The organism is Chromatiales bacterium (assembly GCA_020445605.1).
In the GTDB taxonomy this organism is placed as follows: Bacteria; Pseudomonadota; Gammaproteobacteria; order JAGRGH01; family JAGRGH01; genus JAGRGH01.
Genome location: JAGRGH010000003.1, coordinates 1 through 57,671 on the forward strand (window position 1 = coordinate 1; position 57,671 = coordinate 57,671).

A 57,671-nucleotide genomic window follows, 5' to 3' on the forward strand; every position below is an offset into this window, starting at 1 on the left:
ACGCCACCTTCCCCGTAGGCAAGGCCGACCGGACAAGGTCGGGCATGCAACCGGACAGGCGAATTTCCCGGTTGTCACGACGCCCGCACGCGACAGTGTATTCGTAGGGTGCGCACTGCGCACCGTCATGTGTTTCCATGCGCCGAAAAAGGTGCGCATTGCGCACCCTACGTGTGCCGGGGCTTGTGGTTTGGGTAGGGTGCGCACGGCGCACCGATTCGAACGTTTGGGCGTGGTGAATGGTGCGGGCGCCGAGGGGGTACGCCACCTTCCCCGTAGGCAAGGCCGACCGGACAAGGTCGGGCATGCAACCGGACAGGCGAATTTCCCGGTTGTCACGACGCCCGCGCGCGACAGTGTATTCGTAGGGTGCGCACCGCGCACCGGTAGGAAGGTTTCGGCGTGGTCAATGGTGCGTGATATGCACCCGCGAGGCGGCGAGTAGGGTGCGCACCGCGCACCGGTACGAATGGTTGGGCGTGGTCAACGGTGCGCGATACGCACCCTGCGTGTGCCGGGGGCTTGTGGTTTGTGGTGCGCACCGCGCACCGTCATGTTTTCCGGGCGCCGCAAATGGTGCGCATTGCGCACCCTACGTGTGCCGGGGTTTGTGATTTGTGTGCGCACCGCGCACCGTCATGTGTTTGCATGCGCCGCAAATGGTGCGCATTGCGCATCCTACGCGTTGCCCGCGGCGAGGCGGAACACGCCGCCGCGGCGCGGGTCACCGGCGCCGCTGAATTCGCGACCGTCGAACGCGACGGTGTGCACACCGCCGAAGAACAGGTTCAGATCGTTCCACTGGTGATGGCGTTCGAACCGCGCCAGCAACGGCGCGATGGCGTCGGGCGTGAAGCCCGGTTCCAGGCTCAGCAGACCGTCCTCGACATGCAGTCGCGGTGCGGCGACCGCGGCATCGGGTGGCAGGCCGTGATCGAGCAGATTCAAGATCACTTGCAGCACCGCACTGCGCAGCCGGTTCGAGCCGCCGGAACCGAGTGCGACGATGCGCTCGCGCGAAACCAGCAGGCTCGGCGCCATCATCGAGGCAAGCCGCACATCCGTGCGCCAGCGACCAAAACCCAGCGGGTTCAGGTCGGCCTCGCCGAGCATGTTGTTCGGCATGATGCCGGTGCCCGGAATCACCCAGCCGCAACCCTCGCCATTGGTCAGGGTGATGGAGGCGGCGTTGCCGTCGCCGTCGATCACGCTGATGTGCGTCGTGCCGCGCGTCGCGGGGGCGTGCTGCCTGAGCCGTTCGCGCAGTGCCGCAAGCGTGCTTTTTTCGGAACCGGTCTGTTCAAGCCAGTGACGCGCAAGCTGTGTGCGTTCCATCGCGTGCGCGAGGAGTGCAAGTTCTGTGTCCTCGCCGAATCGTCCACGTCGCGGCACGTCCTCGATCAGGCCGAGCGCGAGCGCGATGAGTGTGCCGCCGGCCGCGGGCAGGGGGTTGGTCAGCAGCCGTGTGCCACGGTGGCTGTGTTGCAGCGGCTCGCGTTCGACGAGCCGGTAGCGTTCGAGATCATCGCGGCGCAGATGACCGCCTTGCGATGCACAGGCATCGGTCAGCAGGCGACCGATCTCGCCCTCGTAGAACAGGCGCTCGCCCTCGATCGCGAGCAGTTCCAGCGTGTCGGCCAGTGCCGGCTGGCGCATGCATTCACCGGCAATGAAGGTGCGGTCCGCTGCATCCGGTGAGGCGAAGATCGCGCGGGCCGAATCGGTTGCGAGATAGATCGGCGCGACGATCGAGAAGATGTACGCCTGCAGCGGGTTCAGAACGACGCCTTCGCGTGCGATCTCGATCGCCGGTGCGACGATCTCGCGCATCGGCAGCGCGCCCAGCGCGCGATGCGCCTCGAACAGGCCGCGCACGATACCGGGTGTCGCGACCGATCCGAGACCGATGTGGAACTCCTGGGTCGCGGTGCCGAAGTCGGCCGTGATCGGATAGAAGTCGGTCGGGTCGGGCGCGCGCGTGCGTGGCGTCTGCGCAAAGAAGTCGAACACGCGTTCGCGTGAACCGCTGCGTGCAAGCAGAAAGCCACCGCCGCCAAGCGAGCAGAGTACGGGCTCGGCGACGCAGGCCGCGCACATTGCCGCGAGTGCCGCGTCGAAGGCATTGCCGCCGGAGGCGAGGATGCGTTCGCCGGCGCGCGCAGTCGCGTCGTGACCGGCGGCGATTGCGCCGCGAACCTGCATGTGGATTGTGGGCGGGTGTGAACCGACCCTAGTTCGTTCGGCTGGCGAACTCGCCGTGCAGATAGGCCACGGCCACACGCAGGAATTCGACGATCTGCATGAACGCCTGTTCATGGGCCTCGTCGTTGGTCAGGGCGATTTCGTCGGCCTGGGTGATCTTGCCGAGGTTTGCGATGATTTCCTGCGCGTCGGTGGTGAGCTGTTCGCGCTGCGTGAATGCGGCGCTGACCGCAAGCCCGTAGAGAAAGCCGCTGGTCCAGTTCACGAGGGCCGCCACGCGATCGCCGATCGGCTCGTCGTCGTCGGGCAGGAGCGGCTCGAAGGTGATGGCATCTTCCTCGAACAGCGCCTCGGTCTGTTCGAACCACTCATGCAGCTGTCCGCGCAGTTCGGGGCCGAGAACATGGGTGACTTCCGCATCATCGGCGAGTTCGTCGAGCCAGACCTGTTCAGCGTGTACGCGCCGACCGGTCAACAGCCCCGCAAGCAGCCCGTCGGACTCGGCTGCGCCGCGCGCCAGGCCGTGATCGGCGAGCAAGGTGTCGAGTTCATCGTGGTCGCGTGCGCTGGTCATCATGCGTGGTCAATCCGATGGAGTTCGCCTAGTCGAGCGCGCACCGTATCACCCCGGACGAAGCGAGCGCATGCGCGCGACGGCGACCCGTTCAATGCGCCTCGTCCCAGTTCGCGCCGACGCCGGCATCGACGACCAGCGGCACGGCCAGCTCGGCCGCTCCGCTCATGCGGGCGCGGATCTGCTCGATGCTGGCTTCGACGGCGTCCTCGCGGACCTCGAACACGAGTTCGTCGTGGACCTGGAGCACCATGCGCACCGGCGGCCTGCTCGCTTCAATCCATGCATCGACGTCAATCATCGCGCGCTTGATGATGTCCGCGGCGGTGCCCTGCATGGGCGCGTTGATCGCGGTGCGCTCGGCGTACTGCCGACGCTGCGCATTCGAGGAGTTGATCTCCGGCAGGTGCAGGCGTCGGCCGAAAACGGTCTCCACATAACCGGTCTCATGCGCACGCTTGCGCGTCGCGTCCATGAACTCGCGCACGCCCGGGTAGCGTGCAAAGTAGCGCTCGATGTAGCTGGCGGCCTCGTCACGTTCGATGCCGAGGTTGCGCGCCAGCCCGAACGCGGACATGCCGTAGATCAGCCCGAAGTTGATCGCCTTCGCCGAACGGCGCTGATCGTTCGTGACCGCGTCCGGTTCGGCACCGAACACTTCGGCGGCCGTCGCGCGGTGGATGTCCAGGCCCTTCGCAAACGCGCGGCGCAGCCCTTCGTCGCCCGACAGGTGGGCCATGATGCGAAGTTCGATCTGCGAGTAATCGGCCGAGACGATGCGCCAGCCGTCCTCGGCGACGAAGGCCTGGCGGATGCGTCGACCCTCGGCCGTGCGGACCGGGATGTTCTGCAGGTTCGGTTCCGATGACGACAGGCGTCCCGTCGCGGCCACGGCCTGATGAAAGCTCGTGTGCACGCGACCGCTGCGCGCGCTGATCTGCGCGGGCAGTTTGTCGGTATAGGTGGACTTGAGCTTTGCGAGCGAGCGGTGGTCGAGGATCAGCCGTGGCAGTTCGTAGTCCTCGGCGAGTTGTTCGAGTACGGACTCGGCAGTCGACGGCTGGCCCTTCGGCGTCTTGGCGAGCGAGGGCAGCTTCAGACGATCGAACAGGATTTCCTGCAACTGCTTCGGCGAGCCCAGATTGAACGGCCCGCCGGCCGCCTCATGGGCCTGTTTCTCCAGCACGCCGAGCTGCTTTTCGATTTCGGCGCTCTGTTTCGCCAGCATGCCGGCGTCGATGCGCACGCCGGTGCGCTCCATGCGTGAGAGCACGGGAATCAGTGGAATCTCGATTTCCCGGTAAACGCGCGCCTGAGCTTCGAGCGGTTCGAGCTTCGGCCACAGCGCTTCGTGCAGCCGCAACGTCACGTCTGCATCTTCGGCCGCGTATTGCGCGGCCTCAGCGACGCCGATCTCGTCGAAGCGCAGCTGCGACTTGCCGCGTCCGGCGATGTCCTCGAAGTGGATGGTCTTGTAGCCGAGGTACTTCAGCGCCAGCGAATCCATGTCGTGTCGCGTGGCGGTGGAATCCAGCACATAGGATTCCAGCATGGTGTCGTGCGCCACGCCGGCGAGCCGGATGTCGTGGTTCACGAGCACGTTCATGTCGTACTTGGCGTTCTGCAGCAGCTTGCCGCGCCCGGGGTCTTCGAGCAGGGGCTTCAGCCGGGCGAGCACCTGTTCACGATCGAGCTGGTCGGGCACGTCGACGCCGCGATGCGCCAGCGGTACGTAGGCCGCGTGGCCGGGTTCGACGGCAAAGGAAACGCCGACGATCTCGGCCTCCATGTAGTCGAGGCTCGTGGTTTCGGTGTCGAACGCGAAAAGCTTGGCCTGGTTCAGCCGTTTGATCCAGCCATCCAGGGCTGTTTCGCTCGCGATGGTTTCGTAGCGTGCGCCCTGATCCGGGGTGTTGTTTGCTTCGGGCGCCGCGGACAGGGCCTCATCGAGCCATGTGCGGAATTCGAGTTCGGCATACAGCCGCGCGAGCGCTGCATGATCCGGCGCGCCGGGCTTCAGTTCGTCGAGACCGACCGGCAGTTCGCAGTGGGTACGGATGGTCACCAGTTCGCGCGACAGCGGCAGCTGCTCGAGACTGGCACGCAGATTCTCGCCGACCTTGCCGCCGACGGCATCGGCCTGTTCGACCAGTGCATCCAGCGAGCCGTATTCGGCGAGCCACTTCGCCGCGGTCTTCGGTCCAACCTTGGGCACCCCCGGCACGTTGTCCACGGTGTCGCCGATCAGGGTCAGGTAGTCGATGATCTGTTCGGGTGTGACGCCGAACTTTGCCTGTACGCCGTCGCGGTCGAGCTCGACGTTTTTCATCGTGTCCACGAGCACGATGTCGTCGCCGACGAGCTGGGCGAAATCCTTGTCGCTGGTGATGATGCGCGTGTGCCAGCCACGGGCGCGTGCGGACACAGCGAAGGTGCCGATGACGTCATCGGCCTCGACACCGTGGATCATGACCAGCGGAATGCCCAGTGCCCGCACGAGATCGTGCAGCGGCTGGATCTGCGCGACCAGATCCTCCGGCGTCGGCGGACGATTCGCCTTGTACTGCGGATAGATCGCGTCGCGAAAGGTCTTGCCAGGCGCGTCGAACACCACGGCGACATGTCGCGGGTGTTCGGATTCGAGCAGGCGCTTGAGCATCGCGACGACGCCGTACACGGCGCCGGTCGGCTGACCCTTGGAATTGGTCAGCGGCGGCAGGGCGTGGTAGGCCCGGAACAGATACGACGAGCCGTCGACGAGGACCAGCGCCTCGTCGTCCGCGCCGCTCATCGCCGACAACCGCCCACGTGACCGGGCGTGTTATTCGGCAATGAGTGCCTGCACATAGTTGGGCAGCGCGAACGCGGCGCGATGCAGGTCCGCGTTGTAACAGCGCAGGCCCGCAAGGTTGACGCGCGCGGCGTCGAATTTTTCCATCGGCTCGTACTTCTTCGAGCAGAAGCAGAAGCTCCACACCACGCCGGGGTAGGCCGGAATCGTCGCGGTATACATGCGCACGATCGGGAACACCTCGCGCAGGTTGCGGTAGATCTTCGGCACGCTGTCGGTGTGATAGAACGGCGATTCGGTCTGCGCGACGAAAATGCCATCGTCGCTCAGCCGGTCGTGGACGTTGCGGTAGAACTGGCCCTGAAACAGCACCTCGGCCGGCCCGACGGGGTCGGACGAATCGCTCATGATCACATCGAAGCTACGCTCGCTCTCAGCGACGAATTTCGCGCCGTCGTCGAACACCAGCGTCGCGCGTGGATCGTCAAAGCCCGCGCCGAGCTGCGGAAAGAATTCCTTGCTGACCTCGACGACCTGCGGGTCGATCTCGACCATGGTCGCGTTTTCGATGCCCGGGTGCTTGAGCGTTTCGGTCAGGGCGCCGCCGTCGCCGCCGCCGATGATGAGCACGTTCTTCGGGTTCGGATGTGCGAACAGCGGTACGTGCGAAATCATCTCGGGATAGATGAAGCAGTCACGGTCGGTCAGCATGATGGAGCCGTAGAGCACCAGCGCGCGGCCGTAGACCTCGGTGTCGACCACGTCGATGCGCTGGAAATCCGAGTGCTTGCTGTAGAGCACCTGTTTGACCTTCAGGGTCAGGCCGGCGCCGCCATGGTGAAGCTCGGTGAACCACATGTTCCAGAGGTTCAGCATGGATGGTTCGTGTACGCGTTCGCTCACAGTGAATTCCCCGTTTTTGTCTGGAACGGAAATCAGACCTCGACGACCGGCGTCAGCGGAATGCCGTTGAACGTGGTGGCCGAGGCGTTGGTATAGGCGCCCATCTCGTGGGCAAACAGCAGGTCGCCGACTGCCAGTTCCGGCAGATAGGCATCGCGTGCGATGACGTCGAACGAGTCGCAGGTCGGCCCGGCGATGATGCACGGTCGTGGCGGGCCCTGCACCTGCGTCGAGAAGCGGTACTTCGCGTGATCGAACACATGTCCCGAGAACGCGCCATAGACGCCGTCCTCGACGTAATACCACATGAGCCCGTTGCGTTCGGCGTGGGAGATGACGCGCAGGGCGAGGGTCGCCGCGTCGGCGACGACGAACCGGCCCGGCTCGGCGATCACGCGCGTGCTCGGAAAGTAGGTTTGCAGGGCCGCGCGGATCGGCGCGCAGAACAGTTCGAAGTCCATGACCATGCCGCGGCCGTAGTCGACCGGGAATCCGCCGCCGATGTCCAGCAGTTCGAGCGGATGCCCGCGCACCTGCATGTGGTCGAAGATGCGCTTGGCGGTCGTGATCATGTCCACGTACGGCTGCGGGATCGAGGTCTGCGAGCCGACATGGAACGCGAGCCCGACCGGCTTGAGCCCCTTGTCGATCGCCAGCCCGAGCAGGCCCTCGGCCTCGTCGGGGGCGGTGCCGAATTTTTCCGAAAGGTCGACGACACAGTCCGGATTCGCCGCGCGCACGCGCAGCACCACCCGCGACCCCGGCGCCATGGCGGCGAGCTTGTCGAGTTCCGATGCGTTGTCGAAAAACCAGGTCTTGATGCCGGCGGCGAGCATGCGCTCGATCTCGTCCGGCCGCTTGGTCGGATGGGTGTACAGGCAGCGCTCGAGGGGGCCACGGCTGTCGAGCACGGTACGCAGTTCGTCGTAGGACGCCACGTCGAAGCCGCAGCCCATGTCGCGCATGGTCTCCAGCACGATCGGGTGCGGATTCGCCTTGACCGCGTAATAGATCTCGACGCCGGGCAGTTCGCGGCGCAGCAGCTCGACGTTCGCGCGCAGGCGACGGCGGTCCAGCGCGAGCAGGGGTGTCCCGTGCTTGGCGATGAGTTCTTCGAATCTTCGTGGTTCGACCATGGATCAGTTCAGGTGGCGACAGTGTTTGGCGATGTCCTGCTCGAGCTCGGTGATCGCCCGTTGGCGTTCGGATTCGGGCAGGATCTTGCGTTCACCGCCCGGCAGGGGGTCGTAGAGGTACTGGGCACGGCGATACTGGCCGAGCTGGTCTTCCCAGTGAGCGCATTCGCGCCTTTTGGCCTCGCGGGCCTCGGCTTGTTGCCTGCGCTTGCTCATCTCCGCGTCGTACTCGGCATTGCGCACATCGACGCGATGCTGCTGGCGCTGCGTGCGTGCGCGCGCCTGTGCGGCGGCCTCGGGGTCGTACGGTGCGGTTGGTGTCATGTCTACGTCGGTTGCGCTGGTGCCCTGCGGCGGCCGGTCTCCGAAATGGGTGTTCCCGTCGGCGTCCGTCCAGCGATAGACCCCGCCGCCGGCGCTCGTCGAAAACAGCGCGACAGCGAGGGTTGCTAGAATCGCGGTCCTTCCAAATTTCGACGAGATCGTGCCCATGTCCACCCCCGAGATCCCGCAGAAACAACCCTATGGCCTGGAACTCGAACCCGGCACCTACTGGTGGTGCAGCTGCGGCCGTTCGAAGCATCAGCCGTTCTGCGACGGCAGCCACAAGGGCACGCAGTTTACCCCAGTCGAGTTCCGGATCGCAGAGAAGAAAATGGTCTGGCTGTGCGGCTGCAAGCACACCGGGGACGCGCCGTTTTGCGACGGCACGCACAGCACGCTGGAGTGACTTGACGGGGAGTCCGGCGGTACTCGCAACCGGGAACCGCGGAATATTTCAGAGCTGCCCGCGGCACCGGGACGTGCCGCCATTTTCGGCGCGTGAGCGGCCGAAAATGTAAGAAAACGAAAAATCGTACTTTTTCGTTTTCGCTAGTCTGGCGATCCAGGATGGATCGATCAGACATCCAAACAATAGAAAAGGGGCGCCATCCGGACGCCCCCCGTGAGCTTCGAATCGCATTGGGAAAACCGGCGGGTTGCGGACGCCGGCGTGACGATTCTTGACTAAGGTCGCTTCCTGCGCCCGGGCGCAATCCCTGCGCCCGGTCAATCCATCGGTATGGGTCTGGTTTAGGGAAGGTCTGAATAAGTCCATCCGGGACTTCTCAGACCACGCCGCGGCGCAAATGCGATTTGCGCCTTGCTGCAAATTCCAAGACTTGTCGTCGTGGATTTTGGCGACACTTCCCTGTGTCGCGGTAACTCTGAACCTGTTCAGAGTTCCCCTAGTTGGAACCCTTGACGAACTCCGGATAGGCCTCGAGGCCACACTCGGCGAGGTCGACGCCGGCGTATTCCTCTTCCTCGCTGACCCGGATACCCATCACGAGCTTGATGATCAGCCACACGACCAGGCTCGCCACGAAGGTCCAGGCGAAAATCATGCCGACGCCGAGCAACTGGGCGGCCATCGTGCCGTCCGAGTTGGTGATCGGCACCGCAAGCAGACCCCAGATGCCGACCACGCCGTGCACGGAGATCGCGCCGACCGGATCGTCGATGCGCAGCTTGTCCAGCGTGATGATCGCGAACACCACGATCACGCCGCCAATTGCGCCGATGACCGTCGCCCAGCCCGCGGTCGGGGTCAGCGGCTCGGCCGTGATCGCGACCAGACCGGCCAGCGCGCCGTTCAGGGCCATCGTGAGGTCAGCCTTGCCGAACATCAGCCGCGCAATGATCAGCGCCGCGACCACGCCACCGGCCGCCGCCGCGTTGGTGTTCACGAACACCTTGGCGACCGCGTTGGCCTCATCGACGTTGGAAACGATCAGTTCCGAACCGCCGTTGAACCCGAACCAGCCCATCCACAGGATGAAGGTGCCGAGCGTTGCCAGCGGCAGGTTCGCGCCGGGGATCGCGTTGATGCGGCCGTCCGAACCGTACTTGCCCTTGCGTGCACCGAGCAGCAGGACGCCGGCCAGAGCCGCCGTGGCACCGCACAGGTGCACCACACCCGAGCCTGCAAAGTCCAGGAAGCCGTTCTGGTCGAGATAGCCGCCGCCCCACTTCCAGAAGCCCTGGACCGGGTAGATCACGCCCGTCATGACGACCGCGAAGACCAGGAATGCCCACAGCTTCATGCGCTCGGCCACCGCGCCCGAGACGATCGACATTGCCGTCGCCACGAACACGACCTGGAAGAAGAAGTCGGCATACGACGAGTAGTAGTCGCCGTCGGTCCAGCTTTCCATGGACTGCGCCAGCACGGCATCGCGTGCGTTGTCGTCGCCCAGGAAGAACGAGATCGCCGGAATCAGCGCGCTTTCCGACTCGCCGTACATGATGTTGTAGCCAACCAGCATGTACATGATCGAGGCGACCGCGAACAGAACGATGTTCTTGGTCAGAATTTCGGCCGTGTTTTTCGCACGAACCAGACCGGCCTCGAGCATTGCAAAGCCCGCGGCCATCCACATGACCAGTACGCCCGTCACCAGAAAGTAGAAGGTGTCGAGTGCGTATGAGAGGTCTTTTATACCGTTGAGTGCTTCCACCGAAGTGCCCTCTGCTAGAAATGAATTGACGAGACCGTTACAACGCTTCCGCGCCGGATTCACCCGTGCGGATGCGCACGGCCTGTTCGAGCGGCGTCACGAAAATCTTTCCGTCGCCGATCTTTCCGGTGTTGGCGGCCTTGGAAAGGGCCTCGATGATGCGTTCGACCGAGTCGGCCGCCACGGCGATCTCGAGCTTGACCTTCGGCAGAAAATCGACCACGTATTCCGCGCCGCGGTACAGCTCGGTATGACCTTTCTGGCGGCCAAAGCCCTTGACTTCGGTCACCGTGATGCCGGTGACGCCGAGCTCCGACAGCGCTTCACGCACGTCGTCGAGCTTGAACGGTTTGATGATTGCGATGATGAGTTTCATGATCAGCTACTGCTCCGTTTGATCGGTTCACACGGCCCGCAACGCGGGCCGTGCGTAGAGTTGGATCGTTCGGATCGACTTACATCGACTTGGAGATCGTGAACACGATGCGGCTGTCGGCGGTGTCGACGTCATCGATATCCGTGTCGGTGTAGGCCAGTTCGAAACCAAACCCGCCGTATTCCTTGGAGACGGCCAGCTTCCAGTCGGTGTATTCGTCACCGCCGTCAAAGTCGTAGTAGCCGACGTGGGCGCCGAGTCCGAAACCGGCGACTTCAAAGTCGGCACCGGCCTCGTAGTAGGTGTTGTCATTGTCGAAGTCGTGGGAGATCTTCGCGGATGCCGGGCCGAAGCCGACACCGACGTAGACTTCCTCGAAGTTCAGGTCGGATTCGTCCGGGTAGTTGTAGTGGATGAAGCCGACGTCAAAGCTGAAGCCGCTTTCGAGTTCCTTGGCGAAGCCGCCATAGAGGTCGACCTCGATGGTGGCGTCGTCGCCGAAGTCGACGTTCGAGCCCCAGATGCCGGCGTAGAAGCCGGATTCGTGGCCGTAGTCGAAGCCACCGGAGATCGCCGGGTTCTCGTCGGTCTGCGAGATGCCGCGCCAGACGTAGTCGGTACCGAGCGCGACGTTCGCGGAAAACGAGTGCGGGCCTTCGGCAAAGGCGCTGGTCGCGCTGGCCAGAACGATGGCCGCCGAGAGTGGGGCGAGGATGCGTGATTTCATGTCGGTCTCCCGTAAAACAGGTTGTGTAGGGTCGTGTTCTGAAAACTGGCCCGGCGACTGGCTGATTCGTGCGATTGCCGCCACACCGTTGCGCCCCTGCCTTGCAGCAACCGTGCCACTCGTTTCAAACCTATTCAAAACAGCGACTTATTGGGATTCGCGGTGCCGGGGGCGGGCCAGATTCCGCGCACAGCCGGCCGAACCCCTGCGACAGTTGGCGATTTGCACCGGAACGGTGCGTTACTGGCGGGCGCATGCCTCGTTTCGGCGCGCCTGATTGGGTGCAAGCCCGGTGTCGATTGCCGTATCGTGAACAAATGGGTGCAAACCAACACCGCGCGCCGCCGGATTCGGACCCGATCGGGGAGTTCGCGCGCGAACTGAAGGCGGTCGGACGTGAACTTGCCCAGGGGCAGTTCGCCAGCATGGGTCTGGTCGGCCGAGCGGAGTTCGATGCGGCGGTGCGGGTGCTCGAACGCCTGCGCGAGCGGCTCGCCGCTATCGACGCCCGCCTCGCGACCCTTGAACCTGAACCGGGCGACAGACCCGACTGACCCACCAGATTCCAGCGTCAGGGAACGACGATGTCGCTTGCAGTCCTCTACAGCCGTGCCGCCAGCGGCATCGACGCGCCGCTGGTCACCGTCGAGGTGCACCTTTCCAACGGCCTGCCGTCGTTCACGATCGTCGGGCTGCCCGAGGCGGCCGTCAAAGAGGCGCGCGACCGGGTGCGCAGCGCGCTGATCAATTCGAGCTTCTCGTACCCGGCCCGAAAGATCACCTGCAATCTGGCGCCGGCCGATCTACCGAAGGAAGGTGGCCGGTTCGATCTGGCAATTGCGCTGGGTATTCTCGCGGCCTCCGGACAGATTCCGCCGGAACGCCTGCGAGACTACGAGTTCGTCGGCGAACTTGCGCTGACCGGCGAACTGCGTCCGGTGCCCGGTGTGCTGCCGGCGGCGCTGGCGACCGCTCGCGCCGGGCGCGGTCTGGTCGTCGCGCGCGCGAACGGTCCCGAGGCCGCACTGGCGGCCGCTGCCGAAGTCCGCGTGGCCGGTCATCTGCTCGAGGTCAGCGCCTTCCTGCTCGAGTCAGGCACGCTGGAGCCGGCCGTTGCCCCCGCGGTCGGGGCGTCCGTGACGGCGCCGGACTTGGCCGATGTGCGCGGCCAGGTCGCCGCCAAGCGCGCGCTGGAGATCGCCGCGGCCGGCGGACATCATCTGCTGCTGATCGGTCCGCCGGGGACGGGCAAGTCCATGCTCGCGGCACGGCTCGCCGGCATTGCGCCGGCGCCGGATACCCGCGCGGCGCTGGAGATCGCCGCGGTCGCCTCGGTCAGCGACGCGGGCTTCGACCCCGCGCGCTGGGCGCAACGACCCGTGCGTGCCCCGCACCACACGGCGTCGGCGGTCGCGTTGGTCGGCGGTGGTTCGATCCCGCGACCGGGCGAAATTTCGCTGGCGCACGAGGGCGTGCTGTTTCTGGATGAATTTCCGGAGTTCGACCGGCGTGTGCTCGAGGCCCTGCGCGAGCCGCTCGAGACCGGCCGCGTGACCGTCTCGCGGGCGGCCCGCCAGGCCGAATTTCCGGCGCGCTTCCAGCTCGTCGCGGCGATGAATCCCTGTCCCTGTGGTTATTACGGCGAGCGGTCCCGGCGCTGTCAGTGCAGCGCGCAGCAGGTGCAGCGCTACCGCGCCCGGATCTCCGGTCCGCTGCTGGACCGCATCGACCTGCACGTCGAGGTGCCGGCCGTGGACCCGGCCGAGCTGCGGCAGCCGGCGGCGGGTGAGACCAGCGGCGAGGTCCGCCAGCGCGTCGAGCAGGCCCGCGCACGCATGCTCAAGCGGCAGGGCGCGGCGAACGCGCTGCTCGCCCCGGGTGCGATCGCCGAACAGGCCCGCCTCGGCGAGGACGCCGCGCGTCTGCTCGGCCAGGCCATGCAGCGGCTGGGGCTGTCCGCGCGGGCCTATCATCGGGTGCTGCGGGTCGCGCGCACCATTGCGGACCTCGATTCGGCCGAGACGATTGCGGCCCCGCACGTGGCCGAGGCCCTGCAATATCGGCAGCTCGATCGCGCCGTCTCGGCGGCCTGAACGGGCGGCGACCGCGACACGGTCCGTTCCGGCCCGGCGCAAAGGTTGCTAGCATCCGTTCTGATTCTATGGATGCAACCGACAACACTGTCGATCTGGCCGCCGCGACCGATGGCTCGTTCCCGGGCTACGAGGTCGTGCGCCCGCTCGCGCGTGGCTCCATGGGCGCGGTGTTCGTCGCGCGCCAGGTCTCGCTGGACCGCCTGGTTGCGCTGAAGGTCTTCAGCGCCGACTACGATCCGGAGTTCGCGCAGCGCTTCGTCAACGAGGCGCGCGGTATCGCCGAGCTGACGCATTCGTCGGTGGTGCCCATCTACGACGTCGGCGTGATCGGCCGGCGACCGTATTTCACGATGGAGTATCTGACCGGCGGCGATCTCACGCGGCACATCCGTCGCGGGCTGCCTCCGCTGCGTGCCGTGCGGGTCATCGTGCGTCTGGCGCGATGCCTGGATTTCGTGCACAAGCGCGGGGTCGTGCATCGCGACATCAAGCCCGCGAACATCCTGTTCCGGCGCGACCGCACACCGGTATTGACGGATTTCGGCGTCGCGCGCTGGCAGTCCGGTGCGCCGGAGCTGACCATTGCCGGCTCCGTGCTGGGCAGTCCGCACTATCTGAGCCCCGAACAGGCCCGTGGCGATACCGAGATTCGCGGCGCGGCGGATTTCTACAGCATGGGCTGCGTGTTCTACGAAATGCTCACCGGCGAGCGGCCGTTCACCGGCGCGAACATGGCCGCGGTCATGCGCGCGCACATCGAGGCGCCGATCCCGCGGCTGCCCGAACCGGTCGCGATGTGGCAGCCGGCGATCGACTTGCTGCTGGTGAAGGAGCCGGCCGACCGGCTCGCGAACGGGGCGCAGCTGGTCGCGCTGCTGCGCAACATTTACGAGTCCATCGAAAGCGAGGTTGACGACGAGGTCGCCGATCCCACCGAGCCGGTCTCGCCGGCCGATGCTGCCGCCGCCGAGGCGCTGGCGAAGACCATCATCATGCGCCCGACCGCCGATCCGCTGCCCCTGCACCCGCCGACACCCAAGCGCCCGTCCCGCTTCCCTCCGTGGCTGGAGGGCGTGGCGGTGCTGGCCGTGTTTCTGGGCTTCGCCGTGGCGCTGGCGTTGTGGCTGCCCGGCGGCAAGCACCGCGACGCTGCGACCGAAACGCCGGCCGTGGTGCCTGCGCCGTCGGCCGCGCCGGCCGTCGCCGGCGCCGGCGAGCCAACGCCGGCCGTGGCACCAGCCGAGCCCGCCGCGCCCCCGGAACCGGCCGCGCCGTCCGCAGCCAGGGGCGAACCGGTGGCCGATCCAGTACCGCTCGCGGTCACGGAAACCCCGGTAGAGCCCCAGCCTGACGCGCAGGCGGCGCCCGAGCCGACGCCGATGGTCGAACCCGATGTTCTGGCACGGGAACCGGCGGCCCTGGCTCTGTCGTCTCCCGGGCTCGGGGGCGGCGACGGCGCGCCGCCGGCGCCGGTTGCTGCGGAGCCGGTGGCCGAATCCGAGTCAGCGCCGGCGTCGCTCGACGCAATTCCTGCCGAACAAGGCCCCGCGGCCGCCGTAGCGCCTGAGCCAGCGACCGCTGCGCTCGAGCCCGCCGCACCCGCGCCCCCGGCGCCGTCGCGCGCCGACCTCGTGCAGCAGTGGCTCGCGGCCGGGCGCGCGGCGCTCGCCGAATATCGCCTGACCACGCCGCCGGGGGACAACGCCGAGGCGTATTTCTCGCAGGTGCTGGAGATCGAGCCGGGCAATGCCGAGGCACTGGATGGTCGTGAGCGGATCGTGCGCCGCTACGGGCTGCTCGCGCGGCGCGCCGTCGGCGACCGGCAGTTCGACCGCGCGCGTGTGTACATCGATCGCGGCGCGCAGATCACGCCGGGGCACCCGGATCTGGTCAGGGCCGAACAGGCCCTGGCGCAGGCGCTGGCGCCGCCACGCGTTGAGGCAAAGTCGGAACGTCCTGCGGCGCGCACGCCGTCTGCTGCGCGCGTGGCAGCCCCGCCGCCGTCGCGATCAGAGCCCGATGAGCCGGAACCCCCGGCGGGGTTCTGGGATGGCTTCCGGCGCTGGGTCAGCCAGCCGCCCGGGAAGGTGTTCGAGCGTTAACCGGCCACGCCGGCAAGTCCGGAGCGCCTGCTCGGACCCCGTCTACGGCACCTGAAAATCGCGCTGGCTGAACAGGTCCACGCCGCAGGGCAGTTCGGCGATCCAGTTGATGAACCGCTGCACCATCTCGCGGCCGACGAACGGCTGGCCGTGCTGCGGCACCATCATCTCGATGTCGAGGTTGCTAACCATCTCGGCCCACAGTCGGCACATCTTGTTCGAGGCCATGTAGCGCTGGTGGAAGCCCTTCATGCGCGCGACGTGACGGTCGAAATCGTCGACCGCGTGGCTTGGGTCCTTGTCGGTCAGCGAAGCGCCCATGTCGCCGGAGAACAGGATCTTGGACGTCACGTCGTAGACGTGCAGGTTGCCGGTCGAATGCAGGAAGTGCGCCGGCAGGATCTTCAGGACTGAACCGCCCAGCCGCACTTCGCCGCCGTTGTCCGGGATCAGCACGTAGCGGTCCATGCCTTTTTCTTTCATGTAGCCGGGCACCAGGTGCGGCACGAACCGGCCCCACAGTCGCGATACGACGATCTTGCAGTTCGTGTAGAGGAACCAGCGGTCGACCGAGGCGATGATGTCCGGATCCTGGTGCGAGGCAAACACATAGGTGAGCTGCTTCGGCCGCACGAACGGCGCCATGGCCATGGTCAGCGGGGTGTAGGTCAGCGCGCCCCCCGGGTCGAGCAGCATGCTTTCGTTGCCATCCACGATCAGGAACTGGTTGGACTGGATGCCGTCGCCGGTCACCAGATCGTAGAAGCCCAGGCAGGTGTGTTCCCCCGAGCGGTAGAGTTCAACGGCCATTCAACTTCTCCTTTCCTTTTTCGGTGGTGGTTGCACACCTGTTTTGGTGGCATTGTTGTCGAACGTTCTGATTTTCCGTTTGATCTGTGTCATATTCCGACGCGCGCCGATTCGGTGCGTGCCGCGCTACGCCAAAATCCATCGATGCCCCACAGGCTCGCCAAGCAGATCGCCACGACCATCGCCCAGGGCTTCGAGCGTCACTTCACGCTGTTCCAGAAGATCACGGCCGGCGCCCGTGACCGTTTCGAGAATGCCGAGTGGAACGCCGTGCAGGCGACCTCGCGCGAACGCATCGACTTCTACGACCAGCGTGTAGTGGAAACCATAGACCTCCTGCGCGCGGCTTTCCACATTTCCCGGCTCGACGAACCGCTGTGGAAGCGGGTCAAGGTCGAATATGCGCGGCTGCTGCACGAGCACCGTCAGCCCGAACTCGCCGAGACCTTCTACAATTCGGTGTTCTGCCGGATGTTTCACCGGCGCTACTACAACAACGACAACATTTTCGTGCGACCGGCCGTTTCCACGGCCTATCTGGAGGGCGCGCAGCCGACCTACCGGACCTACTTCCCGCGCCGCGACGGAATTCGCGCCACTTTGGTGCGGGCGTTTTCCGATTTCGGTTTCCGGCGGCCCTGGGAGAACCTGCGGCGCGATCTGCGCAATTGCGTGCGCGTGCTGCGCGGGCGCTATCCGCGGCGGCGGCGTGCGAACCTGAACAACCGCACGGTGATCCTCGCGCCGGTGTTCTATCGCAACAAGGCCGGTTACATCATCGGCAAATTCGTCGACGGATTCGACGAGGAACCGTTCGTGCTGGCCGTGCTGAACAACGAGCAAGGCGCGCTGTACCTGGACGCCGTCGTGCTTGGCGAACAGGACACCGCAGCTGTGTTCAGCTTCGCGCGGGCGTACTTCATGGTGCGTACCGAGGTGCCTTCGGCGGTCGTCGACTTCCTGCTGGCGCTGATGCCGTCGAAGACGCGGGCCGATCTCTACACCGCAATCGGCCTGCAAAAATACGGCAAGACCGAGTTCTACCGGGATTTTCTGCGCCATCTTCGGCATACCGACGATGAACTCATCGTCGCGCCCGGAATTCGCGGCATGGTCATGCTGGTGTTCACGCTGCCCTCCTACCCGTATGTGTTCAAGGTCATCAAGGACCGCTTCCCGGCCCCGAAGGACACCGACCGCGCCACCGTCATGGCGAAGTACCGGCTCGTCAAGCAGCACGACCGCGTCGGACGCATGGCCGATTCGCTGGAGTATTCGGAAGCCGCGTTTCCGGTGTCGCGCTTCTCCGCGGAGCTGTTCGACGAATTGCAGCGCGAGGCGGCCGAGAACATCTATGTCGACGGCGACCAGCTCGTGATCCGGCATTTCTACATCGAGCGCCGCATGGTGCCGCTGAATCTCTACATCGCCGAGGCCGACGACGGGCAGTTGCTCCACGCGATGGTCGAGTATGGCAATGCGATCCGCGAACTCGCCAGCGCGAACGTCTTTCCCGGTGATCTGTTGTTCAAGAATTTCGGCGTGACGCGCCAGAACCGCGTCGTGTTCTACGACTACGACGAAATCCAGTATCTGACCGAGTGCAACTTCCGGCGCATTCCGCCGCCGCGTACGCCCGAGGACGAGTTCGCCGCCGAGCCCTGGTATACGGTCGGTCCGCTGGACGTGTTCCCGGAGGAGTTCTCGACCTTCCTGCTTGGCGACCCGCGCCTGCGCAAGGCGTTTCTCAAGGTCAACGCGGACCTGCTCGACGTCGAGTTTTGGACCGACACCCAGGCGCGCATCCGTGCCGGGCAGGTCGGCGACGTGTTTCCGTACCCGCAGGCGATCCGCCTGCCCCGTGGGCTGCGGTCCGCCACGGACTCATCGCTATAATGCCCCGTCTTTCGCCCGCGCCAGCGCCGCGCACGGGCGTCCCAGCTTTCCGGTCCCGGAGGTTTCCACTATGAGTTTCGACAAGATCGTGCTGCCGTCTGACGGCGAACGGATCGGCGTTGCAGCGGATTTTTCCCTCGAAGTTCCCGATCGGCCGATCGTGCCGTTCATCGAGGGCGACGGCATTGGCGTGGACATCACGCCGGTGATGCGCCGGGTCGTCGATGCCGCGGTGGAAAAGTGCTACGGCGGCAAGCGCCAGATCGCCTGGATGGAGGTCTACGCCGGCGAGAAGGCGAACCAGGTCTATGGCGCCGATGTCTGGCTGCCCGATGAAACGCTCGAGGCCGTGCGCGACTATGTCGTCTCGATCAAGGGGCCGCTGACGACGCCCGTCGGTGGCGGCATCCGTTCGCTGAACGTCGCACTGCGGCAGAAGCTGGATCTGTACGTCTGTCTGCGTCCGATCCGCTACTTCGACGGCACGCCGAGCCCGCTGCGCGATCCGAGCAAGACCGACATGGTCATCTTCCGCGAGAACTCCGAGGACATCTACGCCGGCATCGAGTGGCCGGCGGAGAGCGCCGAGGCCAAAAAGCTCATCGAATTCCTGCGGCAGGAAATGGGCGTTTCCAAGATTCGTTTTCCGGCGACCTCCGGCATCGGCGTCAAGCCGGTGTCACGCGAGGGCACCGAACGCCTCGTGCGCAAGGCCATCCAGTACGCGATCGACAACGACCGCGCCTCGGTGACCTTCGTGCACAAGGGCAACATCATGAAATTCACCGAGGGTGCGTTCAAGAACTGGGGCTACGAACTCGCCCAGCGCGAGTTCGGCGCCGAGCTCTGGGACGGCGGTCCGTGGTGTCGCATGAAAAACCCGCGTACCGGCAACACCATCGTGTTCAAGGATGTGATCGCCGACGCGTTCCTGCAGCAGATCCTGCTGCGTCCGCAGGACTACGACGTCATTGCCACGATGAACCTGAACGGCGATTACATCTCCGACGCGCTGGCCGCGCAGGTCGGCGGCATCGGCATCGCGCCCGGCGCGAATCTTTCGGACACCGTTGCGATGTTCGAGGCCACGCACGGCACGGCGCCGAAATACGCCGGGCAGGACAAGGTCAACCCGAGTTCGCTGATTCTTTCCGCCGAAATGATGCTCCGGCACATGGGCTGGGTCGAGGCGGCCGATGCCGTCATCAACGGTGTCGGTGGCGCAATCTCCGCGCAGACCGTGACCTATGATCTCGCGCGGCTCATGCCGGGTCCAACCGAAGTCAGCTGTTCGGGTTTCGGCGAGGCCGTGATCGCCAAGATGTAGCCGGCCGATGGTCGCCGCGGTTCGCACGCGGCGACCGTCTTCAGCCGGTCAGTCGCGCGACGAGTTCGCGCAGGGCCTGGCCGCGGTGGCTGAGGCGGTTCTTGGTCTCGCTGTCGAGTTCCGCTGCCGTGCAGCCGCGATCGGGCAGCCAGAACACCGGGTCGTAGCCAAAGCCGTTCGTGCCGCGCGGGGCCGTGGCGATCTCGCCCTCCCAGACCCCTGCGCAGATCAGTGGCGCGGGGTCTTCGGCATGCCGCAGATACACCATCAGGCAGCGAAAACGCGCGGTGCGCGGCGCGTCTTCGCGCGCGCTGAGTGCATCGAGCAGTTTGTTGAGATTGTCCGCATCGCTTGCAGCCGGTCCGGCATAACGCGCCGAACGCACGCCGGGCGCGCCCATCAGCGCGTCGACCTCGATACCCGAATCGTCAGCGATCGCCGGCAGCCCGGTGTGCGCGGCGGCGTTGCGGGCCTTGAGAATGGCGTTTTCGACGAACGTGAGCCCGGTCTCCTCGGCCTCGGGCACGCCATATTCCGACTGCGGCCGGATGTCGAAGGCACTGCCGGACAGCAGCTGGCCGAGTTCGCGAACCTTGCCGGCATTGCCGGTCGCGAGCACGATCGTCGTGCTCATTGCGCGAGCGCCGACTTCTGCAGTTCGATGATGTGTCGAATGCCGGCGCCGGCGAGGTCGAGCATCGAATCGAGTTCCGCGCGCGGGAATGCCTTGCCCTCGGCGGTGCCCTGGACCTCGATGAATCCGCCGGCCTCGTCCATGACCACGTTCATGTCGGTCTCCGCCGTGGAGTCTTCGGCATAGTCCAGATCCAGCACGGGCGTGCCGTCGACGATGCCGACTGACACCGACGCGACGTGTTGGGTCAGTGCGCCGGAGGCCGCGTCTCCGAGGCTCGCGACGGCATCGGCCAGCGCGACGAACCCGCCGCTGATCGACGCGGTGCGCGTGCCGCCATCGGCCTGGATGACGTCGCAGTCGATGATGATGGTGTGCTCGCCGAGCCGTGCGAGGTCGGCCGCGGCACGCAGCGAGCGGCCGATCAGGCGCTGGATTTCCATCGTGCGTCCGCCTTGGCGGCCGCGCGCGGCCTCGCGCCCGAGTCGGGTGTTCGTCGAGCGCGGCAGCATGCCGTATTCAGCCGTGATCCAGCCGCAGCCCGAGTCACGCCGCCACGGCGGCAGGCGGTGTTCCACCGTGGCCGTGCAGATGACCTGGGTGTCGCCGAACTCGACCAGCACCGAACCCTCGGCATGGCGTGTATAGCGGCGGGTAAATCGGATCGGGCGCAGCGCATCGGCCGCGCGGCCACTGGGACGCGTCACGGGCACTCCGGGATCTGTCAGCGTTGGGGGGATTTGTTCGTTTGGCGCAGGCGCTGCAATCCGGTCTCGAGTTCCTGCATCGCGGAATTGAGCTGGTGGATCGCCTCGTCCACGGCGCCGTTCTTGCGCGTGCCCACGGCGGCCTTTGCCGCGGCCTCGGTTGGGTCGGTCTGGGCCATGGAACGCGGCGCGAGCCAGCGCAGTGCGGCGGCCGTGACGTTGTCGCTGTTCGGAAAACTCGCGGCCTCGGCGCGGTGGACCATGTTGCTCACTGCGCTGGGCAGCGGCACCGGGTCGCTGAGCGCGCCGCTGAGCGGTTCGCGTTCCAGCACCGACCACAGGCCGTCGGTGCACAGCAGCAGCACATCACCGGGTTCCAGGCGCTGTGTTTCGCTGATGGTGGGTTCGGGCTGCTTTTCGGCGCCGCCGACGCAGCGCGTGACGAAGTTGCGAAACGGGTGTTCGTTGGCCTGTCCTGCGGCCAGCAATCCCGATCCGCACAGCTCCTGCACGTAGGAATGGTCCTCGGTCTGGATCAGCACCTGGCCCGCGCGAAACACATACAGGCGGCTGTCACCGACATGCAGCCACCGCGCGACGCCGGCCTGCACCACGCAGACCACGCCGGTGGTGCGCGGGGCGATCGGCGGGTTCTGGCGGATGCCGTATTCGACGATCTCGCGGTGCGCCTGCTGCAGCACGCGGCTGAAAAAACCCGGCAGGTCGGCGATCGGCTTGGTCGCGTGGTTGAAGGCGCGCCGGTAGGTGTCAACGAAAATCTCGGCGGCGACCTCGCCGCGCGGATGCCCGCCCATGCCGTCGGCGACGGCGATCATCACGTGTTCCTTCGCGCGCACGATCGCCGAGCGATCCTGGTTCGTCGAGCGATTGCCGAGCAGGCTGGTCTGCGCCACTTCGTACGGGGCGGCGCTCACGAGCCGGCCTCCGTCAGGATGTCCTCAAGCGGCTTGCGCCGCGAGAATGGCGCGCGCTTGACGCTGGTCGGCAGCACGTTGAGCAGGGCGTCGACCGTCTGTGGCCGGGCGTGCGGGTCGATCGACATGGCCCAGTCCAGCGCCTCGAGCAGCGAGGCCGAGTAGTCGCGGCGGAATTTCGTCGCGGCCGGTTCCATCTCGTCGTCGGCGTCACGCCGGATCGCCGGCGGTGGCGGTTTGCCCTCGATGCAGGCGCGCATGGTCGCGCCGATGGCATACAGATCACTCCACGGCCCGACATTGCCGGAGCTGTAGTACTGCTCGACCGGCGCGAAGCCCGGCGTGACGACCGGCCCGATCAGCCGCTTGCCGCGACTCATCTGGTGGACGGCGCCAAAGTCCAGCAGCAGCGGGTGGCCGCCGGGGCGCACGTGGATGTTCGCGGGCTTGATGTCCAGATGCAGAAACGACTTGGAATGGATCAGCCGCAGCGCGTCGAGCAGCGGCGGAAACACCTTCAGCAGAAACTCCTCGCTGAGCCCGCCCTGCTGCTCCTTGACGTAGGTCGCGAGGTTCTTGCCCGTGTGGTAGTCCATGACCAGGAACGCCGATTCGTCGATGCAGAAAAAGCTGCGCACGTTGACGATGTTCGGATGGTGCAGGGCAGCGAGCGCCTTGGCCTCTTCGTAGAAGTGATCGCGTCCGACGTCGATCTGGCGCGGCTTCTGGTCCTTGCGCGCTGCGCCGTTCTCGTCGACCTGCTTGCGCGTGAAGCGCTCGGGCAGGAACTGCTTGATGACCACCGGCGAGAGGTCGTGCAGGTCTTCGCCGAGGTAGATCAGGCTGAAACCGCCCGAGCCGAGCAGCTTCTGGATCGCATAGCCGTCGACGACCGTCCCGATCGGCAGCTGGTTGCGGTTGATGGTTCCCGTATTGGCCATGGGTGTGTCAGGCGTTCAAGGCCGGAATCTTAGCACTGGAACTGCCACCTGCATGGGCCGGGCGCGGTACCATCGCGGTTTTATCCGGGCAATCCCGCAAGCAATGATTCGCAGCATGACCGGCTTTGGCCGGGCCGAAGGGTCCGGCACCTGGGGCACCGTCACCTGGGAGGTGCGCACCGTCAACCATCGCTACCTCGAGGTCAGCCTGCGCCTGCCCGAGGCGCTGCGCGAACTGGATACCGAGGTCCGTGCGCGCATGCGCGATGCGCTCGGACGTGGCAAGGTCGACGCGCAGCTCAGGCTCGACCTGACCGTGGCCGAGGCGCCGGATCTGCGCATCAACTCGGCCCTGGCCGATGCCCTGATCGCCGTCGCCCGCGACCTGTCCACCCGGCTCGGCACGGCGCTGCCGGGTGTCGACACGGTGCTGCGCTGGCCGGGCGTCGTCGATGTCGTCGCCCCGGATGCCGAGGTGCTCGCGGCGGTGGCGCTCGAAACCCTGGATGCCGCCCTCGGCCAGCTCGACGCCGCGCGTGCGAGCGAGGGCGAGCGCCTCGCGCAGTTCCTGCGCCAGCGGCTGGAAGGTCTGCGTGAACAGACCGCGCTGGCCCGCGCGCGCCGGCCGCTGATGCTCGAGAGTCGCCGCACGCGGCTGGCCGAGCGGCTTGCGGAACTACGCACCGAGGTCGATCCCGCGCGGCTCGAACGGGAGCTCGTGCTGTTCGCCCAGCCCGTGGATGTGGATGAAGAGATCGACCGTCTGGGTGCGCACCTCGACGAGATCGATGGCTTGGTGAACTCGAAACAACCGGTCGGTCGACGCTTGGATTTCCTCGTGCAGGAACTCAACCGCGAGGCCAACACCCTGGGCTCCAAGGCCAATGATCTGGAAACCACGCGCGCGGCGGTCGAGATGAAGGTGCTGATCGAGCAGATGCGCGAGCAGGTACAGAACATCGAATGAACAGGGGCGCGCCGTCCGGTCACGCGTTCGTGATCACCGCGCCGTCCGGTGCCGGCAAGACCAGCCTGATCGACGCGCTGATGCAACGGCTGCCGGGACTCGAGCGCGGGATTTCCTACACGACCCGCGCACCGGGTCCGGGCGAGGTCGATGGCCGGGACTACCATTTCGTGACCGATGCCCGGTTTGACGAACTGTTCGTGACTGGCGCGCTGCTGGAGTCGACCGCGGCCTACGGCAACCGCTATGGCACAGGCCGCGACGCACTCGCCACGCAGCTCGCCCGCGCCGACGTGTTGCTGGCGCTGGATCGGCACGGCGCGCTCGCCCTGCGCGCGGCCCTGTCGGAACTCGTGCGCACGATCTTCGTCGTGCCGCCATCGGCACAGGCACTGCGCGCGCGGCTGCGTGCGCGCGGACGCGACGATGACCAGAGCGTGGAGCGTCGTCTGGCCGCCGCCGCGGCCGAACTGCGCGGCTGGCGCGAGTTCGACTACGTCGTCGTCAACGACGACTTCGAACAGGCCGTGGAAGAACTCGCCACAATCGTCAGCGCCGCCCGCTGCGAGCGCGTGGCCCGTTCCGGGCTGATCGCGGACATCGAAGCCGGGTTCTGATCGCGCTGGATGCGCGGCGCGCAAACCCGTACCATATCCGGTCCGCACGTGTGACCGTGCCGCATGCGCGCCCGCCCGGGGCGCGCGCCCATCCCCAAGTACCCGGATTGATTGCATGGCCAGAGTAACCGTCGAAGACTGCCTCGAACAGGTCAACAACCGTTTCGAGCTGGTGTTGATTGCCGCCAAGCGCGCGCGTCAGATTGCCAATGGCGCGGACCCGATGGTGCCCTGGGAAAACGACAAGCCCACGGTCGTGGCGCTGCGCGAAATCGCCGAGGGGCTGGTCGATCACGCGGTGCTCGAGGACGAGCCGCAGGAAGTGGATGTCGACGAACTGCTCATGGAGGAACTGGCCGTGGCCGAGGCCGCCGCCGCCGCGGCCCGTGCGAACGCCGAGGCCGTGCAGAACCTGCACGACGCCGGCCCCTCCGAGGACTGATCCGCCCGCTCGCGGGCAGCAACATGGCCGTGCCGCTGGGCGATCCGGCCGAGCCTGCACAAACGCCGCCGAATGCCGGGCAGGCTGGCGAAGAACGCCTGCTCATCTCCCAGCTCTGCGAAGTCCTGGACGCGTACCTGCCGCCCGAGGCGGTCCGCGATGTCTACCGTGCCTACCTGTTCGCGGCCGAGGCGCATATCGACCAGATGCGCAAGTCGGGTGAGCCGTACATCTATCACCCGATCGCCGTCGCCCGCATCCTCGCGGGCATGCACATGGATCACCAGACCCTGGTTGCGGCGATCCTGCACGATGTCATCGAGGACACCCCGACCGCCAAGGAACACCTCGCGGAGCAGTTCGGCGCCGAGGTTGCCGAACTCGTCGACGGTGTCAGCAAGCTCGACCACGTCGGGTTTTCCAGCCGCAAGGAGGCGCAGGCGGAGAACTTCCGCAAGATGCTGCTGGCGATGTCGCGCGATGTGCGCGTCATCCTGATCAAGCTCGCCGACCGGTTGCACAACATGCGCACGCTCGGCGTGATGACGCCGGAGAAGCGTCGGCGCATCGCCCACGAAACGCTCGAGATCTACGCGCCGATCGCCTACCGGCTGGGCATGAACGACGTGCGTCTCGAACTCGAGGACCACGGTTTTCGCCATCTCTATCCGAAACGCTATTTCGTGATCGAGCGCGAGGTCGAGCGTGTGCGCGGCCACCGTCGCCAGGTGCTCGACAAGATCAAGCAGGCGTTGCGCGCCAGCCTGCGTCAGGACGGCATCGACGCGCAGGTCATCGGCCGCGAGAAGCACCTCTACAGCGTGTTTCGCAAGATGCAGGAAAAGCGTCTGCGCTTCGAGGATGTTTCAGACCTGTTCGGTTTCCGGGTCGTGACGGCCTCGGCCGCGGACTGTTACCGCGCGCTCGGGGTCGTGCATTCGACCTACAAGCCCCTGCCCGGCAAGTTCAAGGACTACATCGCCATCCCGAAGGCGAACGGCTACCAGTCGCTGCACACCGTGCTGGTCGGCCCGTACGGCTTTCCGATCGAGGTGCAGATCCGCTCCAGCGAAATGCAGCATCTGGCCGATTCCGGCATCGCCGCGCACTGGCACTACAAGGGCGGCGAATCGGGCCGCGCGGCGAACACGCGCGCCTACGAATGGCTGCAGAGCCTGCTCGAGATGCAGCGTGACGCCGGCACCTCCGTCGAGTTCCTCGACAGCGTGCGCGTCGACCTGTTTCCGGACGAGACCTATGTGTTCACGCCGGCCGGCGACATCGTCAAGCTGCCACGCGGCGCGACGGTGCTGGACTTCGCGTTCGCCGTGCACAGCGAACTCGGCCGCTACTGTTCAGGCGCGCGCATCGACCACAAGCTGGTGTCGCTGCGCACCGAGTTGTCCAGCGGCCAGATGGTGGAAGTCCTGACCTCGCCGAACGCCCGGCCGAACGCGAGCTGGCTGAACTTCGTCGTCACCGCGAAGGCACGCACGAACATCCGCGGGTTCCTCAAGAACATCCAGCGTGACGAGGCGATTTCGCTCGGTCGGCGCCTGCTCGATCGCCAGCTCACCCGCCACGGCCGGCACCTGGCCGATGTGCCCGGCGGCGAACGCGAGACCGTCGTCAGGAGCCTGGGCTATGCGCGCTGCGACGACCTGCTGGCCGACATCGGTCTGGGCAATCGCATGGCGCAGCTGGTCGCGCGGCATTTCCTGCCGGCGGACGGCGAAGCACCGCCGGACCGCGGCGCGGCGCTCGCGATCGAGGGCACCGAAGGCATGGTCGTGCAGTTTGCGCGCTGTTGCCGGCCGATCCCGGGCGATCCGGTCATCGGCGTGTTCCGGCCGGGCCGCGGGCTGGTCGTGCATGTCGACGGCTGCGCGAACCTCGGTGGCCGGCTGAGCAGCGCCGACGACGTGATCAACCTGCAATGGTCGGCCGACCCCAAGCGCGAATTCACGACCGACCTGCGCATCGAGGTCGGCAACCAGCGCGGCGTGCTCGCGCGCGTCGCTTCGGCGATTTCGGAACTCGGCTCGAACATCGAGAACGTCGCGGTCGAGGGCCGCGACGGCCTGACGTCGACCATGCATCTGAGCATCACGGTGCGCGACCGCAAGCACATGGCGGCGATCCTGCGCGCGGTTCGTGCCGAGCGCGAGGTGCTGAAGATTCATCGCACCCGCGCCCGTGCCGGCGGTTTGCGTCGCGACGACGGGCGTTGGCAACATAGCGCCCCGACCGACACCGACAGTTCCATCTGAGCACAACAGAACATGAGTCGAATCACGATCCAGACTGACCGCGCGCCCGCGGCAATCGGCACCTACTCACAGGCGGTGCGCGCCGGGGACACGGTGTATCTGTCCGGCCAGATCCCGCTCGATCCGGCCACCATGCAGATGGTCGCCGGTCCGATCGAGGTGCACATCCGGCGCGTGTTCGACAATCTCGCCGCGGTTGCCGAGGCCGCCGGCGCGCGTCTGAGCGATGCCGTCAAACTCAATGTCTACCTGCCGGATCTCAACAACTTCGCGGCCGTGAACACCGTCATGGCGGAGTATTTCGAACAACCCTATCCGGCGCGCGCCGCGGTTGGCGTGGCGGCGCTGCCCAAGGGTGCACGCGTCGAGGTCGACGCGGTCCTCTGCACCGGCTGAGCGGCTTGTCCAACAGCTTGTTGAAAAAGGCCCATCCATGGCCTTTTCAACGTCGCAACCGAAACGCGCGGTCTTCGGTTGCTCAAGAAGATCAAACACTTGAGTGTTCGATTTTCGGGCGGGACGTCCCTGTCTCGCGCCACCAGGCCGTTGAAAAGAAAATCTCAACAGCCTGCTGAGACCGGCCACGCGGGCGACGCGCAGCCGGTCGGGTCGCTGCCCCGGGTCGGGCCGGCACTGGCGAAACGCCTCGCGCGGCTTGGGCTGCTGACCGACTTCGACCTCGCCACGCATCTGCCGCTGCGCTACGAAGACCGAACCCGTCTGTGGCCGATCGGCAGCGTGCGCCCCGGCGACACGGTCAGCGTGGAAGGTGTCGTCGAACATGCCGCCGTCCTGCAACGGCGCCGGCGCATGCTCATCGTCCAGATCGCCGACGGCACGGGCTCGCTGCAGCTCAGGTTCTTTCATTTCAGTGTCGCGCAACAGCGTGCGTACGAGGCCGGCACGCGGCTGCGCTGCTACGGCGAGGCGCGGCCCGGCGCGATCGGTGTCGAGCTGATCCATCCCGAGACCCGCCGCATCGGTGCGGACAGCCCGGCGGCGGTCGACGACACGCTCACGCCCGTCTATCCGACCACTGAAGGCGTTCAGCAGCACCAGCTGCGTCGGCTGGCCGACAGCGCCCGGCTGCGCGTGGCGCGCGCCGATGATCCGGGCGACGCGCTGCTGGTGCGTGTTGCCCCTGATCTCGAGGCAATCCGCTTCTCCGCGGCGCTCGCCGAGGTCCACACCCCGAACCCGGAGTCGCCGCCGCCCGCCGACCTGGCGCTGCCCTGGGCGCCGCGCGACCGGCTCGCATTCGAGGAACTGCTGGCGCAGCAACTGAGCCTGCGGCGACTGCGTCGCGGCGCGCAGCAGCTGTCCGCGCCGGCGCTGGGCGGCGGACCGCGGGTGCGGGCGTTTCTCGATGGCCTGCCGTTCCGGCCAACCGGAGCGCAGTCACGCGTGATCGCCGAGATCGCCACGGACCTCGCCCGAACACGGCCGATGCTGCGGCTCGTGCAGGGCGATGTCGGTGCCGGCAAGACGGTCGTGGCCTGCGCTGCCTTGCTCGCCGCGGTCGAATCCGGTCATCAGGCCGTGCTCATGGCGCCAACGGAACTGCTGGCCGGTCAGCACGCGCGCACCCTGGTCGACTGGCTCGATCCGCTCGGCGTTACGGCCGTGGATCTGACCGGTCGGCACAAGGGGCGAGCGCGGGCCGAGCGCGTCGCGCAGCTCGCCGACGGCCGGGCCCGCGTGGCGATCGGCACCCATGCGCTGTTTCAGGACGCCGTGGAGTTCGAGAACCTCGGCCTGGTCATCGTCGACGAGCAGCACCGCTTCGGCGTGCATCAGCGTCTGGCGTTGCGCGACAAGGGGCGGGCCGGTGACCAGGTGCCGCATCAGCTGGTCATGACCGCGACGCCGATCCCGCGCTCGCTGGCGATGACCGCGTATGCCGATCTCGATCTGTCGGTGATCGACGAACTGCCGCCGGGGCGTACGCCGGTCGAAACCGTCGCGGTGCCGGACGCCCGCCGCGCCGATGTCGTCGAGCGCATCGCCGCGACCTGCGGCGCGGGGCGGCGGCAGTGCTACTGGGTCTGCGCGCTGGTCGAGGAATCCGAAACCCTTGACGCCGAGGCCGCCGAGGCGACCGCCTCACGACTGGCCGAGGCGCTGCCCGAGCTGCGCATCGGGCTCGTGCACGGTCGCCTGCGCATCGACGCGAAGGAGCAGGCGATGGCGGCGTTTGCGCGCGGCGAGACCGACGTGCTCGTTGCGACGACGGTGATCGAGGTCGGTGTCGATGTGCCGAACGCGAGCCTGATGGTCATCGAGAACGCCGAACGCTTCGGGCTGGCGCAGCTGCACCAGTTGCGCGGGCGGGTCGGGCGCGGCGCGGTCGCCAGCCATTGTGTGCTGCTCTACCGGCCGCCGCTTTCCGACACCGCTGCGCGCCGGCTGCGCGCCCTGCGCGAGTCGAACGACGGCTTCGCGCTCGCCCAGATCGATCTGGAGATGCGCGGCCCGGGCGAACTGCTCGGCACGCGCCAGTCCGGAGCGCTGGGTTTTCGCGTCGCGAATCTCGGTCGTGACGCCGGCATGCTCGCGGCCGTGCGCAAGGCGGCCGATCGCGCGCTGGTCGAGGCCCCCGAACTCGCGGCACGCGTGGAGGCGCGCTGGCTCGCCGCGCGTGCCCGCTATGGCGCGGTATGACGTGCGATAATCGCGCGCCCGCCGCCGGTTGCCGTTCTGCACACGTCCTTGTCGTCGCGATCCGAATCCACGCACTGGCATGCGCGCGCCGCCGCGCTCGCGCCCCGACCCGATGCACAGGATCGTGCCTGGCTGTTCGATCCAGGATCGCTGACGCGCCGCCTGGTGGCGGCCTGTCCCGGGCGTTTCCGCGTTGATCTGGTCTCGCAGCGCCGCGCCCGCCCGACCGCCGGAGAGTCGCGGCGGCTCGGGCTTCGCGCAGGCCGGTGGGCGATCGTGCGCGAGGTCGTGCTGCGCTGTGACGAGCGCCCCTGGGTGTTCGCGCGTACCGTCATTCCCCTGGTGTCGATCCGTGGCCGGCTGCGTCGCTTCACCCGTCTGGGCACGCGCCCGCTCGGTGCCGTGCTGTTCGCGCAGCGCGGACTCGAGCGCGAGCCGTTCGAGATCGCCCGCGTGCGCCCCGGTCATGCCCTGCACGTGCGCATGCGCTCCGCGGTCGGGGTGACCTCACCGGTCTGGGCGCGGCGCGCGGTCTACCGGCTCGATGCCGGACGTTTGCTCGTGACCGAGGCCTATCTGCCGGAACGCCCCGCATGGCGCGCGCGCTAGACCGCCTGTTCGCACGCCTGCGCAGTCGCAGCGACATCGCACAGCTGCGCGATGGCGCGCGCTCGCGTGCCGCCGCACTGCATCGCGTCGCGGTGCGCCCGCGCGACCCGGCCACCGAACGGCCGCCGACCACGCTGGGCGCCTATCTGCGCCTGATGCGTTTCGACCGGCCGATCGGCTTTTTCCTGCTCGGCTGGCCGACCCTGTGGGCGCTGTGGATCGCCGCGGAGGGCCCGCCGCCGCTGTGGCTGCTGTTGGTGTTCATCGCCGGGATCATCGTCACGCGCGCGGCCGGCTGTGTGATCAACGACTACGCCGATCGCGACATCGACCCGCACGTTGCGCGCACGGCGTCACGCCCGATCGCCAGCGGGCAGATCAAGCCCGAGAATGCGCTGGCCCTGTTCGGCGTGCTGATGCTCATCGCCTTGATTCTGGTGCTGACCTTGCCAGCGCTGGCCTGGCTGCTTGCGGTCGCCGGCGCGCTGCTTGCCGCGACCTATCCGTTCATGAAGCGCTTTCACCACCTGCCGCAGGTGCATCTCGGCGCGGCGTTCGGCGTGGCCGTGCCGATGGCGTATGCGGCGGTGCAGGATTCGCTGCCGCCGATCGCATGGCTGCTGTTCACCGCGACGCTGGTGTGGACCGTGGCCTACGACACGATGTATGCGATGGCCGATCGCGAGGAAGACCTGCGGATCGGCGTGAAATCCACGGCCATCCTGTTCGGCGAGGCCGACCGGGTCGCCGTCGGCGTGCTTCAGATTACAACGCTGGGCGCGCTTGCGCTGGTGGGGCAGAACGCACAGCTCGGGCCGTGGTTCTACGCGGGGCTCGGTGTCGCCGCGCTGCTTGCCGGCTTTCAGCAGTGGCTGATCCGCGGGCGCGATCCGGCAGCCTGCTTTCGCGCGTTTCTGAACAACAACTGGTTCGGCCTTGCCGTGTTCGCGGGCATTGCGCTGGACTTTGCGATGTCTGCCACGCGCGTGGCGGTCTAGCGAAACTCTTGAGGAAGCTCTGATCAATCCATCGAAGGATTGCTAGAGCAGCGATAACGAAAAAGTGCGATTTTTCGTTTTCTTTCGCTTTCTTTCATGTTCAACGTCTTACATCCGTTGAAAATGGCGGCACGTCCATGTGCCGCGGGAAACTCTGACAATTGAGAGTTTCCTTCTGAGTTACCCGGGCGCGGTGCGCACCCTGTCTTCGGCAACTCGTAGGGTGCGTACCACGCACCGTTAGCGCTAACCGTCTATAGTTGTTCAAATGGCCGTCGCGGCGCGGGCGTTCAGGTAGGCGCGGTCCGAAAGTTCACTCCAGCGCATGACCTGTTTGCGGAATTTTTCGTAGGACGCGAACACGCGTCGCGAGAACTCGTCCTTGTTCGCGAGTTCGGCGACGACTTCCAGCGACAGCGCGTGCAGCTTCTTCAGTACGTCGTCGGGCAGTCGGCGGACATCGACATGGTGTTCGTTGACCAGTGTCTCGAGCGCCGCGTTGTTGCGCGCGGTGTACTCCTCGATCATGCGCTGGTTCGCGATCGCGCAGGCGCCTTCGACGATGGCCTTCAGGTCATCGGGCAGTGCATCCCAGGCGGCCTTGTTCACGATGAGTTCCATGGCCGTACCGGGCTCGTGCCAGCCCGGGTAGTAGTAGTACTTCGCGGCCTTGTGCAGCCCGAAGGCCAGATCGTTGTATGGGCCGACCCATTCGGTCGCATCGATCGTGCCGCTCTTCAGTGCCGTGAACAATTCGCCACCCGGCAGGTTCACCGGCGTGCCGCCGGCGCGCTGCAAAACCTCGCCGCCGAGTCCGGGGATGCGCATTTTCAGTCCCGAGAGGTCGGCCAGCGAATTGATCTCGCGATTGAACCAGCCGGCCATCTGCACGGTGGAGTTGCCGGCGGCGATCGGCACCAGTCCGAAACCCGTGTACAACTCGCGCCAGAGTTCCATGCCGCCGCCGAATTCGAGCCAGGCGCCCATCTCCTGCGCGGTCAGTCCGAACGGTACGGTCGAGAAGAACTGCGCGGACTCGACCTTGCCCTTCCAGTAGTAGGCCGAGCCGTGGCCCAGTTCGACCGTGCCGCGCGAGCAGGCGTCAAAGGTCTCGAACGGCGGAACGAGTTCGCCCGCGCCGTAGACCTTCACCCGGATGCGGCCGTCGCTCATGGATTCGATCAGCTGGCCGACGCGGTTCGCCGTCGTGCCCAGGCCGGGGAAGTTCTTCGGCCAGGTCGTGACCATCTTCCACTTGTGTTCGGCCTTCGCAAACGTGCGAGTGCTGACGGCACCGGCGCCCAGCGCGACGGAGCCCGCGCCGAGCCCCCTGAGGAAGTTTCTGCGTTGCATGGTCTGGAGGCTCCGTGGATTGCGCTCGGCGCGACGGGCGCAGGAGACGCGAGGCGCGCCAGTTTCGCAGGCTGCGGGGGCGTTTCGCAAAGCCCGAACCGCTGGAAACCATGGGACGATCGGCTGAAGGTGTATACATGCAGCAGTCCGGGTCATACGATGCGGTCTCGCCGCCCGCGGGATTGTGGGATTCCAGTGAATGCTCGATTGTCACCTGAGCCGCACGACGTTGCCGCCCTGCGGCGCCGCCTGCAGGCCGAACTGAAGGCACGCTATGCGGAATTCCTGCAGGGCGCCCGGCGGGTTGTGCTGGTTGACTTCCCGAACGTTCCGAACGTCGGTGACAGCGCGATATGGCTCGGGCAAAAGGCGATGCTCGCCGAGCTCGGGGTCGAGGTGCTGTCGCAAACCGAGCGCCGGACCTATTCGGCGGCGCGGCTGCGGCGCTTTCCGCGCGAGGTGCCCATCCTGATCCACGGCGGCGGCAACATGGGCGACATCTGGCCCGCACATGAGCGACTGCGTCTTTCCGTCGTGCGCGATTTTCCCCGTCGGCGCATCGTTCAGTTGCCGCAGAGCGTGCACTATTCGTCGGAGCGGGCTCGCGATGAGTCCGCGCGAGTGCTGCGCGCACATGGGAATTTCACGCCGCTGGCGCGGGATCGAAACAGCCTCGCGATCCTGGCCGGCCCCATGGGCCTGGATGCGGCGTTGTGTCCGGATTCCGCGCTCGCGATCGATATTGCGCGACGCCGTGAGCCGGTCGTCAACGTGCTGTGTCTGAAACGCACGGATCGCGAGAGCGATTCGGCTGAGCGGATCGAAGGGCCGGACGTCGAGGTCGTGGACTGGCTTGAAGATGCCCCGTGGTGGGGGCTGACGCTGATCCGGCAGCTGGAACGGATTCGCGTCAACTATCCGCGGCGCCTTGCGTTCATCGGCGATGCGATTTCGCTCGCCTACAACAGCCTGGCCTCGCGGCGACTCGAACGTGGGCTCGGGCTGCTGAGCCGTGGCAGGGTCGTCGTTACGGATCGTCTGCACGCGCACCTGCTGTGTCTGCTGTGCGGGATTCCGCACGTGCTGGTCGACAACAACTACGGCAAGCTCAGCGCATTTCATGAGGCGTGGACCGCTGCGTCACCCCTCACCTGGTGGGCAGATGATTTCCGACACGCTGTTGCGCTCGCCCGCGAACTGGCGCAGTCGCCCGTGGGGCTGAGATCATCGCTTGCAGAGACGGGCACGTTACCGGTTCATGCCCGGGCGGAACCGGCCCGCGCAGCAAAATCCCGACCCCTGGCTGGAGGAAGCCTGAATGGCAAATCGTGATGTCGTTGTCTTGAGTGCCGTGCGCACCGCGATCGGTGGCTACGGCGGTTCGCTGAAAGAGGTCGAGGCGGCTGATCTGGGGGGCATGGTTGTAAAAGAAGCCGTCGCCCGTGCCGGCGTTGACCCGGCGAAGATCAACTACGTGACCGTGGGCAGCTGCATTCCGTGCGAGTCGCGCTCGCCGTATGTCTCCCGGGTTGCCGCGATCAATGGCGGATTGTCGGATGAATCGGTCGCCGTCACCGTCAATCGGCTGTGCGGTTCCGGGTTGCAGGCGGTGGTCAGCACGGCGCAGTCCATCCTGCTCGGCGATTGCGATTTCGGCATCGGCGGCGGTGCCGAGGTCATGTCGCGCGGCGCGTATATTTCCCCGGCGACGCGCCACGGCGCGCGCATGGGTGATACCCAGATGGTCGACATGATGGTCGCGACCCTGACTGACCCGTTCGGCGTCGGCCACATGGGCGTGACCGCGGAGAACCTCGCCGAGAAGTGGGGCTTTACGCGCGAGGACCAGGACGCCTTCGCGGTCGAATCCCAGCGCCGCGCGGCGGCCGCGATCGAAGCCGGACATTTCAAGTCTCAGATCATGCCCGTTGTGATGAAGACCCGCAAAGGCGATGTCGTGTTCGACACCGACGAACATCCCAAGCCCGGTACGACGATGGAAACGCTGGCGAAACTGCGCCCGGCGTTCAAGAAAGACGGCACGGTCACGGCCGGCAATGCCTCGGGCATCAACGATGCCGCGGCGATGGTCGTGCTGGCCGAAGCCGGCGCGGCCGAGCGTGCGGGCTGCAAGCCCATGGCGCGGCTCGTTGCCTACGGCATCGCCGGTGTGCCGCATCACATCATGGGCGAAGGGCCGATCCCGGCATCGAAGATTGCGCTGGAGCGCAGTGGCCTGAAGCTCGACCAGATGGATGTGATCGAATCCAACGAGGCGTTTGCCGCGCAGGCGCTGACCGTGCTGAAGGCGCTGGACATGGACCCGGCCAGGACCAACCCGAACGGCGGCGCGATCGCGCTGGGCCATCCGGTCGGTGCAACCGGCGCGATCCTGACCACCAAGGCGCTTTACGAACTCGAACGCATCGGCGGCAGGTACGCGCTGGTGACCATGTGCATCGGCGGCGGGCAGGGTATTTCGGCGATCTTCGAGCGTCTTTAGTCAGCGCTTGTAGACGGTGCGCCAGGAGGCGGGCGAATCGTTGGCGTCAAACAGCATCGAGCGATCCCGCACCTCCTGACTCGCGCTATCTTGAGTCGCCCGTGTGGAGCATTGCTTGCGCAGGCGTGAGCGGCGCATGGCTCCGAACCTCTCAGGTTGCGTCCGTATTGGGGATGACGATGTCGCGAGTCCGACCGATCCTGCGCGCGTTTGTGGGCCGTGTGCTTGCCGGGCGCCGGGCGACACATTTGTGGCTTTCGCGCCAGGGTGCAGAGTGGATCGGCGTCATTGGCGTCTTCGGCGTGGCCCTGGTCTTTGGCGTGGACATTGCCGCAGGAGCGGAGATCTCTACGTCCGTGTTCTACCTTGCGCCCGTGGCCGTCGCGGCCTGGTACGGCGGGCGGCGTATGGGCATCGCGATCGCACTGTTGTCGTGCATCGCCTGGTATCTGGCGGACACGATTTCCGTGCGAGCGTACTCGCACCCGGCGATCCCGGTCTGGAACGCCATCGTACGACTGGGGTTTTTCCTGACCTGCGCGTTGCTGCTCACAACACTGCGGGAGAAGGCCGAGAACGATCGGCGTCTGGCACGTACCGATGCCCTGACCGGACTGTGCACCCGCCGTGCGTTCGAGGACCGGCTCGCGCACGACCTGGCGCTGGCGCGGCGCAGCCGGCGGCCCATCACCCTGGCCTATGTCGATCTCGACAACTTCAAGCACGTCAACGATCGTCACGGCCACGCCCGCGGCGACGATTTGCTGAGAACCGTCGGAGCAGCACTCGCCGCGGGTGTCCGCCAGGTGGACACGGCCGCGCGCCTCGGCGGCGACGAGTTTGCGGTGGTGCTTCCGGAGACGGGCGAGAGCGTGGCGCGCGAAACCATGGAGGTTCTGCTGAACTCCCTGCGCGCTCGCGTGGATGCCATGGGTTTTGGCGTGGGGTGCAGTGTCGGCGTCGTCACCTTCACGCAGGCACCGCAATCGGTCGCCGTGGCCGTGGCGGTGGCTGACGCACTGATGTACGAGGTCAAAAACGGCGGCAAGGGTGCCGCCGGCTACCGTGTGTTCGGGGATTCCGCTAGCAACGAAATTGTGGCACCGGGGTAGTACCGTAGGGTGCGTACCACGCACCGCATACGGCATTTCAATCGCCTACCGGTGCGCGGTGCGCACCCTACTCACACCGCACATGGGTGCCTACCACGCACCGCATACGGCATTTCAGGAGACTTTCGGTGCGCGGTGCACCCCGGTCAACAATCCCGGCACGCGTGTGCCCTGCGAACGTCAGATTGCGCGCAGGTTCGCGTAGCCGACCACCAGCCACTTGGTGCCGGAGGCCTCGAAGTTGACCTGCACACGGGCGCTGGCGCCGGCGCCTTCGGCGTTGGTAACGACGCCTTCGCCAAAGCGCGCGTGTTCCACTCGCTGTCCGAGCCGGAAACCGCTCTCGCCCATCTGGCCCGCTGCGGCGGGTTTCGGTGCTGACGTGAATCCACGTCCCCGAGCGCGCACTTCGTCGGTCAAGGCGGCCGGAATCTCACCGAGAAACCGTGACGGCAACGGAAACACCTCACGCCCGTGCAGGCGCCGGTGTTCGGCGAGCGTCAGGTACAGCTCGCGTCGCGCGCGTGTGATTCCGACGTAACAGAGCCTTCTCTCTTCTTCCAGGCGACCCGGTTCATCGATGGACATCTGGTGCGGGAAGAGACCTTCCTCCACGCCGCAGATCAACACCAGCGGAAACTCCAGCCCCTTGGCCGAATGCAGGGTCATGAGCTGCACGGCATCGGTGAACGCATCGGCCTGGGTCTCGCCGGCCTCCAGCGCCGCATGCGCGAGAAACTGATCCAGCGGTGCCAGGGTTTCGTCGTTCTCGGACTCGAACTGTGAAGTGGCGTTGATCAGTTCGTCGAGGTTTTCGTTGCGCGACTGCGCCTTCTCGCCACCTTCCTTCTGATAGTGATCGCGCAGGCCGCTGGTTTCGATCGCCAGTGCGGCCTGTTCGTGCAGCTCCATCCCTTCGCAGCGTGCGGCGAGTTCGTCGATGAGCGTCAGGAACGCGTCGAGTGCGCCACCCGCGCGCGCGCCGAGTGCGCCGCTGGTAACGAGTGCGCGTGCCGTATCCCACATTGAACGGTCCTGCGCGCGGGCCTGTTCGCGCACGATCTCCAGCGTGCGCGCACCGATGCCACGCGTGGGCAGATTCACGACGCGCTCGAACGAGGGATCGTCGTCGCGATTCGACACGAGGCGCAGGTAGGCGACGGCGTCCTTGATCTCGGCGCGCTCGAAGAATCGCAGGCCGCCATACACGCGATAGGCGATGCCCGTGCGCAGCAGCGCGTCTTCGAGCACGCGCGACTGGGCGTTCGAGCGATACAGCACCGCGCAGTCGGCGGCGCGACCCTCGGTCTCGATCCAGCGCCGGATGCGCTCGACGATGAACGCGGCTTCATCGAGATCGGTGTTCGCGCGATAGATGTGGATCGGCGCGCCGTCGCCGGCGTCGGTCCACAGGTGCTTGCCCAGACGTCCGTCGTTGTGTGCGATCAGCGCGTTCGCGGCCGCGAGAATGGTGCCCGTGGAGCGGTAGTTCTGTTCCAGCCGCGTGAGTTTTACGTCGGGCATCTCGCGCTGAAAGCTCAGGATGTTTTCCACGCGCGCGCCACGCCAGCCATAGATCGACTGGTCGTCGTCGCCGACGGCGAACAGACGTCCGCGCCGACCGTCGAGCAGGCGCAGCCAGGCGTACTGGATGGCGTTGGTGTCCTGGAATTCGTCGACGAGGATGTGCTCGAAGCGCTCCTGGTACTGCGCGAGCAGGGGCGGGTTGTCGCGCCACAGTTCGTGTGCACGCAGCAGGAGTTCCGCGAAATCCACCACACCCGCGCGTTCACAGGCGCTCTGATAGGTCGCGTAGATCCGCGACAACTGGCGTTGCCACGGATCATTGCCGGGCTCGATGTGCTCGGCGCGCAGGCCCTCGTCCTTGCGGTCGTTGATGAACCATTGCGCCTTGCGTGGCGGCCAGCGGGCCTCGTCGAGTTCGAGATCACGCAGCACGCGGCGCACCAGGCGGTACTGGTCGTCGCTGTCGAGAATCTGGAAATTCTGCGGCAGCTTCGCCTCGGCCCAGTGCTGGCGCAGCAGCCGGTGCGCAAGACCATGAAACGTTCCGGCCCACAGGCCGCCGAGCGGCTGACCGAGCAGTTCCTCGATGCGGATGCGCATCTCGCGCGCGGCCTTGTTCGTGAACGTGACCGCGAGAATGTTGTAGGGCGAAACGCCCTCCACGCGCAGCAGCCAGGCGATGCGGTGCACGAGCACGCGGGTCTTGCCGCTGCCCGCGCCGGCGAGCACCAGATGCGCACCAGCCGGTGCGGCAACGGCCTCGCGCTGCGCATCGTTCAGGGGATCGAGAATGTCGGATACGTCCATCGCGGCGGGATTCTACCTGCTCGCGTTGGCGCTGGTTTCCGGCTCGGGACGTGCGGCCGGCCTATACTCGGGCTTTGGCCGGTCGCTGGAGCATCGCGTGGAGTGGGCTTTTCTGGCTGTCTTCATCGTCGCGGCGATCGTGGTGGGCGGGTTGTTCCGTTCGCGGTGCCCGAAATGCCGCCGTTTCGCGGCCTTTCTGCCGACCGGTGAAACCCGCTCGCCCGCGAAGACCGGAAAGCTGCGCTGGCAGGAACAGGTGCGCTGCAAGCATTGCGGACATGAGCGCTGGCGTGACCGCCAGAGCGAGTCCACAGGAGTGAACTGAACGAGGGCGTTGTGTCTGAGTCTGACGCCGGCAATCAGGAACCGGCAATTGGATAGAGCATCGGCAGCAGGAACGAGAACACCGCCCACATCAGCAGCGTCAGCGGCAGGCCGGCGCGCAGAAAATCGCCGAAGGAATAGCCGCCGGCGTTCATGACCAGCAGGTTGGTCTTGTAAGCCATGGGCGTTGCGAAGCTCATGTTCGCGCCGAACAGGATTGCGAGCACGAAGGGCTCCGGCGGCAGCGCGAGATCGTTCGCGATGGAGATCGCGATGGGCGTGCCGATCACCGCGGCCGCGTTGTTCGACACCACGTTGGTGACCAGCGCCATCAGCAGCATCAGTGCCGACAGCAGCACGGCTGGTGATGCGCCCTGCATGACGATGACCAGTTGCTCGGCGAGGTAACGCGTCGCGCCCGTGCGCGTCATGGCAATGCCCAGCGCCAGACTCGCGACGATGATGAGAATGACCGCGGGACTCAGCGCGCGGCCGACATCGGGCCAGCTCAGACAGCGCGTGATCAGCATCAGCAGCACGCCGACGACGGCGGCGACGGCGATCGACAGCAGGCCGAACGCGGCCGCTGCGACGATGCCGATCATGATGGCCGCGGCGATCGGCGCGCGTCTCGAGCGCGGCAGGTCCGCCGTGGCATCGAGCAGCAGCAGTTCGCCGTTGCGCTTGATCTCGGCCAGCCGTTCACGCGCGCCCTGCACGAGCAGCACGTCGCCGGGCCGCAGCGGCGTGTCGTTGAGGTGCCGGCCCTGCCCGGACAGCGCGCGTCCGCTGCGATGCAGGGCCAGCGTCGTCAGACGGAAGCGGTCGGCGAAGCGTGCGCCGCGCAGGGTCATGCCCACGAACGGCGAACCGGTCGTGATCACGACCTCGGCAATCTGCTCGTCGTCCTGTTTCTTGACCGCATCGAAATCCAGCCGCTCGTCGCCGGAGTACAGCGGCGTACCGAGCGCGGCTTCGTAGGCCTTCAGGCGGTCCGGCGTATCGCGCACGATGAGGCGGTCGCCCGGCCTCACGCGCACGTCGGGCAGCGGGGCGACCTCGACGCCCGCGCCGCGCTGCACATGGGCGATGCGCAGTTCGCTGCCGGCACGTTCGAGCAGTTCGCGAATTTTTTTCTCGGCCGCGAAGCTCGTTTCCTCGATGACCAGCGCGGCCTCGAACACGCGTGGCGAGGTGTCGGCCATCGGTGCCGTGCGCGCCGGCAGCAGCCGTGGCGCGACGAGCCAGAGATACACGATGCCGATGCCCCCGGCGATCGCGGCCGGCAGCAAAAAGTCGAACAGTTCGAGCCGGCGCATGCCGAGGTCCGCGGCGACCGCGACGACGAGCAGGTTCGTCGAGGTGCCGATGGTCGTCGCCATGCCGCCGACGAGGGTCGCGAAACCCATGGGCATCAGCACGTCCGACGGCGGTCTGCCCGCGCGCAGCGACACGCCGACGAGGATCGGCAGCAGCAGCACGACCACCGGCGTGTTGTTGACGAAGGCGCTGAGCACGGCACCGAACAGCAGGGTTGCGAGCAGCGACAGCGCTGGTGCCACGCTCCACAGCCTGCCGAGGGCGCGGCCGACCGGTTCCAGCGCGCCGGTGCGCACCAGCCCCTGCCCGGCGATCATCAGCGCGGAGACCGCGACCAGCGCCTCGTGGCCGAAGCCGAGAAACAGGTCCGTGGCGTGCAGCACGCCGTCGGCATCGTGAAACGGCACGAGTTCGAAACCGATCGCGAGCACCGCGAGCACGGCCAGTGCCGAGGTCTCGATCGGGATGCGCTCGCGCGAGAACAGCACCAGTGCGATGCCGGTCAGCGCCAGTACAAAAATCGCGTGGGGATTCATGGCCGGATCGAGCGTAGCAGGATTCGTATCCCCGGATGACCACGCGCGCGGCGCCGGGGCCGCGCTATGCTAGCCACCTATGCACGATCTGTTTCAAATGCTTTCGGACGTCGCGACGTTTCGCGTCATGATCGGCGAGCCGCTGCTGTTCGTCGTCTACTACGTGGGCGCCGTGGTGCTGCCCGTGCTGACCTTCATGTTCGTGCGCTGGGCCACGCGGCGCGAGCCGGCCCGAGTGCCGGTCGGTGCGCGCAGCGCCGCGCATGCGGCCGCGGAGAAGGCGCCGCGGCCGGCGCTGGTCGTGACACTGTTCATCGTGTTCTTCACGATCGGCGAACTCGTCTGGCGGCTGATGTTCGAGATCCTGATCGCTTACTTCCAGATTCACGCCGTGCTCACGGCGGCACACTGAAGCGAGTTTCGGCCAGGTCCGAGCGCGAGTTCCGGAATTGCGACCGTGTTCCCGGTTTGTTCGCACCGCCGTGTGCAAACCTCGTTCTCCAGTGCCGCACGCGCTTGCGGATGAACCAGCCGAATGTCCGGGCAGGGGTTGCCGGGGAGGCAAAGTGGAGAAACTCATCGTGGGGTGTAGAGAGATCGTCGCTGCGTGCGTGCTGGTCTTTTCAGCCCTGTTCGCCGCCTGCGCTCAGGCCGTCGCTGTTCCGGTCGTCAATCCGGGGTTCGAGGCCGAGGTCCATGGGCCAAACACGTTCACTTTCACGGCGCCGACCGGCTGGGCGGACTACAACACCGCCGCGGTCGCCGGCGAAACCGTTGGCACCCTGAACCCGGCGACGACAACGTACTTTGCTCCGGGCCAGTGGGGCGGCAGCAACGTGGCGATTGCCTACATGGATGCGGGTGGAACGGCCAATGTCGAATTTGGCATTCGCCAGACCCTGGGTGCCGTACTCGCAGCCGACACGATTTACACGCTGACCGTTGGCGTCGGCAACATCGCCTCCGGGACTTCGGACCTTGGCGGTGGCCCGATCTTTTTCGACCTGGATGGATTTCCGGGTTATCGGGTCGAACTGCTGGCGGGCACGACTCTGCTCGCGGCTGATCTGAATAGCCTGGTCATTCCCGAAGGCGAGTTTCGCCTGAGTCAGATCGTATTCGACAGCACCGGCGTCAACCCGCTTTTGATCGGACAGCCGCTGGTGATCGGGCTGGTGAATCTCAACGTGCCGGACCCGGTCGATCCGGTCGCGCATCGCGAAGTCGATTTTGACGATGTCGCACTGGATGCTTCGCCGGCGGCGCTGCCGGCGCCGGCCACGCTGGCATTGTTGATTGCGGGGCTTGCGCTGGCAGGTCTGCGTTCGCGCGGGGCTCGCCAGGGCGATCACATCTCGTAACGCAGGCCCGGCGTTAGGGCGTTCAAGCCGCCAGGGTTGAGCCCATGGTGCTGCTTCGGCGTGCCCGGGTCACCCACGGCCAGCCATCCGAGTTTCACACTGGGCGCGTTGCACGCTGGACCCAGAGCGCCGGGTCCACCGGTCAGCCAATCAGGCCGATTGGTGTCGGGGTAAAGCCCGGCAGGATCAGACCGGTGTCGGCGACGCCGAGGAAGCGCGTCAGCACCTCGGCCATGACGTCGCGAAAATCGATGCTGTGGTCGAGGTAGCGACCGTCGTGGAGATTCGCCGGGGCGAGCCCGGGCCAAGCACCATGCACACCGCCGTGGATGCCGTTGCCGGCCGCGAACCAGGCCGCGGCATGGCCGTGATCGGTGCCGCCGCTGGCATTCTCCTCGGCGGTGCGGCCGAACTCGGTCATGCTCAGGATCAGCACGTCGTCCATGCGGGTGCCGAGGTCCGTGACCAGCGCGGCAATGCCGGCGGCGAAGTCCGCATGCCGACCGGCCTGTGGACCCTGGGCGCCGCCTTGGCCCGAATGCGTATCCCAGCCGCCGATGTCGGCGGTCGCGACCTCGAGCCCCACGTCCGCCTTGATCAGGGCCGCGACCTGGCGCAATGAAGTGCCAAAGCCCGACTCCGGGTACTCGGCACCGTTTTCGGGCACGTAGTTCGAGATGTCGATCGCGGCAAGCGTCTCGAGGTTGTCGAGAAAGGTCAGCCCGGCCTGATGCAGGGCCGCACGGTGGCGGTCTTCGGCGTCGATCGACTGTTCGTAGACCGTGGCCAGCGCGTTCACCAGAACCTCGCCGTCACCGCCGCCGAACCCGAGATTGCCGATGTCGTCGAGCGTGGCGACCGGCACCTCGCCGCGCAGCGCATGCGCGAGCGAGCCGCCCATGCTGACCGCGCGCACGGCGGCGTCGATGGAGGTCTGGGCCAGGTAGCGGTTCAGCCAGCCGTCGATCGACGATTCGGGCTGGCCGCTTTCGATCCAGCGCTGGCCATCGAAATGCGACTGCGAGGCGTCCGGATACTGCACGGCCGGCAGCACGCCGAGACGGCCGTCGAGATACAGGGCATGCAGCGGCGCGAGCGCCGGATGCAGGCCGAGGAAGCCGTTCAGGTTCAGCGCGGCCGCCGGGTTGCCGGCGTTCGGCGGCGCGATGCCGATGCCCGGACGCAGACCGGCGTAGTACGGATCGCCAAATGGCACCACCGTGTTCAGGCCGTCGCAGCCGCCGCGCTGAAACACGACGACCAGGGTCGTCGGGTTCGCTTCGGCGGCCTGCGCGAAACGCAGCCGCAGCGCGCCGGTTGCGAGCGCGCCGGCGGTGAATTTCAGGAAGCGACGTCGCTGCATGCTGTGACCCCGTGTCATTGCAGGTGGAACGCCGGGAAGCCCAGCGCCAGCGCGATCGCGGTGCGCACGCGCTCGTCGGCCGCTTCAGCGTCGAGGTGGCCGAACGGCAGGTCATTGGCCGGCGCGAGCGCGCCGCGCAGAACCGACCATTCGACGTCCGAGTAGTCGTGCGCGAACAGGCGTTCGGCGAGCGCCCCGGCGATGCCGTCGGCGGTCGTATGGCCCTGCGCGTTCAATGCGCCGAGCGGATCCAGCAGATGGTTGCGATACTCGCCGGGGCGGGCGAACGCCAGCTCCGAACCAAGGCGCACCCGCGCGAGCAGCTGGTTGGAATGCGTCCAGCGTTCGCCAGTCTCGGCGTAACCGGTCGGCACCGGGTTCTGCATCAGCGGCATGCCGAGGTCTTCCAGTGCCGCGCGCATGCCGTTGCGACCCTGCACGACGCCGAGCGCACGCGAGGTTGCCAGCACCGACTCCAGTGGCGTGCGCACCTTCATCTGCGCATTGGCCAGATCGCTGAACGCCGGCGAATGCAGGATGTGCGACACGACCGTGCCGATGTGGCCGTCGGTGTCCATGAACACCCCGGCGCATTCGTCGATCGCGTCCGCGTGCGGGTCGTCGCGCACGAACAGTTGCAGCAGCTTCGTGCAGACGTGGTGCGCGGTGGACGGATGCGCGGCGAGGATGTCCAGCACGTCCTCGCCGTCCTCAACCCCGCGTCCGGCGGCGAGCACATGACCCAGCACGGTTTTCTCACCGTTGTCGTGCCAGTGCGAGCGAAACTGGAACGCACCCTCGCGCACCGTCCAGCCGGTCAGCGCGCGGGCGACCTCCTCGACATCGTCCTGGGTGTAGCCGCCATCGACGCCCATGGTGTGCAGTTCGAGCAGCTCGCGCGGGTAGTTCTCGTTCGGGTTTTCCTTGCGGCTGGTGGCGTTGTCCAGGTACTTCAGCATCGCCGGGCTCTTCGCGCTGATCCCGAGCAGGGTGCGGAACCCACCGAATGCGTTCGCGCGGAACGCCTCGATTTCGGCGAGCTCCCAGCCCCAGTTGCCGTGCTTGTTCAGATCGGTGTTGAAGTGGTTGTCCCAGAACCAGGTCATGAGCTCACGCAGCTGCGCTGCGCTGAGCCGCATGTGCGTGAGCCACCAGTTCTGCAGGTCCGAACGTGAATCCACCGGCCCGAGTTCGGCGAGCGCCGCTGCAAGTTCGGCACCGGGATCGAGGTTCGGATCCAGCTGTCCGTTCAGCCAGTCTTCGACGCCCGTTGCACGGATCGCCGCGAGCAGTTCCGGCGTCGGGCCAAAGCTCGCGCGCCGGGCCAGCTGCATGGAATCGATCGGCTCCTCGACGACCGCGAGTGTCACCGAGCGCGTGCGTCGGTTGCCGCTGAAATCGGTTGCCTCCACGCGCAGATCGAGCGTCTCGCCGGGCGCGGCCACGCCGGACGGCAGTGGCACCTGAAACGCTCCGCCGCGTGGCGGAAAGTCGAGTTCCAGACTGCGGGTTTGGCTGCCGGTGAGCGTCGCGCGCAGGTTCGCGATCTGGCTGTTGTCGCTGATGCTGCCGCTGATCACGGCGCCGCCCGTCCAGCTGACATCCGGCGCAGCGAGGCTGAGGTCTGGCGCCGCACCGTCTTCGAAAACCTCGACTGCAACTTCGGCGACCGCGCCGTTCTTGGCGGCATCCCAGGCGAACGCGCGCACCGACACCGGGCCGGGGCCGCCGATGGCGGCCGCCGGCACGGTCGCGCGCCAGAAGCCGGTGTCCGCAAACAGCTCGGCGTGAACGAACTCCACCACGTCGCCACGCGCGATGCGCAGCCGCACGCCGTCGACGCCGACGCGGTCGTGGGCGACGCCCAGCACGCGCATGCCGCCGGTTCCGATGCGTGCGCCGGCGACCGGCTCGATCAGCGTGATCTGCGGCGGGCGGAAGTCCGGCTGCAGCGGCTGGTCGCGCGTCAGCTCGAAGTCGAATTTGGCCGGGGCCGTGATCCAGTCGCTGTAGTAGTGCTCGCCGTCGCCGAACGGATTGACGGCTTTGATGACATAGATCGGCCCGCCGCCGAGGTCGGTCGGGTCGAAGCGCACCGTGCCGCCCGCGTCCGTCATACCGTCGTTCTGCCACTTGCGTTCGCCGTTCCATTCCTTGCGGATGACGACCAGCTGCACGCCGGCCAGCGCCTGGCCGGTGTCGCCCGCGACCAGCCGCACGGGGAGCTTGCCGAGCCGGAATCGGTATTCGCCGGTCGCCGTCAGCGCGTCGCTGACCGCCCAGCCGCCGTTGTAGGGCTGTGCCTTGAGCTCGTAGACGCGGCCGGCGCCGAGCCCGTCGAGGTCCAGGGTCAGGCGGCCGTCGGCGTCGGCGGTCCGTCGCGTGACCCAGTGCGTGCCGTCGGCGACGCGCTCACGCACCGTGATTTCGATCCCGGCCAGCGCAGCGCCGCTGTGGAAGTCCTCGACCCGCACTGCGAGCGGCGCATTGCCGACCGTGAAGCGGAACGCCCCCGCGGTCTCGAGGATGGCGCTGTATTTCCAGGATTGATCGATCGTGCTTTGCGCCTTGAGCCGGTAGCGTCGGCCCTGGCCGAGCCCCGGGGCGTCGAACACGGCCTGGCCGCTGGCATCGGTCTCGACCCGGCTGATCCAGCGCTGTTCGTCGTTGGCGAGGACTTCGACGAGGGTGATGTCACGGTTCGCGAGCGGTTCGCCGTCGGCGCCGGAGACCGCGGTCACCGGCAGCTGCCCGACCTCCAGCCGCACCCGTCCCGGCGCGGTGATCTCCGCCGATTCCAGCCAGCCGCTGTCGCTGGCGTTGGCGAGAAAGTAGTAGCGTGCTCCGCTGCCGAGTCCGGCGAGTTCGAAGCGGGCGATGCCGTCGGCGCCGGTTGCCGTTTTCGCGCGCCACGTGGACTTGCCGTCGCCGAGCCGCTCGCGCGCATGCACATCGACACCTGAGCGCGGCGTGCCGCTGAGCGCATCGACCAGCAGCACCTCGGCCTGGCCCGCGGCGGCGGGTGCCGGTGCAGACAGTGCGCACAGTGCGCCAAAGCAGAGGAAACTCCGAAAAATTCCGGAGTTTCCCGCGGCACAGGGGCGTGCTGCTCTGGCAATCCGGGACCGATGGATCAGTGCTTCCCAGAGACCACGTACACCCACGTTTCCTGCTCCCGATGACCTGTATGCGTCGGGCGCTGCTGCCCGCAACCGCGCTTTTGATGAATAATCGCGGCCGTCTTGGCCGCTGGATGCGACGCGGTTCGCAAACGGTGGTCGTCAGGGTGGAGTCAGTGCATGTTTTTGTCGGAACTGTGAGCGCGTTCACGCGATGCGACTGAGACCGGAACAGATCGAATCGCAGCTGCACGAGCCGTTTGCGCCCGTGTGGGTCGTCAGCGGCGACGAACCCCTGCAGTGCGGCGAGGTGCTCGATGCGATCCGTGCGGCGACCCGTGCCGCCGGCTTCTCCGAGCGCATCGTGCTGGATGCCGATACCGGCTTCGACTGGGCCGAGCTCTACGCCTGCGCCGAATCGATGTCGCTGTTCGCCGAGCGGCGACTGATCGAGCTGCGTTTGCCCTCGGGCAAGCCCGGCAAGACCGGCGCGGAGGCATTCGTCGCCTGGACAGCGCGCCTGCCCGCGGACACGATCCTGGTCGTGAGCCTGCCGCGCATCGAAAAGCGCGCTCGCGGCAAGTGGTTCGATGCGCTGGAAGCCGCCGGCGTGCTCGTCGAGGTGTGGCCGGTCGGGCCGGACACGCTGCCGCGCTGGATCGGCGCGCGTGCGCGTCGTCTCGGACTCAAGCCCGATGCGGCCCTGGTCGCGATGCTCGCCGAGCGCACCGAGGGCAATCTGCTGGCCTGCGCGCAGGAGCTCGACAAGCTCCTGATGTTGCGCGGGCCCGGCGCCGTGTCGGCCGCCGAGGCCGAGGCCGGGCTCGCGGACGCCGCGCGATTCGATGCGTTCACGCTCGCCGAGGCCGTGCGCGGTGGCGATGCCGCGCGCGCGGTGCGCATCTGCCGTGGCATCGAAGCCGAGGGTCAGGAACTGCCGATGGTCGTCGGCGCGCTGGCGCGGGAGATCCGCATTCTCGCGCAGCTCGCCGCGGGCGAACCGGCGCAGGCGGTGTTTCGCGAACACAAGGTGTTCGGGGACCGGGCGCAGGCCTACAGCCGGGCCGCGCGGCGCTTGACGGCGCGGCGCTGGCTCGGACTGCTCGGCCAGCTCGGTGGCGTGGATCGCGCCGCAAAGGGCCGGGCGGGTGGCGTCAGCGGCTGGGCGGCACTGGCGGCACTGGTGGCCGCGGCCTGCGGTGTCGGCGAGGGGGCGGCGACGGCCGATCCGGTATAGTTGCTCGGTGCGCCGAGCAATCCGTCCGGGACTGACGGCGGCGCGAAGCTGAAAAAAGCGCGGTTTTTCGGCTTCCTGCATTTTCAGGCGCTTTCGCGCATTGAAAATGTCGGCACGGCCATGTGCCGAACCGATTCTTGAGTTCACCTCAACCCACTCACTTGCGTGAACACCGTCATGAACGTTCCGGCTGAACTTGATCTGTCCGTCGAAGACTATGTCCGCCAGCTCGGGCGCGAGGCCCGCGCGGCGGCCGCCGCCATGGCGCGCGCGGAGACCGGCGCCAAGAACGCCGCGCTCGAGGCGATGGCGCATGCGATCGAAACCGGCGCGAAAACGCTGACCAGCGAGAACGCGCGCGACCTCAAGGCCGGTCGTGCGAACGGGCTCGACGATGCGCTGCTCGACCGGCTGGAACTCACCCCGGCGCGGATCGGCGCCATGGCGCAGGGTCTGCGCGAGATCGCCGCGCTGCCCGACCCGGTGGGCGCCGTCACCGATCTCAACTATCGGCCGAGCGGCATCCGCGTCGGGCGCATGCGCGTGCCGCTCGGCGTGATCGGCATCATCTACGAATCCCGTCCGAATGTGACCGCGGATGCCGCCGGGCTGTGCCTGAAGGCTGGCAACGCCACCATTCTGCGCGGGGGCTCCGAGGCGATTCACTCCAACCAGGCGATCGCCGCCTGCGTCGCGAACGGGCTGGCTTCGGCCGGCCTGCCGGAGACGGCGGTGCAGGTCGTTGCCACGACCGATCGTGCGGCGGTCGGTGCGCTGCTGACCATGCCGGAGTATGTCGATGTCATCATCCCGCGCGGTGGCAAGGGCCTGATCGAGCGCATCAGCCGCGAGTCGCGCATCCCGGTGATCAAACACCTCGACGGTATTTGCCACGTCTACATCGACGCCTCGGCCGACCCCGCCAAGGCCATCGCGATCGCGGACAACGCCAAGACCCATCGCTATGGGGTGTGCAATGCCATGGAAACCCTGCTCGTGGATGTCGCGATCGCAGCGGATGTGCTGCCGCAGCTGGGCAAGATCTACACCGGCAAGGGTGTGGAGCTGCGCGGCTGCGCGCGTACCCGCGCCATCCTGCCGACGGCGAAACCGGCGACCGAACAGGACTGGGGCACGGAGTATCTGGCGCCGATCCTCGCCATCCGCATCGTCGACGGACTGGATGCGGCGATCGAGCACATTGAAACGCATAGCTCGCACCACACCGACAGCATCGTCACGCAGGACTGGACGCGCGCGCAGCGCTTCCTGCGCGAGGTGGATTCCAGTTCCGTGATGGTCAACGCCTCGACGCGCTTCGCCGACGGCTTCGAATACGGGCTCGGCGCCGAGATCGGCATTTCCACCGACAAGCTGCATGCACGCGGCCCAGTCGGGCTCGAGGGCCTGACCACGCAGAAATTCGTCGTGATGGGCGACGGCCACGTGCGCAAATGACGCGCCGCAATACCATCGCGCCTTGACCTGACCGGCAGCGGCTGCAAGACTCCGGGTAAGAACCACCGGTACAGCACGGTGGACGTCGCCGCCGGATGAACGGCAGCGACACGCAGAACTGGGGGCGATGATTCAGAACTCGCGCACCGCGACAGGTCACGCGCGAGCGTCCGGTTGGACCGGGCGCTGGGTGCTTCTGTGGTTGGCCGTTCTGGCCGGGCCGTTCGCGGTTGTGCCGAACGCGCACGCCGACCCCCGCGCCTGGATCGCGACCCAGCTCGACGGTCGCTGGCAGGTCGGGACCAACTGCGCCCCCTGCCGGCCACTCGCCCAGTCGCTCGAGCAGGCCTACAACAACGCCGCTGTGCTCCAGCAGCGTTTCCGCAACGCGCTCATCGCGGCCCGTGACATCCAAGCCCGGGCCAACGCGAATCCTGACGACCCTGCGGCGCAGCGCGCGGCACGCAAGGCCAACGGCGATGCGCTGGCCATCCAGAACCAGCTGTTCCGCATCGAGGGGTTGGTCGAGCAACTCGAGCGTCAGCTATCGGACTGCGAGAAACAGTGCGGTATCGAGGGGCCTGGCGAGGGCGGCCAGACCTTCCGTTTCAGTCCCTCCGGACACAACGAATTCAACGGCTGGCATGTGCCAGTCGAACTCCCGGGGGACGCGAGCCGCGCGGCCGGCGTTCCGGGTACGCCGCCACCGCCGCGCGCATTGACGCAGCTGAACCTCACCACCGACTGCGCGGCGTGCAACCAGATCGTCGCCGAGGCCAACGAATGGCTGCGCGTCCAGCGCGTGATCCACAACGCCTGGATCAACAGCCTGAGCGATGCGGAGAAAAACCAGATCGACATCGGCGGTTCACACTGGCCGATGTACCGCAACTACAGCGCGCGCCTGTGGGGGCAGTGGCAGAATTTCAAGTCCGCGTTGCGGAGCTGCGAATTACGCAATTGCGGGAGGTTGGGTGGTCTGGGCCTGTTATTGGGCGGGATACCGAATGACCTGTTGCAGCTGGTGAGCACGAACTGCGCTCCGTGCCGCGATCTGGCCCGCGAGATCAATTCCCTGATCAGTTTCATCCAGCTCGACTACGATCCGGACGAATTCTGGGACGACCCGCCCCCACACGAGATGCGCGACGAACTCGAGCGGCTGCGGGCGCTGCTTGCGGCCTGCGAACGGCGCCGCTGCCCGCCGCCGACCACGCCCGGCGGGGCGCTGACACCGGGTGGTGCGACCACGCCAGGCAGTGGTTCGACACCGGGTGGCGCCGGCGGCAGCGTGAACCCGGGCGGCTCGAAATCCGGCGGCGGCTCGACCGGCAAGGACCACGGCTTTTATCTGGGCCCGAAACTCGGTTACGACTATGCCTATGGCCTGCGCGCGGACTACCTCGACCAGCGCGAGGACAAGCCGCCGGTGATCCGCTACACCTCGCCCACCATCGCCGGCTTTTCGCTGGGCACCTCGTGGGGCGAGGAAGACGGCTGGGATAAGGCGCTGCGCTACGCCGAGGACTTCGGCACCTTCCGGGTCAAGACCGAATCCGTGCGCGGCATCAACGGTTTCAACCAGTTCGATTCTTGGGGCATTCAGGACCGCTTCGCGCACCCGCCGCCGTTCTCCGGCAGCGGCTCCGGCGGTTCGAGCGGCAGTTCCGGCATTTCGACGAGTTCCAGCGGCGGATCGTCCTCTTCGAGCAGCAGCTCGGGCAGCAGCTCCGGCAGCAGCAGTTCCAGCGGCAGTTCGAGCAGCAGTTCGGGTGGATCGTCGGGCATCGGCATGACGCCGTTCGGCGGCAGCTACAACACCGTCTGCACGGCTGCACCGGGCAATCCGCACAGCGCATTCGACGAGTTCGGCCAGCAGACGAGCTTCACGCTCAATGTGCAGATCTCGGGCTCGCTGCTGAGCCTGAGCGGCTCGGCCGCGTTCGGCTCGAAGACCGGCAATCTGAACAACGGGCAGTTCACGGCCTCCGGCGTGAACACGGTGGCGGGATTCCAGAACGTCTCGACCTACAGCATGGGGCAGTTCCAGGCCAACGGTGTGAACACGATCGAGTTCGCCGAACATCGTGGCTGGAATATGGAGCTTCCCGGCGGTCAGCCGTCGTCCTACAACTGCCTGGGTACGCAATTTTGAACGCGCTGGGGCGAATTCTCGGGCTTGCCGCGCTGGCCGCAGCGTTTGCCGCGCATGCCAGCGAGTTCCGCATGCTGAACCCGATCGCGCAGCCGGAGGTGCTGCCCGAGGGCGCCATTGCGGTCGATCGCATTCGTCCGGTCTCGCCACGCGTGATCGAAAAGGCCGTCGACAATCTCATGGCCGCATGGAACACCGCGCAGCTCGGCGAGCTGATCAGCGACCGCTTCTACGACAAGGACCGCCTGCTCGACAACATCGCGGCCTTCGTTCCGCGCGATGCGACGGTGCGGGTGCTCGGCGTGCAGTCTTCCGATACCGTCAGCCAGTACATTCTGCCGAACCAGCTTGATCCGAACCGCGCCATGCGGATCAGCAAGGTCGTGGTGAACGTGCGCACGCAGGTCGAGTACACGGACGCGAACGGGCAGTTGCAGCGCCTCGATGGCCTGAACGAATACACCTTCGAGGTTGAACAGCGGTTGCGCAAGAAATGAGCCACTCGCGCACCGTCGCCGGCGTTTTTTTCGCTGCCGCGCTTGCGGGGCCGGCTGCCGCGTGGTCGCCAAGCGAGCTGTTCGGCGATGCGCTCGGTGAGTGGGACATCCGCGGGACGAACACCGCGCGCATCGAGTACTACGAGAACCACGGCGATACCTCGCAAAGCCCGTATCCGCATGAGGGCAGGCAGCTCTACGACGAGTTCGACATCAGCTTTGCACGGCGCTTCTCGCGTTACGAGAACGTCTTTGCCCATGTCAGCGGCGTGCTCAACGATTCCGAATACCGCGCACCGGACGAGGGCATCGTGCCCGAGCGCATGTCGCTGCGCTGGGAAAAGGGCGACGCCGCCGTGCCGTTTCGGGCGGAGTTCGGCGACTACTACGGCTACCTGAGCTATCGCACCCTGCAGCGCTCGCTGAAAGGTGTGCAGGTCGACCTGCAGCCGAGTTTTGACGCAGCGTCGACCATGCGTCATTCGATCCTGCTGCTGGCCGGCATGGATCAGCCGTTCTGGCGCGAGGTCAACGTCGATGAAAACGCCTACCTCGCCGCGTCCTGGCTCGTGGAAGACCCGAAGCTCGGCCGCTTCAGCGCGAACACCGTGCACAACACGCGCAGCACCGCCGCCGGTGATCTCGAACAGTGGGTGCAGACCTTCGCGGGCGAACACGAATTCCGTTTCGACCGGCACCGGCTGACGGTCGAGGGCGAACTCGGTTATTTCAACGGCGAACACACGACGCCGGGTGACGATGAATCCGGCATCGGCTGGTTCCTCGAGGCACGCGGCCAGCACGGCCGTCAGTTCACCTATCGCCTGCGCCACGAGGACTACGACGGCGACTACCGGCCGACCGGCGCGGTCATCAGCTATGACCGGCGTTCGAACGAGGCGCATGTCGGCTGGCGGTTCAACCAGGGGCTGCAACTGCGTGGACGCTGGCAGCAGTGGATCGATTTCAACGACAGCGCAGATTCGCAGACCACCGACACCATTGGCCTGAACCTGACCGGACCGTTCGGCGCCGGGTTGACCGGCAGCCTGCAGGCGTTCCGGCAGGAGATCGACAACGACACCAACACCGTCCAGCGCGACACCGATTCGGTGCAGCTCGATCTGGCCCGGGCGTTCGGTGGCGGCTGGCTCGGACGGCTGGCGTTGCTGTATCAGGATGTCGACGACCGCACCGCGACGAACGCCGACAGCGAGACCCGCCAGGTGCACGTGAGCGCGAGCCATGCGGTGCGTTACGGGCGCGTGACCGGGCAGTTCACCCCGGGCCTCCTGTATCGCGATGTCGATGCGACCACGGGCGACAGCGAGGACTGGAACCCGACGCTGAACCTGCAACTCGCCGCCGGCGCGCACAGCCTGGGCGTGAGCTACGGGTATCTGTCGCAGAATCGCGATGCATCGGGTGATCTGGTCACGCAGACCGCGGCACTCGACTACCGCTTCACGACCGGTCCGCACACCTTCGGCGTCGAGGCGAATCTGTTCGATCGCTGGATCGACGGTCCGGCGGATGTCGACGCCTGGCGCGTGGGTCTGTTCTGGACCTTCCGCTTCGACAAGCCCGCGCTCGGCGCCGCCAGGCCCGGCGCGCTGGCCGCGACGTTTGCGCCGTCGACCGGTGCGCTGCCCGACGGTGTGCGCCTGCTGGCCGGACTGGCGCCAGGCGAACGCATGGCGCGCGCGACCGGGCGTCTGACCGAGGCCGGTTATGGCGCGCCGCTCGAACTCGTCGACGCGGTGACCTACGACGCGGTGGTCCTGCCCGCGATCGACCAGCGTCAGCGGCTGGTGCTGGAGCGCCGTGGTCCGATCGTCGAGCGCAGCGCGCTGGTGATCGATCTCGATCCGAACGGTGGCCCGGACAATGCCGCGCAGACCTTCGAGCGGGTGCGCGAGACGCTGATCGAGACCTACGGCCGACCGGGCCGCACGCTCGATGACGGCGAGTTCTCGGCCGAGTTTGTTGCCGATGTGAACGCGGGTCGCCTGACGCGCGTCAGCGACTGGAACTTCGCCGACGGCGTGCTGCGTCTGGGTATTCCGCGTCGTCTCGATGGCGCCGTGCGCATCGAAGTGCAGCATGCGCGTTCGCTGCCGCCGCCGACCGAGCCGCTGTGGAGCATCGAGTCTGTGCCGTAACGGCCCGCCAGCCAACGCAGATCGCGCGACTGGCGGCTAGACTCAGAAGACAAGACTCCGGCGCACGCTGGAGTTCCGCGACCGACTGGAGGTGCATCCATGCGGGCACCACGCAATGCAATTCGCCGCGCCGCCACTGTCGTGGCCAGCGTTCTGTTGCTCGGCCCGACACTCGCAGTGGCCGGCAGCATTTCGGGCGATCTGGAAAGACACCTGGATGTCATCGCCCAGAAGCTCACCGAGTCCGGCCTTTCCGAACTGGTCACGCGCGACCGTGATCTCTCGCGCACCGAGCGTGACGAGATCGTTCGCGCCCGTGACGCGCTGACCGACTGGCTGTCGGGTCCGACCTTCGGTGGCGACAAACTCGGCGACATCGAACGAGCCAACGATGAGCGTGAAAAAAACGGTGCGACCACGCGCACCTCTGTGAGCTGGACACCACCGAACGGCGAGATCCATCTGCATCTGTCAAATGATTACGAATGCGGTACCGGGCTGCGGCAGGTCCGTATCGTGCTGCGGATTTCAATCGCCGGGCCTGATGCGCGCGGTCGTTACCAGGTGAACCGCATTGAGGAGATGCGTGTCACGCGAGTCTATTGCGATCGTTCGCGCGTGACGGCGGAAAGTCGGCTGTTTACGACCGGGGCTGGGCAGCTCGCGGTCAGGGCAACGCCGCGGGAGGCGGACCCACAGGCCCAATCCGAGCGCGAACGCCAGCAGGCAGCGGCAGCGGCGGAGGCGCGACAACTCGCCGCGGATGTCGAGTACGAGCGCCAGCGCAAGGCCGACGAAGCGCGCCGTCAGCGCGACGCGCAACAGGCCCGTGATCGTGTGCGCCAGCAGGCCATTGAAGCGCGTAATCAGAAGTGTCAGCAGTGCGAGGAACTCAAGCGCCAGCTTGCCGCCGCCCGCGGCCGCCTGCAGCGGGTCGAGGGCGACATGACGGCGAAGGATGCCGAGGTCAACGCCAAGAACGCCGAGATCGGCCGTGTGCGCGGGCAGATCGCCGCGCTCGAAGGTCAGCTTTCGGCAACGACCGGCGACTGGGCCGAGTCGACCGATCCGCGCACGGGGGTGCGCATCCGCTCGGTCGGCAATGCCGACGGTAGCCATACGATCTATCGCTGGGATGCCCGCGGCCGTCCGATCGGCGAGCCCGAGCGCGTGGACACCGGCAATCGCGAACGCTTGCAGCAGCGCCTCGCGGGCCTGCGCACAACGCTGCAACGGCTTACCGGCGAACGTGATCGATTGGCCGCCGAGTGGCGACGTCTGCGTGACCGGCGCCACGAGATTCGCGACGAGATCGGTCGGCTGGAACGCGAACTGGCGGAGTGCATGCGCAGTTGCGACAAACAGTCGCGCGACCTCGGGATGCGCGCGCCCTACAACACGCCCATCGATCGCGGCACCGCGATGGCCCCGGCTGACGGCTGGGTCGAGGAGTCCGAAGATGCGCAGATTGCACTCCTCGGTACGCAGCAACGCGGCGGCGAGAATCCGTTTGCCGCTGGCAGTGTCGGACAGGGACCGACCCTGCGCGGTGTCCAGCCCGAACCGCGCGAACCGGTCATCGGGCCGAAGATTCAGGTGCCGCAGGGCGGCGATCCGAACCTGCGGCAGGAGGCCATCGAGCCTCGCGATACGACCGTGGTGGTCCGTACACCGAGCCCACGCGAGCCCGTCCCGATGCCAATGCCGAGCGATCGGGAGATCATGCTCGCGACGATCTCCGCGTGGACGATCGGGATTGCACACGGCGCCAATTCCAGCGACCTGTGCGCGGCGATGGACTTCCTGTACTCCGCCGCGCTGGCACGCGATCTCATGGGTTCGGTGCTGACCGTGCTGCATACCGATCCCACCGGTCGCAGCCAGACATTGCGCTACCCGCTGCTTTCCCCTGATACGCGCATACTCGCAAAGGCGCGCATCTTCACCTACGGTCTGCACATCATGCGGGTGCTGTCGTTCATAACCCCGACCGGGCAGTCCGTGCAGCTGCGTGGCGAGCTGGAAGGACGCATCCGCGTCGACGCAACGGAGCCTAATCGCCAGGTGTGCTCGCAGTAGTGCGACGCAGGTTTGCGGCAGTCGCACTGGCGTTCGCGACCAGTGCGGGCGCGGTCGTGCCCATCCCCGACGGGGCGGCGCGTGCCTACGCGATGAGCCTGCCGGCCTGCGATGCGGGGTATGAGCCGGTCGCGCGGGAACTCGTGTCGCTGGCCCGGCGCGTTGCGGCGTTCCGCCCCGTGCGGGTGTTCACGCCCGAGGCGTGCAGGCAGCGTTTCGCCGGCATTGCGCACGTCAGCACGCATTGGGCGCAGCCCGATTCACACTGGATTCGCGACTACGCGCCCGTCTGGGTGCGCGACGGCGCGCGGGCTGTACTCGTGGACCTGCCGTACCCGGCCGCCAACGACGACGGCATCCCCGGCCGACTCGGTGCTTTACTGAAACTGCCAGTGAAGACGATCGACGACCGCGCCGTGACGTTTCTCGGCGGTGCGTTCGAGGCCGATCATCTCGCGCGTTGCCTCGTTACCCGCTGGGGCAAGGACTGGCAGAATCAGCTGATGGCCGATCGCGCGCGCGAATGGTTTGGCTGCCGCGCGGTGATCGCACTGGAACCGCTGCCCGGCGAATCCACACGCCACGTGGACATGCACACGCTTCTGCTCGACGACGGGCGCGCCTTTGTCGCCGACTATCCTGACGGTGAGTTGCGCGAGGTCATGCGGCGCAACGCTGCCCGGCTTGCGGCGGCCGGTATTGTGCCGCTCCCCGTCCCGCAGCCAGCGCCGGACGACGGCGTGTACCTGAGCTACGTGAATGCCCTGGTGCTCGGTCGCAACGTGCTGATGCCGGTGTATGGCGACCCGACTACGGATGGCCCGGCCGCCGCCGCGTATCAAGGTGCCGGTTTTCGTGTGATCGGCTCGCCGGCGCGCGAGCTGATCCGTTATGGCGGCGCGCTGCGCTGCTCGACCGCGCCGATCCATGCCGACTGATCCGCGACTGATCGGGGTATTCGGCGGCACGTTCGACCCGGTCCACCGCGGCCACGTCGAGACCGTGCGCGAGTTGCGCGGGAAACTGCGGCTCGATGCCGTGCGGGTCATTCCGCTGCGCGCGCCACCGCATCGGTCGCCACCGCTCGCGTCGGGTGCGGATCGCGTGCGCATGCTGGAACTCGCCTTCGCCGACCTCGACGGCTTCGTGATCGATCCGCGCGAACTCGAACGCGAAGGCACGACCTACACGGTGGACACGCTGCGCGAGTTGCACGCGGAGTTTCCGGACGACCGCTGGGTGCTGATCGTCGGCGCGGATGCGTACGCGGGCCTCGAGACCTGGTCGCGCTGGCGGGAGATTCCGCGGCTCGCGCACCTCGCGGTCATGCAGCGCAACGGCGCGCCGTTGCCCGCTGAGGCCGTGCGCGATGCGTTTGTGCCTGTGACCGATCCGGCTGAGTTGCGCCAACGCGGCAGCGGCCTGCGAATCGAGGTGACCATCACACCCGTGGAGGTTTCGGCGACCGACATCCGTCGCAGGCTCGCAAGCGGCACGACCGCGGAGGAAGAGCTTCCATCCGCGGTCGCGGCCTAC

48 protein-coding genes (1 of these 48 running past the window's edge) are annotated in these 57,671 nt (G+C 66.8%); 29 read left to right on the top strand and 19 right to left on the bottom strand.

The window, feature by feature from the left end:
* Positions 1–678: 678 nt before the first annotated feature.
* The 6 genes from KDG50_00210 to KDG50_00235 all read right to left on the bottom strand — a co-directional run bounded on the left by KDG50_00210 (position 679) and on the right by KDG50_00235 (position 8,098).
* The gene (locus tag KDG50_00210; GenBank protein MCB1863824.1) at positions 679–2,202 is read right to left on the bottom strand and encodes a gamma-glutamyltransferase; all 1,524 of its coding nucleotides are present in this window, start codon (positions 2,200–2,202) and stop codon (positions 679–681) included.
* A gap of 28 nt (positions 2,203–2,230) precedes the next feature.
* Positions 2,231–2,779 carry a UPF0149 family protein gene (locus KDG50_00215; protein MCB1863825.1) on the bottom strand — a complete coding sequence of 183 codons (549 nt, stop codon included), beginning with the start codon at positions 2,777–2,779 and terminating at the stop codon, positions 2,231–2,233.
* Between the two features lie 88 nt (positions 2,780–2,867).
* Entirely contained in the window at positions 2,868–5,567 is a 2,700-nt protein-coding gene (polA, locus tag KDG50_00220; protein MCB1863826.1) for a DNA polymerase I, read from the bottom strand.
* A gap of 30 nt (positions 5,568–5,597) precedes the next feature.
* The gene (speE, locus tag KDG50_00225; GenBank protein MCB1863827.1) at positions 5,598–6,470 is read right to left on the bottom strand and encodes a polyamine aminopropyltransferase; all 873 of its coding nucleotides are present in this window, start codon (positions 6,468–6,470) and stop codon (positions 5,598–5,600) included.
* 32 nt (positions 6,471–6,502) lie between these two features.
* Entirely contained in the window at positions 6,503–7,606 is a 1,104-nt protein-coding gene (locus tag KDG50_00230; protein MCB1863828.1) for a type III PLP-dependent enzyme, read from the bottom strand.
* Between the two features lie 3 nt (positions 7,607–7,609).
* Positions 7,610–8,098 (bottom strand): DUF4124 domain-containing protein, encoded by a 489-nt coding sequence (locus tag KDG50_00235; GenBank protein MCB1863829.1) that lies wholly within the window; start codon positions 8,096–8,098, stop codon positions 7,610–7,612.
* Between KDG50_00235 and KDG50_00240 the strand changes: the two genes are divergently transcribed.
* Entirely contained in the window at positions 8,097–8,336 is a 240-nt protein-coding gene (locus tag KDG50_00240) for a CDGSH iron-sulfur domain-containing protein (protein MCB1863830.1), read from the top strand. The genes KDG50_00235 and KDG50_00240 overlap by 2 nt on opposite strands.
* A gap of 499 nt (positions 8,337–8,835) precedes the next feature.
* Here KDG50_00240 and KDG50_00245 read toward each other — a convergent pair whose 3' ends face one another.
* The 3 genes from KDG50_00245 to KDG50_00255 form a co-directional block, all read right to left on the bottom strand.
* Entirely contained in the window at positions 8,836–10,029 is a 1,194-nt protein-coding gene (locus KDG50_00245) for an ammonium transporter (protein ID MCB1863831.1), read from the bottom strand.
* A 115-nt stretch (positions 10,030–10,144) separates the two neighbouring features.
* Positions 10,145–10,483: a P-II family nitrogen regulator gene (locus KDG50_00250; protein ID MCB1863832.1), complete on the bottom strand. Its 339-nt coding sequence runs from the start codon at positions 10,481–10,483 to the stop codon at positions 10,145–10,147.
* 79 nt (positions 10,484–10,562) lie between these two features.
* The gene (locus tag KDG50_00255) at positions 10,563–11,210 is read right to left on the bottom strand and encodes a TorF family putative porin (protein ID MCB1863833.1); all 648 of its coding nucleotides are present in this window, start codon (positions 11,208–11,210) and stop codon (positions 10,563–10,565) included.
* Positions 11,211–11,527: 317 nt separating this feature from the next.
* On the opposite strand from KDG50_00255, the gene KDG50_00260 reads away from it, so the two are divergent.
* The 3 genes from KDG50_00260 to KDG50_00270 all read left to right on the top strand — a co-directional run bounded on the left by KDG50_00260 (position 11,528) and on the right by KDG50_00270 (position 15,408).
* On the top strand, positions 11,528–11,764 hold the full coding sequence (locus KDG50_00260) for an accessory factor UbiK family protein (GenBank protein MCB1863834.1): 237 nt from the start codon (positions 11,528–11,530) through the stop codon (positions 11,762–11,764).
* Between the two features lie 30 nt (positions 11,765–11,794).
* Positions 11,795–13,303 carry a YifB family Mg chelatase-like AAA ATPase gene (locus tag KDG50_00265; GenBank protein MCB1863835.1) on the top strand — a complete coding sequence of 503 codons (1,509 nt, stop codon included), beginning with the start codon at positions 11,795–11,797 and terminating at the stop codon, positions 13,301–13,303.
* 68 nt (positions 13,304–13,371) lie between these two features.
* Positions 13,372–15,408 carry a protein kinase gene (locus KDG50_00270; protein ID MCB1863836.1) on the top strand — a complete coding sequence of 679 codons (2,037 nt, stop codon included), beginning with the start codon at positions 13,372–13,374 and terminating at the stop codon, positions 15,406–15,408.
* 42 nt (positions 15,409–15,450) lie between these two features.
* Here the strand turns inward: KDG50_00270 and KDG50_00275 are convergent, their stop codons facing one another.
* Positions 15,451–16,218: an FprA family A-type flavoprotein gene (locus tag KDG50_00275; protein ID MCB1863837.1), complete on the bottom strand. Its 768-nt coding sequence runs from the start codon at positions 16,216–16,218 to the stop codon at positions 15,451–15,453.
* Between the two features lie 144 nt (positions 16,219–16,362).
* Here KDG50_00275 and aceK point away from each other — a divergent pair, with 144 nt between their 5' ends.
* Entirely contained in the window at positions 16,363–18,114 is a 1,752-nt protein-coding gene (gene aceK, locus KDG50_00280) for a bifunctional isocitrate dehydrogenase kinase/phosphatase (protein MCB1863838.1), read from the top strand.
* A gap of 70 nt (positions 18,115–18,184) precedes the next feature.
* A complete protein-coding gene (gene icd, locus KDG50_00285; protein ID MCB1863839.1) occupies positions 18,185–19,441 on the top strand; it encodes an NADP-dependent isocitrate dehydrogenase in 1,257 nt (418 codons plus the stop codon).
* Positions 19,442–19,481: 40 nt separating this feature from the next.
* Here the strand turns inward: icd and rdgB are convergent, their stop codons facing one another.
* From rdgB to KDG50_00305, 4 genes are read right to left on the bottom strand one after another with little or no spacing between them, the layout of a single operon-like run.
* Positions 19,482–20,075: an RdgB/HAM1 family non-canonical purine NTP pyrophosphatase gene (rdgB, locus tag KDG50_00290; GenBank protein ID MCB1863840.1), complete on the bottom strand. Its 594-nt coding sequence runs from the start codon at positions 20,073–20,075 to the stop codon at positions 19,482–19,484.
* Positions 20,072–20,782: a ribonuclease PH gene (gene rph / locus KDG50_00295; protein MCB1863841.1), complete on the bottom strand. Its 711-nt coding sequence runs from the start codon at positions 20,780–20,782 to the stop codon at positions 20,072–20,074. Before rph ends, rdgB begins: the two co-directional genes overlap by 4 nt.
* Positions 20,783–20,799: 17 nt before the next feature.
* On the bottom strand, positions 20,800–21,717 hold the full coding sequence (locus KDG50_00300) for a serine/threonine-protein phosphatase (GenBank protein MCB1863842.1): 918 nt from the start codon (positions 21,715–21,717) through the stop codon (positions 20,800–20,802).
* Complete coding sequence (locus tag KDG50_00305; GenBank protein MCB1863843.1) at positions 21,714–22,658, bottom strand: serine/threonine protein kinase; 945 nt, start codon at positions 22,656–22,658, stop codon at positions 21,714–21,716. The genes KDG50_00300 and KDG50_00305 overlap by 4 nt, the downstream gene beginning before the upstream one ends.
* Before the next feature lie 103 nt (positions 22,659–22,761).
* Between KDG50_00305 and KDG50_00310 the strand changes: the two genes are divergently transcribed.
* The 8 genes from KDG50_00310 (at position 22,762) to ubiA (ending at position 31,222) form a co-directional block, all read left to right on the top strand.
* Complete coding sequence (locus KDG50_00310) at positions 22,762–23,625, top strand: YicC family protein (GenBank protein ID MCB1863844.1); 864 nt, start codon at positions 22,762–22,764, stop codon at positions 23,623–23,625.
* Positions 23,622–24,242 (top strand): guanylate kinase, encoded by a 621-nt coding sequence (gene gmk / locus KDG50_00315; GenBank protein MCB1863845.1) that lies wholly within the window; start codon positions 23,622–23,624, stop codon positions 24,240–24,242. The genes KDG50_00310 and gmk overlap by 4 nt, the downstream gene beginning before the upstream one ends.
* A 115-nt stretch (positions 24,243–24,357) precedes the next feature.
* On the top strand, positions 24,358–24,684 hold the full coding sequence (rpoZ, locus tag KDG50_00320; GenBank protein ID MCB1863846.1) for a DNA-directed RNA polymerase subunit omega: 327 nt from the start codon (positions 24,358–24,360) through the stop codon (positions 24,682–24,684).
* Between the two features lie 23 nt (positions 24,685–24,707).
* The gene (locus tag KDG50_00325) at positions 24,708–26,954 is read left to right on the top strand and encodes a bifunctional (p)ppGpp synthetase/guanosine-3',5'-bis(diphosphate) 3'-pyrophosphohydrolase (GenBank protein ID MCB1863847.1); all 2,247 of its coding nucleotides are present in this window, start codon (positions 24,708–24,710) and stop codon (positions 26,952–26,954) included.
* 12 nt (positions 26,955–26,966) lie between these two features.
* Positions 26,967–27,350, top strand: a complete 384-nt coding sequence (locus KDG50_00330; protein MCB1863848.1) for a Rid family detoxifying hydrolase — start codon at positions 26,967–26,969, stop codon at positions 27,348–27,350.
* Positions 27,351–27,440: 90 nt separating this feature from the next.
* On the top strand, positions 27,441–29,615 hold the full coding sequence (gene recG, locus KDG50_00335; GenBank protein ID MCB1863849.1) for an ATP-dependent DNA helicase RecG: 2,175 nt from the start codon (positions 27,441–27,443) through the stop codon (positions 29,613–29,615).
* A gap of 48 nt (positions 29,616–29,663) precedes the next feature.
* Positions 29,664–30,224, top strand: a complete 561-nt coding sequence (locus tag KDG50_00340) for a chorismate lyase (GenBank protein ID MCB1863850.1) — start codon at positions 29,664–29,666, stop codon at positions 30,222–30,224.
* Positions 30,209–31,222 carry a 4-hydroxybenzoate octaprenyltransferase gene (gene ubiA, locus KDG50_00345; protein ID MCB1863851.1) on the top strand — a complete coding sequence of 338 codons (1,014 nt, stop codon included), beginning with the start codon at positions 30,209–30,211 and terminating at the stop codon, positions 31,220–31,222. The genes KDG50_00340 and ubiA overlap by 16 nt, the downstream gene beginning before the upstream one ends.
* Before the next feature lie 264 nt (positions 31,223–31,486).
* On the opposite strand, the gene dctP is transcribed toward ubiA, so the two are convergent.
* Positions 31,487–32,575 carry a TRAP transporter substrate-binding protein DctP gene (gene dctP, locus KDG50_00350; protein MCB1863852.1) on the bottom strand — a complete coding sequence of 363 codons (1,089 nt, stop codon included), beginning with the start codon at positions 32,573–32,575 and terminating at the stop codon, positions 31,487–31,489.
* Positions 32,576–32,782: 207 nt separating this feature from the next.
* Between dctP and KDG50_00355 the strand changes: the two genes are divergently transcribed.
* The 3 genes from KDG50_00355 to KDG50_00365 all read left to right on the top strand — a co-directional run bounded on the left by KDG50_00355 (position 32,783) and on the right by KDG50_00365 (position 36,190).
* Positions 32,783–33,907, top strand: a complete 1,125-nt coding sequence (locus KDG50_00355; protein ID MCB1863853.1) for a polysaccharide pyruvyl transferase family protein — start codon at positions 32,783–32,785, stop codon at positions 33,905–33,907.
* The gene (locus KDG50_00360) at positions 33,894–35,078 is read left to right on the top strand and encodes an acetyl-CoA C-acyltransferase family protein (GenBank protein ID MCB1863854.1); all 1,185 of its coding nucleotides are present in this window, start codon (positions 33,894–33,896) and stop codon (positions 35,076–35,078) included. The genes KDG50_00355 and KDG50_00360 overlap by 14 nt, the downstream gene beginning before the upstream one ends.
* Positions 35,079–35,257: 179 nt before the next feature.
* On the top strand, positions 35,258–36,190 hold the full coding sequence (locus KDG50_00365) for a diguanylate cyclase (GenBank protein MCB1863855.1): 933 nt from the start codon (positions 35,258–35,260) through the stop codon (positions 36,188–36,190).
* Between the two features lie 180 nt (positions 36,191–36,370).
* Here the strand turns inward: KDG50_00365 and uvrD are convergent, their stop codons facing one another.
* Positions 36,371–38,524, bottom strand: a complete 2,154-nt coding sequence (gene uvrD, locus KDG50_00370) for a DNA helicase II (GenBank protein MCB1863856.1) — start codon at positions 38,522–38,524, stop codon at positions 36,371–36,373.
* Between uvrD and KDG50_00375 the strand changes: the two genes are divergently transcribed.
* Positions 38,508–38,849 (top strand): hypothetical protein, encoded by a 342-nt coding sequence (locus KDG50_00375; GenBank protein MCB1863857.1) that lies wholly within the window; start codon positions 38,508–38,510, stop codon positions 38,847–38,849. The two genes, uvrD and KDG50_00375, sit on opposite strands and share 17 nt — an antisense overlap.
* Before the next feature lie 34 nt (positions 38,850–38,883).
* Here the strand turns inward: KDG50_00375 and KDG50_00380 are convergent, their stop codons facing one another.
* Positions 38,884–40,704: an SLC13 family permease gene (locus KDG50_00380; GenBank protein MCB1863858.1), complete on the bottom strand. Its 1,821-nt coding sequence runs from the start codon at positions 40,702–40,704 to the stop codon at positions 38,884–38,886.
* 97 nt (positions 40,705–40,801) lie between these two features.
* On the opposite strand from KDG50_00380, the gene KDG50_00385 reads away from it, so the two are divergent.
* Positions 40,802–41,116: a DUF4282 domain-containing protein gene (locus KDG50_00385; GenBank protein MCB1863859.1), complete on the top strand. Its 315-nt coding sequence runs from the start codon at positions 40,802–40,804 to the stop codon at positions 41,114–41,116.
* Positions 41,117–41,270: 154 nt separating this feature from the next.
* Positions 41,271–42,065 (top strand): hypothetical protein, encoded by a 795-nt coding sequence (locus tag KDG50_00390; protein ID MCB1863860.1) that lies wholly within the window; start codon positions 41,271–41,273, stop codon positions 42,063–42,065.
* Positions 42,066–42,207: 142 nt separating this feature from the next.
* Here KDG50_00390 and KDG50_00395 read toward each other — a convergent pair whose 3' ends face one another.
* Together KDG50_00395 and KDG50_00400 are read right to left on the bottom strand one after the other, a co-directional pair.
* Positions 42,208–43,428 carry a DUF1501 domain-containing protein gene (locus KDG50_00395; protein ID MCB1863861.1) on the bottom strand — a complete coding sequence of 407 codons (1,221 nt, stop codon included), beginning with the start codon at positions 43,426–43,428 and terminating at the stop codon, positions 42,208–42,210.
* Between the two features lie 14 nt (positions 43,429–43,442).
* Positions 43,443–46,592, bottom strand: a complete 3,150-nt coding sequence (locus KDG50_00400; GenBank protein ID MCB1863862.1) for a DUF1800 domain-containing protein — start codon at positions 46,590–46,592, stop codon at positions 43,443–43,445.
* Positions 46,593–46,761: 169 nt separating this feature from the next.
* On the opposite strand from KDG50_00400, the gene holA reads away from it, so the two are divergent.
* From holA to nadD, 9 genes are all read left to right on the top strand, one after another.
* On the top strand, positions 46,762–47,784 hold the full coding sequence (gene holA / locus KDG50_00405; GenBank protein MCB1863863.1) for a DNA polymerase III subunit delta: 1,023 nt from the start codon (positions 46,762–46,764) through the stop codon (positions 47,782–47,784).
* Positions 47,785–47,925, top strand: coding sequence for a hypothetical protein (locus KDG50_00410; GenBank protein MCB1863864.1), 141 nt, complete (start codon positions 47,785–47,787; stop codon positions 47,923–47,925).
* Positions 47,926–47,961: 36 nt separating this feature from the next.
* Positions 47,962–49,242, top strand: a complete 1,281-nt coding sequence (locus tag KDG50_00415; protein ID MCB1863865.1) for a glutamate-5-semialdehyde dehydrogenase — start codon at positions 47,962–47,964, stop codon at positions 49,240–49,242.
* Between the two features lie 190 nt (positions 49,243–49,432).
* Positions 49,433–51,397 (top strand): hypothetical protein, encoded by a 1,965-nt coding sequence (locus KDG50_00420; GenBank protein MCB1863866.1) that lies wholly within the window; start codon positions 49,433–49,435, stop codon positions 51,395–51,397.
* Entirely contained in the window at positions 51,394–51,894 is a 501-nt protein-coding gene (locus tag KDG50_00425) for a hypothetical protein (GenBank protein MCB1863867.1), read from the top strand. Before KDG50_00420 ends, KDG50_00425 begins: the two co-directional genes overlap by 4 nt.
* The gene (locus tag KDG50_00430; protein ID MCB1863868.1) at positions 51,891–54,056 is read left to right on the top strand and encodes a hypothetical protein; all 2,166 of its coding nucleotides are present in this window, start codon (positions 51,891–51,893) and stop codon (positions 54,054–54,056) included. The genes KDG50_00425 and KDG50_00430 overlap by 4 nt, the downstream gene beginning before the upstream one ends.
* 99 nt (positions 54,057–54,155) lie before the next feature.
* A complete protein-coding gene (locus KDG50_00435; GenBank protein ID MCB1863869.1) occupies positions 54,156–56,135 on the top strand; it encodes a hypothetical protein in 1,980 nt (659 codons plus the stop codon).
* On the top strand, positions 56,135–57,073 hold the full coding sequence (locus tag KDG50_00440) for an agmatine deiminase family protein (GenBank protein MCB1863870.1): 939 nt from the start codon (positions 56,135–56,137) through the stop codon (positions 57,071–57,073). Before KDG50_00435 ends, KDG50_00440 begins: the two co-directional genes overlap by 1 nt.
* Positions 57,063–57,671: the 5' portion of a nicotinate-nucleotide adenylyltransferase gene (gene nadD / locus KDG50_00445; GenBank protein MCB1863871.1), read on the top strand. It continues 39 nt past the right edge of the window; the window shows 609 of its 648 coding nt (coding positions 1–609); its start codon is at positions 57,063–57,065; its stop codon lies beyond the right edge, outside the window. The genes KDG50_00440 and nadD overlap by 11 nt, the downstream gene beginning before the upstream one ends.

Coding starts and splice junctions, on each gene's coding strand:
- KDG50_00385 (MCB1863859.1), top strand. CDS start 40,802: ATGCTTTCGGACGTCGCGACGTTTCGCGTCATGATCGGCGAGCCGCTG.
- KDG50_00275 (MCB1863837.1), bottom strand. CDS start 16,218: ATGGCCGTTGAACTCTACCGCTCGGGGGAACACACCTGCCTGGGCTTC.
- KDG50_00330 (MCB1863848.1), top strand. CDS start 26,967: ATGAGTCGAATCACGATCCAGACTGACCGCGCGCCCGCGGCAATCGGC.
- KDG50_00365 (MCB1863855.1), top strand. CDS start 35,258: ATGTCGCGAGTCCGACCGATCCTGCGCGCGTTTGTGGGCCGTGTGCTT.
- KDG50_00260 (MCB1863834.1), top strand. CDS start 11,528: ATGGGTGCAAACCAACACCGCGCGCCGCCGGATTCGGACCCGATCGGG.
- KDG50_00270 (MCB1863836.1), top strand. CDS start 13,372: ATGGATGCAACCGACAACACTGTCGATCTGGCCGCCGCGACCGATGGC.
- KDG50_00255 (MCB1863833.1), bottom strand. CDS start 11,210: ATGAAATCACGCATCCTCGCCCCACTCTCGGCGGCCATCGTTCTGGCC.
- KDG50_00435 (MCB1863869.1), top strand. CDS start 54,156: ATGCGGGCACCACGCAATGCAATTCGCCGCGCCGCCACTGTCGTGGCC.
- KDG50_00250 (MCB1863832.1), bottom strand. CDS start 10,483: ATGAAACTCATCATCGCAATCATCAAACCGTTCAAGCTCGACGACGTG.
- KDG50_00375 (MCB1863857.1), top strand. CDS start 38,508: ATGTCGGATACGTCCATCGCGGCGGGATTCTACCTGCTCGCGTTGGCG.
- polA (MCB1863826.1), bottom strand. CDS start 5,567: ATGAGCGGCGCGGACGACGAGGCGCTGGTCCTCGTCGACGGCTCGTCG.
- KDG50_00325 (MCB1863847.1), top strand. CDS start 24,708: ATGGCCGTGCCGCTGGGCGATCCGGCCGAGCCTGCACAAACGCCGCCG.
- ubiA (MCB1863851.1), top strand. CDS start 30,209: ATGGCGCGCGCGCTAGACCGCCTGTTCGCACGCCTGCGCAGTCGCAGC.
- KDG50_00310 (MCB1863844.1), top strand. CDS start 22,762: ATGATTCGCAGCATGACCGGCTTTGGCCGGGCCGAAGGGTCCGGCACC.
- KDG50_00245 (MCB1863831.1), bottom strand. CDS start 10,029: ATGTGGATGGCCGCGGGCTTTGCAATGCTCGAGGCCGGTCTGGTTCGT.
- KDG50_00415 (MCB1863865.1), top strand. CDS start 47,962: ATGAACGTTCCGGCTGAACTTGATCTGTCCGTCGAAGACTATGTCCGC.
- KDG50_00215 (MCB1863825.1), bottom strand. CDS start 2,779: ATGATGACCAGCGCACGCGACCACGATGAACTCGACACCTTGCTCGCC.
- rdgB (MCB1863840.1), bottom strand. CDS start 20,075: ATGAGCACGACGATCGTGCTCGCGACCGGCAATGCCGGCAAGGTTCGC.
- KDG50_00305 (MCB1863843.1), bottom strand. CDS start 22,658: ATGGCCAATACGGGAACCATCAACCGCAACCAGCTGCCGATCGGGACG.
- KDG50_00360 (MCB1863854.1), top strand. CDS start 33,894: ATGGCAAATCGTGATGTCGTTGTCTTGAGTGCCGTGCGCACCGCGATC.
- KDG50_00395 (MCB1863861.1), bottom strand. CDS start 43,428: ATGCAGCGACGTCGCTTCCTGAAATTCACCGCCGGCGCGCTCGCAACC.
- icd (MCB1863839.1), top strand. CDS start 18,185: ATGAGTTTCGACAAGATCGTGCTGCCGTCTGACGGCGAACGGATCGGC.
- dctP (MCB1863852.1), bottom strand. CDS start 32,575: ATGCAACGCAGAAACTTCCTCAGGGGGCTCGGCGCGGGCTCCGTCGCG.
- KDG50_00240 (MCB1863830.1), top strand. CDS start 8,097: ATGTCCACCCCCGAGATCCCGCAGAAACAACCCTATGGCCTGGAACTC.
- KDG50_00430 (MCB1863868.1), top strand. CDS start 51,891: ATGAGCCACTCGCGCACCGTCGCCGGCGTTTTTTTCGCTGCCGCGCTT.
- aceK (MCB1863838.1), top strand. CDS start 16,363: ATGCCCCACAGGCTCGCCAAGCAGATCGCCACGACCATCGCCCAGGGC.
- rpoZ (MCB1863846.1), top strand. CDS start 24,358: ATGGCCAGAGTAACCGTCGAAGACTGCCTCGAACAGGTCAACAACCGT.
- holA (MCB1863863.1), top strand. CDS start 46,762: ATGCGACTGAGACCGGAACAGATCGAATCGCAGCTGCACGAGCCGTTT.
- KDG50_00235 (MCB1863829.1), bottom strand. CDS start 8,098: ATGGGCACGATCTCGTCGAAATTTGGAAGGACCGCGATTCTAGCAACC.
- gmk (MCB1863845.1), top strand. CDS start 23,622: ATGAACAGGGGCGCGCCGTCCGGTCACGCGTTCGTGATCACCGCGCCG.
- KDG50_00265 (MCB1863835.1), top strand. CDS start 11,795: ATGTCGCTTGCAGTCCTCTACAGCCGTGCCGCCAGCGGCATCGACGCG.
- KDG50_00210 (MCB1863824.1), bottom strand. CDS start 2,202: ATGCAGGTTCGCGGCGCAATCGCCGCCGGTCACGACGCGACTGCGCGC.
- KDG50_00230 (MCB1863828.1), bottom strand. CDS start 7,606: ATGGTCGAACCACGAAGATTCGAAGAACTCATCGCCAAGCACGGGACA.
- KDG50_00380 (MCB1863858.1), bottom strand. CDS start 40,704: ATGAATCCCCACGCGATTTTTGTACTGGCGCTGACCGGCATCGCACTG.
- uvrD (MCB1863856.1), bottom strand. CDS start 38,524: ATGGACGTATCCGACATTCTCGATCCCCTGAACGATGCGCAGCGCGAG.